Annotated in this window: 45 protein-coding genes and 2 pseudogenes (1 of these 47 only partly in view); 26 read left to right on the top strand and 21 right to left on the bottom strand. The window is 73.6% G+C overall.

All coding sequences use genetic code 11. The annotated features are described in order from the left end of the window. The 6 genes from ACZ4W9_RS23690 to ACZ4W9_RS23665 all read left to right on the top strand — a co-directional run. Positions 1-823, top strand: the 3' portion of a protein-coding gene (locus ACZ4W9_RS23690) for an alpha/beta fold hydrolase (protein ID WP_467938958.1). 137 nt of this gene lie to the left of the window's left edge; 823 of the gene's 960 nt are visible here — the last part of the coding sequence; the start codon falls outside the window, past its left edge; the stop codon is at positions 821-823. Positions 824-962: 139 nt separating this feature from the next. After that, on the top strand, positions 963-1,319 hold the full coding sequence (locus ACZ4W9_RS23685) for a PRC-barrel domain-containing protein (protein WP_467938956.1): 357 nt from the start codon (positions 963-965) through the stop codon (positions 1,317-1,319). Positions 1,320-1,344: 25 nt separating this feature from the next. Then, positions 1,345-1,518, top strand: coding sequence for a hypothetical protein (locus tag ACZ4W9_RS23680; protein WP_467938954.1), 174 nt, complete (start codon positions 1,345-1,347; stop codon positions 1,516-1,518). 123 nt (positions 1,519-1,641) lie between these two features. Next, positions 1,642-2,811 carry a polysaccharide pyruvyl transferase family protein gene (locus tag ACZ4W9_RS23675; protein ID WP_467938952.1) on the top strand — a complete coding sequence of 390 codons (1,170 nt, stop codon included), beginning with the start codon at positions 1,642-1,644 and terminating at the stop codon, positions 2,809-2,811. A gap of 27 nt (positions 2,812-2,838) precedes the next feature. Continuing rightward, the gene (locus ACZ4W9_RS23670) at positions 2,839-4,248 is read left to right on the top strand and encodes an FAD-dependent oxidoreductase (RefSeq protein WP_467938950.1); all 1,410 of its coding nucleotides are present in this window, start codon (positions 2,839-2,841) and stop codon (positions 4,246-4,248) included. A gap of 98 nt (positions 4,249-4,346) precedes the next feature. Continuing rightward, the gene (locus ACZ4W9_RS23665; RefSeq protein ID WP_467938948.1) at positions 4,347-5,060 is read left to right on the top strand and encodes a LamG domain-containing protein; all 714 of its coding nucleotides are present in this window, start codon (positions 4,347-4,349) and stop codon (positions 5,058-5,060) included. 13 nt (positions 5,061-5,073) lie between these two features. On the opposite strand, the gene ACZ4W9_RS23660 is transcribed toward ACZ4W9_RS23665, so the two are convergent. Both ACZ4W9_RS23660 and ACZ4W9_RS23655 read right to left on the bottom strand, forming a co-directional pair. Then, complete coding sequence (locus ACZ4W9_RS23660; protein WP_467938946.1) at positions 5,074-5,322, bottom strand: hypothetical protein; 249 nt, start codon at positions 5,320-5,322, stop codon at positions 5,074-5,076. A 95-nt stretch (positions 5,323-5,417) separates the two neighbouring features. Then, entirely contained in the window at positions 5,418-6,116 is a 699-nt protein-coding gene (locus tag ACZ4W9_RS23655) for a PepSY domain-containing protein (RefSeq protein ID WP_467938944.1), read from the bottom strand. 176 nt (positions 6,117-6,292) lie between these two features. On the opposite strand from ACZ4W9_RS23655, the gene ACZ4W9_RS23650 reads away from it, so the two are divergent. The 3 genes from ACZ4W9_RS23650 (at position 6,293) to ACZ4W9_RS23640 (ending at position 8,658) form a co-directional block, all read left to right on the top strand. Then, the gene (locus ACZ4W9_RS23650) at positions 6,293-7,813 is read left to right on the top strand and encodes an MFS transporter (RefSeq protein WP_467938942.1); all 1,521 of its coding nucleotides are present in this window, start codon (positions 6,293-6,295) and stop codon (positions 7,811-7,813) included. 138 nt (positions 7,814-7,951) lie between these two features. Next, positions 7,952-8,167, top strand: a complete 216-nt coding sequence (locus tag ACZ4W9_RS23645) for a hypothetical protein (RefSeq protein ID WP_387507458.1) — start codon at positions 7,952-7,954, stop codon at positions 8,165-8,167. A 65-nt stretch (positions 8,168-8,232) separates the two neighbouring features. Next, positions 8,233-8,658: a pyridoxamine 5'-phosphate oxidase family protein gene (locus ACZ4W9_RS23640; RefSeq protein WP_467938940.1), complete on the top strand. Its 426-nt coding sequence runs from the start codon at positions 8,233-8,235 to the stop codon at positions 8,656-8,658. A gap of 87 nt (positions 8,659-8,745) precedes the next feature. On the opposite strand, the pseudogene ACZ4W9_RS23635 reads toward ACZ4W9_RS23640, so the two are convergent. Both ACZ4W9_RS23635 and htpG read right to left on the bottom strand, forming a co-directional pair. Beyond that, a pseudogene (locus ACZ4W9_RS23635) lies at positions 8,746-8,910 on the bottom strand (trypsin-like serine protease); the annotation flags it as partial. A 99-nt stretch (positions 8,911-9,009) separates the two neighbouring features. After that, on the bottom strand, positions 9,010-10,911 hold the full coding sequence (gene htpG / locus ACZ4W9_RS23630; RefSeq protein ID WP_467938938.1) for a molecular chaperone HtpG: 1,902 nt from the start codon (positions 10,909-10,911) through the stop codon (positions 9,010-9,012). A gap of 270 nt (positions 10,912-11,181) precedes the next feature. Between htpG and ACZ4W9_RS23625 the strand changes: the two genes are divergently transcribed. Further along, positions 11,182-11,661 carry an SRPBCC family protein gene (locus ACZ4W9_RS23625; protein WP_467938936.1) on the top strand — a complete coding sequence of 160 codons (480 nt, stop codon included), beginning with the start codon at positions 11,182-11,184 and terminating at the stop codon, positions 11,659-11,661. A gap of 77 nt (positions 11,662-11,738) precedes the next feature. Here ACZ4W9_RS23625 and ACZ4W9_RS23620 read toward each other — a convergent pair. The 4 genes and pseudogenes from ACZ4W9_RS23620 to ACZ4W9_RS23605 all read right to left on the bottom strand — a co-directional run. After that, positions 11,739-12,011: pseudogene (locus tag ACZ4W9_RS23620) on the bottom strand (alginate lyase family protein); the annotation flags it as partial. Between the two features lie 273 nt (positions 12,012-12,284). Continuing rightward, complete coding sequence (locus tag ACZ4W9_RS23615; RefSeq protein WP_467938934.1) at positions 12,285-13,205, bottom strand: DUF6807 domain-containing protein; 921 nt, start codon at positions 13,203-13,205, stop codon at positions 12,285-12,287. Beyond that, positions 13,202-14,317 (bottom strand): Gfo/Idh/MocA family protein, encoded by a 1,116-nt coding sequence (locus tag ACZ4W9_RS23610; protein ID WP_467938932.1) that lies wholly within the window; start codon positions 14,315-14,317, stop codon positions 13,202-13,204. Before ACZ4W9_RS23610 ends, ACZ4W9_RS23615 begins: the two co-directional genes overlap by 4 nt. A 163-nt stretch (positions 14,318-14,480) precedes the next feature. After that, complete coding sequence (locus ACZ4W9_RS23605; RefSeq protein WP_467938930.1) at positions 14,481-14,762, bottom strand: metal-sensitive transcriptional regulator; 282 nt, start codon at positions 14,760-14,762, stop codon at positions 14,481-14,483. A 340-nt stretch (positions 14,763-15,102) separates the two neighbouring features. Here ACZ4W9_RS23605 and ACZ4W9_RS23600 point away from each other — a divergent pair, with 340 nt between their 5' ends. Then, positions 15,103-17,358, top strand: coding sequence for a heavy metal translocating P-type ATPase (locus tag ACZ4W9_RS23600; protein WP_467939014.1), 2,256 nt, complete (start codon positions 15,103-15,105; stop codon positions 17,356-17,358). A 71-nt stretch (positions 17,359-17,429) separates the two neighbouring features. Here the strand turns inward: ACZ4W9_RS23600 and ACZ4W9_RS23595 are convergent, their stop codons facing one another. From ACZ4W9_RS23595 to ACZ4W9_RS23565, 7 genes are read right to left on the bottom strand one after another with little or no spacing between them, the layout of a single operon-like run. Further along, a complete protein-coding gene (locus tag ACZ4W9_RS23595) occupies positions 17,430-18,575 on the bottom strand; it encodes a MalY/PatB family protein (protein WP_467938928.1) in 1,146 nt (381 codons plus the stop codon). A gap of 26 nt (positions 18,576-18,601) precedes the next feature. After that, positions 18,602-19,813 carry an ATP-grasp domain-containing protein gene (locus tag ACZ4W9_RS23590; RefSeq protein ID WP_467938926.1) on the bottom strand — a complete coding sequence of 404 codons (1,212 nt, stop codon included), beginning with the start codon at positions 19,811-19,813 and terminating at the stop codon, positions 18,602-18,604. Beyond that, on the bottom strand, positions 19,785-21,083 hold the full coding sequence (locus ACZ4W9_RS23585; RefSeq protein ID WP_467938924.1) for an MFS transporter: 1,299 nt from the start codon (positions 21,081-21,083) through the stop codon (positions 19,785-19,787). The genes ACZ4W9_RS23590 and ACZ4W9_RS23585 overlap by 29 nt, the downstream gene beginning before the upstream one ends. Next, positions 21,077-22,075, bottom strand: coding sequence for a 2,3-diaminopropionate biosynthesis protein SbnB (gene sbnB / locus ACZ4W9_RS23580; RefSeq protein ID WP_467938922.1), 999 nt, complete (start codon positions 22,073-22,075; stop codon positions 21,077-21,079). Before sbnB ends, ACZ4W9_RS23585 begins: the two co-directional genes overlap by 7 nt. 25 nt (positions 22,076-22,100) lie before the next feature. Continuing rightward, positions 22,101-23,096 (bottom strand): 2,3-diaminopropionate biosynthesis protein SbnA, encoded by a 996-nt coding sequence (gene sbnA / locus ACZ4W9_RS23575; RefSeq protein WP_467938920.1) that lies wholly within the window; start codon positions 23,094-23,096, stop codon positions 22,101-22,103. Continuing rightward, positions 23,093-29,617, bottom strand: coding sequence for an amino acid adenylation domain-containing protein (locus ACZ4W9_RS23570; RefSeq protein ID WP_467938918.1), 6,525 nt, complete (start codon positions 29,615-29,617; stop codon positions 23,093-23,095). Before ACZ4W9_RS23570 ends, sbnA begins: the two co-directional genes overlap by 4 nt. 30 nt (positions 29,618-29,647) lie before the next feature. Then, positions 29,648-32,758, bottom strand: coding sequence for an amino acid adenylation domain-containing protein (locus tag ACZ4W9_RS23565; protein WP_467938916.1), 3,111 nt, complete (start codon positions 32,756-32,758; stop codon positions 29,648-29,650). A 991-nt stretch (positions 32,759-33,749) separates the two neighbouring features. Here ACZ4W9_RS23565 and ACZ4W9_RS23560 point away from each other — a divergent pair. The 9 genes from ACZ4W9_RS23560 to ACZ4W9_RS23520 all read left to right on the top strand — a co-directional run bounded on the left by ACZ4W9_RS23560 (position 33,750) and on the right by ACZ4W9_RS23520 (position 45,848). Next, complete coding sequence (locus ACZ4W9_RS23560) at positions 33,750-36,779, top strand: amino acid adenylation domain-containing protein (protein WP_467938914.1); 3,030 nt, start codon at positions 33,750-33,752, stop codon at positions 36,777-36,779. Between the two features lie 7 nt (positions 36,780-36,786). Continuing rightward, entirely contained in the window at positions 36,787-37,572 is a 786-nt protein-coding gene (locus ACZ4W9_RS23555) for a leucyl/phenylalanyl-tRNA--protein transferase (RefSeq protein ID WP_467938912.1), read from the top strand. 47 nt (positions 37,573-37,619) lie between these two features. After that, positions 37,620-38,381, top strand: a complete 762-nt coding sequence (locus ACZ4W9_RS23550) for an N-acetyltransferase (RefSeq protein WP_467938910.1) — start codon at positions 37,620-37,622, stop codon at positions 38,379-38,381. 69 nt (positions 38,382-38,450) lie between these two features. Beyond that, on the top strand, positions 38,451-39,509 hold the full coding sequence (locus ACZ4W9_RS23545) for a methyltransferase (RefSeq protein ID WP_467938908.1): 1,059 nt from the start codon (positions 38,451-38,453) through the stop codon (positions 39,507-39,509). After that, positions 39,506-41,383, top strand: a complete 1,878-nt coding sequence (locus ACZ4W9_RS23540) for an acyl-CoA dehydrogenase family protein (protein ID WP_467938906.1) — start codon at positions 39,506-39,508, stop codon at positions 41,381-41,383. Before ACZ4W9_RS23545 ends, ACZ4W9_RS23540 begins: the two co-directional genes overlap by 4 nt. Further along, the gene (locus ACZ4W9_RS23535) at positions 41,380-42,042 is read left to right on the top strand and encodes a thiaminase II/PqqC family protein (protein ID WP_467938904.1); all 663 of its coding nucleotides are present in this window, start codon (positions 41,380-41,382) and stop codon (positions 42,040-42,042) included. The genes ACZ4W9_RS23540 and ACZ4W9_RS23535 overlap by 4 nt, the downstream gene beginning before the upstream one ends. Before the next feature lie 154 nt (positions 42,043-42,196). Beyond that, entirely contained in the window at positions 42,197-43,792 is a 1,596-nt protein-coding gene (locus ACZ4W9_RS23530; protein WP_467938902.1) for an MFS transporter, read from the top strand. Between the two features lie 153 nt (positions 43,793-43,945). Further along, the gene (locus tag ACZ4W9_RS23525; protein WP_467938900.1) at positions 43,946-45,181 is read left to right on the top strand and encodes a cytochrome P450 family protein; all 1,236 of its coding nucleotides are present in this window, start codon (positions 43,946-43,948) and stop codon (positions 45,179-45,181) included. A 106-nt stretch (positions 45,182-45,287) separates the two neighbouring features. Next, positions 45,288-45,848, top strand: coding sequence for a pyridoxamine 5'-phosphate oxidase family protein (locus ACZ4W9_RS23520; protein WP_467938898.1), 561 nt, complete (start codon positions 45,288-45,290; stop codon positions 45,846-45,848). A gap of 99 nt (positions 45,849-45,947) precedes the next feature. Here the strand turns inward: ACZ4W9_RS23520 and ACZ4W9_RS23515 are convergent, their stop codons facing one another. Further along, positions 45,948-46,232 (bottom strand): heavy-metal-associated domain-containing protein, encoded by a 285-nt coding sequence (locus ACZ4W9_RS23515; protein WP_467938896.1) that lies wholly within the window; start codon positions 46,230-46,232, stop codon positions 45,948-45,950. A gap of 306 nt (positions 46,233-46,538) precedes the next feature. Here ACZ4W9_RS23515 and ACZ4W9_RS23510 point away from each other — a divergent pair, with 306 nt between their 5' ends. From ACZ4W9_RS23510 to ACZ4W9_RS23490, 5 genes are all read left to right on the top strand, one after another. Then, positions 46,539-47,504, top strand: coding sequence for a hypothetical protein (locus tag ACZ4W9_RS23510; RefSeq protein WP_467938894.1), 966 nt, complete (start codon positions 46,539-46,541; stop codon positions 47,502-47,504). 459 nt (positions 47,505-47,963) lie between these two features. After that, positions 47,964-49,214, top strand: coding sequence for an ABC transporter substrate-binding protein (locus ACZ4W9_RS23505; RefSeq protein WP_467938892.1), 1,251 nt, complete (start codon positions 47,964-47,966; stop codon positions 49,212-49,214). Between the two features lie 157 nt (positions 49,215-49,371). Next, on the top strand, positions 49,372-50,352 hold the full coding sequence (locus ACZ4W9_RS23500) for a hypothetical protein (protein ID WP_467939012.1): 981 nt from the start codon (positions 49,372-49,374) through the stop codon (positions 50,350-50,352). Positions 50,353-50,983: 631 nt separating this feature from the next. Beyond that, entirely contained in the window at positions 50,984-51,382 is a 399-nt protein-coding gene (locus tag ACZ4W9_RS23495) for a hypothetical protein (RefSeq protein WP_467938890.1), read from the top strand. Positions 51,383-51,561: 179 nt separating this feature from the next. Beyond that, positions 51,562-52,386 (top strand): SAM-dependent methyltransferase, encoded by an 825-nt coding sequence (locus tag ACZ4W9_RS23490; protein ID WP_467938888.1) that lies wholly within the window; start codon positions 51,562-51,564, stop codon positions 52,384-52,386. On the opposite strand, the gene ACZ4W9_RS23485 is transcribed toward ACZ4W9_RS23490, so the two are convergent. From ACZ4W9_RS23485 to ACZ4W9_RS23465, 5 genes are all read right to left on the bottom strand, one after another. After that, positions 52,383-53,291: a helix-turn-helix domain-containing protein gene (locus ACZ4W9_RS23485; protein ID WP_467938886.1), complete on the bottom strand. Its 909-nt coding sequence runs from the start codon at positions 53,289-53,291 to the stop codon at positions 52,383-52,385. The genes ACZ4W9_RS23490 and ACZ4W9_RS23485 overlap by 4 nt on opposite strands. 79 nt (positions 53,292-53,370) lie before the next feature. Further along, on the bottom strand, positions 53,371-53,607 hold the full coding sequence (locus ACZ4W9_RS23480; protein ID WP_467938884.1) for a DUF397 domain-containing protein: 237 nt from the start codon (positions 53,605-53,607) through the stop codon (positions 53,371-53,373). A gap of 219 nt (positions 53,608-53,826) precedes the next feature. Beyond that, positions 53,827-54,696, bottom strand: coding sequence for an MBL fold metallo-hydrolase (locus tag ACZ4W9_RS23475; RefSeq protein WP_467938882.1), 870 nt, complete (start codon positions 54,694-54,696; stop codon positions 53,827-53,829). 166 nt (positions 54,697-54,862) lie between these two features. Further along, entirely contained in the window at positions 54,863-55,342 is a 480-nt protein-coding gene (locus ACZ4W9_RS23470) for an AAA family ATPase (protein WP_467938880.1), read from the bottom strand. Positions 55,343-55,742: 400 nt separating this feature from the next. Beyond that, positions 55,743-56,309: a TetR/AcrR family transcriptional regulator gene (locus ACZ4W9_RS23465; RefSeq protein WP_467938878.1), complete on the bottom strand. Its 567-nt coding sequence runs from the start codon at positions 56,307-56,309 to the stop codon at positions 55,743-55,745. 85 nt (positions 56,310-56,394) lie between these two features. Here ACZ4W9_RS23465 and ACZ4W9_RS23460 point away from each other — a divergent pair, with 85 nt between their 5' ends. Beyond that, positions 56,395-57,318, top strand: a complete 924-nt coding sequence (locus ACZ4W9_RS23460) for an SDR family oxidoreductase (RefSeq protein WP_467938876.1) — start codon at positions 56,395-56,397, stop codon at positions 57,316-57,318. Positions 57,319-57,519 lie beyond the last annotated feature (201 nt).

The following is a 57,519-nucleotide window of genomic DNA, read 5'->3' as shown; positions in this document are numbered from 1 at the left end:
CGCCGCGGGCTTCCGGGTCGTCGCTCCCGACCAGCGCGGATACGGGCGCAGCGACCATCCGGACGCGGTCGAGGCGTACACCATCCTGCACCTGGTCGGCGATGTCGTCGGGCTGATCCGGGCGCTGGGCGAGGAGAAGGCGTACGTCGTCGGGCACGACTGGGGGGCGCCGGTCGCCTGGCACACCGCGCTGCTGCGGCCGGACCTGGTGCGCGGGGTGGCCGGTCTGAGCGTGCCGCCGCCGTTCCGGGGCTCGCAGCCCCCGCTGCCCGCCATGGACCGGATGTTCGGCGGCCGGTTCTACTGGAACTACTTCAACCGTCCCGGAGTCGCCGACGCCGAGTTCGCCGAGGACACCCGCACCGCGCTGCGCAAGTTCTTCTACTGGGCTTCCGGTGACGCTCCCGACGCCGGCGAGAAGCAGCCGCTGGTCAACCCCGAGCGCGGCTGGCTCGCGGACATGGCGGACCCCGTGACGCTGCCGGAGTGGTTCACCGAGGAGGATCTCGACGCGCTCGCGGAGAGCTTCTCCGGGGGCTTCACCGGCGCCCTCAACTGGTACCGCAACCTCGACCGCAACTGGGAGCTGACCGCCCCCTGGCACGGCGCCGTCGTCACCCCGCCGGCCCTGTACGTCTACGGCGACCGGGACGTCGTACCCGCTTTCCCCGGCACCCCGGAACTCATCGAGCGACTGCCCTCGCTGATGCCGAACCTGTGGCGCGAGCCCGTGAAGCTGGCGGGCTGCGGCCACTGGACCCAGCAGGAACGCCCGGACGAGGTGAACGCGGCGCTGATCGACTTCCTCACGTCGTGCCCCTGACCTGATCCCCGGCGCCCGGCCCGGGCATCCGGCCCCGGGCGGGTACGCCTTCCGGGGGCTTCGCCCCACCCGCGCCACATCCCCGGCGTCCGGGTGGGTACCCCGTGCACAGAAGGCCCCCGTGCACAGGAGGTACCCGATGTTCGAGGCATCCGATATCCGCGAGTGGCGGGGTCATGACGTGGTCGACGCGGACGGTCACAAGATCGGCGTCCTGGAGTCGGTCTACGTGGACACCGCCACCGACCACCCGTTCTTCGCCACGGTGACCGTGGGGCTGCCCACCCGCCGCCGGCTGGCGTTCGTGCCCCTCACCGGGGCGACGGTCGGCCCGGGCTACCTGAAGGTCGCCCAGAGCAAGGACCGGGTCAAGAAGGCACCGTCCATCGAGACCGACGGCGAACTGACCGCCGCCGACGAGCCGGATGTCTTCGCCCACTACGAACTGCCCTACGCACCGGGCGCCGGCGGCGAGCGACGCCTGGCCCGGCGCTGATCCACCCAACCCGCCGGGAGATCCGATGAGCGTGTTCCTGTTCCTGATCCTCGCGGCCGTCGTCCTGGGGATCATCGGATTCGTCGTCAAAGGTCTGTTCTACCTCCTGATCATCGGCGCCGTCGTGCTGGTCCTCGCCCTGGTCTACGCCGCCGTGCGCTTCCGCCGGGGCGGACGCAAACACCGCGTCGCCCGCTGACGGCCGGCCGTGCCGGCTGCGGTCCCCCGCGGACCGGCGCGGTCCCGGTCGCGGGTTCCCACCCGAAGGCGGCAAGCTGGAAAGGCTTCTGCTGCTTGTGCCGCGAGCCACGAGGGAGCGGTCATGGAGGGCACAGACGGTGTGACCGTAGGCGTACTGGGCTCCTACGGGGGCCGCAACGTCGGCGACGAGGCGATCCTCACCGCCCTGCTGGACCAGGTCCGGGCCGGTCGCCCGGACGCCCGGTTCGTGGTCTTCTCCCGCGATCCCGCGCACACCCGCTCGGCCCATCCGGACGTCGAGGTCGTCGGCTGGGAGGGGGTGTGCCGGGAGGGCATCTCCGCGCCGCTCGGCCGGCTGAACGTGCTGGTGGTCGGCGGGGGCGGGATCCTCTACGACACCGAGGCGCGCCGCTATCTGCGGCCGGCCCGCACCGCCCAGAGCCTCGGCGTGCCGGTCTTCACCTACGCGGTGGGGGCCGGCCCGCTCACCGACGAGACGGACTGCGCCTGCGTCCGCACGGTCCTGTCGGACGCGGTCGAGGTGACGGTCCGCGACGAGGAGTCCAAGCTCGTCCTCGAGGAGGCCGGCGTCACCCGGCCCGTGTCCGTCACCGCGGATCCCGCGCTGCTGCTGGAGCCCGGCGACCGCGGCCGGGCCCTGCTGCGCGCGGAGGCGGTGCCCCGCCGGGTGCGGCTGGTGGGGATGAGCGTCCGGGAGCCCGGGCACGCCGCCGAGCACCTGGACGAGGAGGGGTACCACCAGTTGCTCGCCAGTGTCGGCGACTTCCTGGTGCACCGGCTGGACGCGCACGTCGTCTTCGTCTCCATGGAGCGCGGCGACATCCGGCACGCGCACGCCGTGGCGTCCCGGATGGCGGCGGCCGACCACTGCACGGTGCTGCGCGGCGGCCACGGGCCGCAGGAGGTCCTCGACATCGTCACGCAGCTGGACCTGGCCGTCGGCATGCGGCTGCACTTCCTGGTCTTCGCCGCGCTCGCCGGGATCCCCCTGCTGCCGCTGCCGTACGCGGGGAAGGTCTTCGACTTCGCCCAGCGGATCGGCGCGCCCGCGCTGCGCGGGGTGGTCCGCGAGACGGCCGGGCTGCTGCTGGCGGAGGTGGACCGCCTGTGGGACGAGCGGCACGCGCGCGCGGCGGACGCGGCGGTGCGCACGGCCGCGATGCGGCTGCGGGCGGCCCAGACCGCCGAGCGGCTCCTCGCCTATCTGGACGCGGCCGCGCCCGGCGCCCGCCGCCGCGACACGCCCGTGCCGGCCTCCACCGCACCCTGACCCCGGTCGTCCCCTCAGGGAGTGCACGTGTCGTACTTGATGCCGCCCCGGGTCCCCACCACGGTGGAGCTGCCGCCCCGCCGGGCCCTGCACGCCGGCTCCACCCAGGTGCTGGTGGTCGGCGGCGGTCCGGCCGGGATCGGGGCGGCCCTCGGCGCGGCCGACGCGGGCGCCGAGGTGGTCCTCGTGGAGCGCTACGGCTTCCTCGGCGGCAACGCCACCGCGGCCCTGGTCATGCCGCTGATGAGCTTCCACAACGAGGTCAGGCAGGCCGTGCCCGGCGACACCACGAGGCTGCTGCCGCCCGACCACGGCGAGGGCGAGCCGGTCGTCGGCGGGGTGCTGTGGATGCTGCTCGAACAGCTCGTCCGGGCCGGGGCGGCGATCCGGCCCTCGCTGGAGACCGGCTACACCGTGCCGTTCGACGCGGAACTGTTCAAGCTGGTGACGTACGAGCTGCTGGAGACCCACGAGGTCCGGATGCTGCTGCACGCCTTCGCGTCCGGCGTGGTCGGCCTGCCGGACCGGGTACGGGCGGTGTTCGAGACCAAGTCGGGGCCGCTGGTGCTGGACGCGGACGTGATCGTCGACTGCACCGGGGACGGTGACATCGCCGCGGCGGCGGGGGCCGCGTACGAGATCGGCCGGCCGGAGGACGGCTGGACCCAGCCCATGACGCTGATGTTCCGCATGATCCGCTTCGACCACGAGAGGTTCACCGCCTACACCCGCGCCCGGCCCGGCCAGTGGAAGGGGGTGCACGGGCTGTGGGACCTGGTGCGCGCCGCCACGGACGCGGGCGAGCTGGACCTGGCGCGCGAGGACATCCTCTTCTTCGCCACCCCGAACGCCGGCGAGGTCGCGGTGAACTCCACGCGGGTCACCGAGGTGCTCGGCACCAGCGTCTGGGACCTGACCCGCGCGGAACTCGCCGCGCACCGCCAGATGGCGCAGATCGCCCGGTTCCTGCGCAGCCGCGTGCCGGGCTTCGCCGACTCCTACGTGGTGCAGAGCGGCGTCCAGGTCGGCGTGCGGGAGACCCGGCGGATCGTCGGGGAGTACCAGCTGACCGGCGAGGACGTCCTGACGGCCCGCACGTTCGACGACGCCGTCGCACGCGGCGCCTACCCGGTCGACATCCACAACCCGAGCGGGCGCGGCACCACGCTCCGACGGCTGCCGCGCGGCGCGTCCTACGACATCCCGCTGCGCTGTCTGCTGCCCCGGGGCCCGGAGCGGGTGCTGGTCGCGGGCCGCTGTATCTCCGGGGACCACGTGGCCCACTCCTCCTACCGCGTGATGCCGATCTCCATGGCCACCGGGCAGGCGGCGGGCGTCTGCGCGGCCCTCGCGGCGACGGAGGGCCGCAGCCCGCGGGACGTCCCGGTGCGCGCGGTCCAGCGCGAGCTGCGCACGCAGGGCGCGAGCCTGCGCTGACACTCCCGCCCCCCTCTTCATTCACTCACACGAACGAAATACCGTGCGATGATCGGCCTATAGGCATGACCGGGCCGCCGTCGGTGAGACATCGGAACATGAACGAACCGACGACGGCCTCCCTGCCGGCCCCGCGCGACCCGCCCCCGTCCGACGTGGTGTTCACGGCGGACTTCGCGTCCACGGCGCAGTGGACCGCGGGCCGCTCCTCGGCCTACCCGGGAGGAGGCCCGGTCAATCCGGACGACGACAAGCTGGACCACCTCGTGGACGGCCCCGGCCACAGCCGCTCGGGCGTCTTCCGGGCCACCCGGCGGCCCGACGGCAACTGGGACACCGGCCTGCTGACCACCGAGGGCAGCGAGGAGGAGTTCCTGCTCCTGCCGGGGGACGTGCTGGAAGCCCGGGTGCGGCTGCCCACGGAGACCGGCGCGTGGCCGGCCATCTGGACCTGGCGGGACGGCGGCCAGGAGGTCGACGTCTTCGAGTACCACCCGGACCACCCGGACCTGCTGGAACTCACCAACCATGTGCGCGGGTCCCAGCGGTACGTGCACGCCGACGGCGTCCGGCCGGGGGCCTGGATCGACCTGCGCACCGAGTTCGGGCGTCACTCGGTGGTCTGGTGGCTGAACGGCGAACGGGTCTTCGCGGACCGGCGGGGTGTGGGGCGCCGCTGGCACGCCTTCCTCATCGTCAACCTCTCGGTCTGCGCCGGGCGCCACCACCCCGCGCCCGACCCGGACACGACGGAGATGACCTTCGAGGTGAGCAGCCTGGTGGTACGGCGCCCGTCCGGGGACGGCGCGTGACGCCCGGCGGCGGTCAGCCGTCGGGCGGGACCTCCTCGCCGCCCCGCGGCCGCCGGTCGTCCCGCCGCTCCTCGGCCTCCACGCCGCGCAGCGGCTCACCGGCCGAAGTGCCGCTGTCGGGCTGGTAGCCCTCCTTCGCACCGGACGTACCCGGGATCGTCCGCTCATGGGCCCGGCTCTCACCGCCCGAGTGCGCTCCCGGTTCCTCGTCGTCGCGGGCCCGCCGGTACCGGTCGGCGGGCTCGCCGGTCTGTCCGCTCATGGCGTCCTCCGCTCCACTCGTCGGCCCGCCCGGGTTCCCCCGCGCCGGGCGGGAAAACGGTGGGCGGCAACCCGGCGCCGTGCGAGGGCGGGCCGTCAGTCGCGGTCGACGTGTTCGCCGAGGATCCTGCGGTTGGTGGCGTCGATGTCGTAGGTCGTCTTGTTCCAGTCGTCGGTCGTGACGACGTCGACGGACCACTTCGGGGTGCCGCCGTCGGTGTCGTCGAGTTCGACGGCGGTGACGGTGCCCTTGGTCTTGTCCGTGGCGGTCCGCGCGGCCTGCTCCGCGCTGACGGTGGCCTTCTTCAGCAGGTCCGCCAGTTCGCGCCGGTCGTCGTCGTCCTCGTGCTTGGCCCGCGCCTCGCCGGCCTTGCCACCGGCCGCGTCGACGGAGACGGTGTGGGCGCTGCCGTCGGCCGTGGCGACCTCGGTCTCCCACCGGGGGCTGTCGGGCGTGCCCTTGAGTTCCACGGAGACCGGCTCGGACTTCGCCACGGCCGCCGTCGCGGCGTGCAGCGCGTGTTCGAAGCCGGTCTTGGCCTTGGGGACGAGCGCCTTGCGTTCCCGCTGGTCCTCGGTGAGGTGACCAGTGTCCGCCGACGGCGAGGGCGAGGGCGAGGCCGCGGCGATCCCGGCGGCGTCGGCCGCGCCGCTCGGCGCCGCTTCGCCGCCGGTGTCCTGGCCGCACCCGGCGAGCAGGGCTCCGGCCGCGGCCGCCGCGCAGAGGAGGGCGGCGCCCCGGGAGAGCGGAGGGTATTGACGCTTCGCACGTATTCCGTCACTCTTCGTGTCCATGCGGCCAGTTTAGGCGAGTTGTCCGTCCGGTGCCTCGGCGGAGACCGGCGCCCGGGTGCCGCGCGGACCCGGCCCGGCGACGTCCGGGGCCGGATCCGCAGCAGGCCGGGGGCAGGTGTGCCGGGCGGGGGCGGGGGAACTTGGTCCGCCCGGTCCCCCGGTGGAGAGGAGTCCAGGTGACAGCGTCGACGTCGGCCGCGGGCGGCAGGGAACCGGGCGCCCCCGGGGACGGGTACGAGCCCGATCCGCAGCGCTGGCGAGCCCTGTGGGTCACCCTGGTGGCCGGGTTCATGAGTCTGCTCGACGTCACGATCGTGGCGGTCGCCCTGCCCACGATCCAGCGCGATCTGCACGCCTCCCCGGCGCAGGTGCAGTGGGTGGTGTCCGGCTACGCCCTCACCTTCGCCCTCGCCCTGGTCACCGCCGGCCGGCTCGGCGACGCGCTGGACCGGCGCCGCATCTTCCTGCTGGCCCTCAGCGGTTTCGTGGTCTGCAGCGCGGCCTGCGGCGCGGCCCCGGACATCACGCTGCTGGTGGCGGCCCGGCTCGCGCAGGGGCTGGCTGCGGGTTTCATGGCTCCGCAGAACTCCGCGCTCATCCAGCAGATGTTCCGCGGCGCCGAGCGCGGCCGGGCCTTCGGCCTGTTCGGCGCCACCGTCGGCATATCCTCCGCCGCCGGCCCCCTCACCGGCGGCGCCATCCTCGCCCTCGCCTCCGGTGCCCAGGGCTGGCGGTGGATCTTCTACGTCAACGTCCCCCTCGGCATCCTCGCCGTCCTCCTCGGCCGCCGTCTGCTGCCGCGCACCCGCCGCTCCGGCCGGGGCCGGGTGGACCTGCCCGGGGTGCTGCTCCTCGGGGTCGGCGTCCTCACGCTCATGTGGCCGCTGGTCCTGGCGGAGTCCGGCGGCATCGAGCACCTGTGGTGGCTGTTCCCGGCCGGCGCCGCGGTCCTCGCCGTCTTCGCCTGGTGGCAGCGCCGTCTCGTCGCCCGGGACGCCCAGCCGCTGCTCGATCCCCGCCTGTTCACCACCGTGCGCGGCTATGCCGTCGGTGCCGGCATCGGCACCCTGTACTTCGTCGGTTTCAGCGGTGTGTGGCTGGTGTTCGCCCTGTTCTACCAGCGGGGGCTGGACTTCTCCCCGCTCCGCTCCGGGCTCGCCGTCACCCCCTTCGCGCTCGGCTCGGCGAGCGCGGCCGTCGTCGCCGGCCGGCTGGTCGAGCGCTACGGCCGCCTGCTCACCGTCTGCGGCCTCACCGGCGTGATCGCCGGCCTGGGCGGCACCGCGCTGCTGCTCCGCCTCGCGCCCCCGCACCTCGCGCCCTGGGTCGCCGCTCCGGTCCTCTTCCTCGGCGGTATCGGCGGCGGCTTCGTGGTCTCCCCCAATATCACCATGACCCTGCGGGACGTGCCCGTGCGCATGGCGGGGGCGGCGGGCGGCGCGCTGCAGACCGGACAGCGGCTCGGCGCCGCGCTGGGCACCGCCGCGCTGCCCGGCCTGTTCTACCTGGTGCTGGAGCAGAGCGGCGGCGACTACCGCGGCGCCCTCGTCGTCGCGCTGGGCGCCGCGCTGGCCGGGATGGCGGCGTCCCTGGCCCTCGCGGTGTTCGACTGGCAGCGCGACCGGCGGCTGCGCGAACCACGCCACAAGTGCCCGGACGAGGTCGCCCACGCGCCCGTGCACGCCCGGCAGACCTGACGGACGCCCGGGAGGCGGGACGCCGGGACGGGCGGCAGGGCCATCAGGGTGGACCGGGCCCGTGTCGGGCGGCGGGCGCACGCAGGGTTGGCCATGCTGGGCCGGGAGCGGCACCCTCGCGGCGACAAGGAGCACGGCATGCCGACGGACCCGGTCGAACGATTCCTGGCGGCGCTGGATCCCGGCCACCGGGAGGCCGTCGGCGCGCGGCCGCGCGAGGAGCAGGAGCGGCTCGCGGCGGCCTGGACGCGGGAGCTGGAAGCGGACGACGAACTGGACACCCTGGACGAGCTGTCCCCGCCGGCGGCGGAGGCCGAGGCGGCCCGCCGCGTCCTGGAGCGCGGCACCGGCTGACGTGCCCGCACCGGGGAAGCGACGGTCCGTTGTCCGTGCCGGCCCGGCACGTTAGGGTCGGCCGGATGGCACTCTCCCAGCGCGAACGCGAACTGTTTCTGGCGGAGCCGCACATCGGGGCGCTGTCGGTCGTCGAACGGCCGGACCGCGCGCCGCTGACGGTTCCCATCTGGTACCAGTACACGCCGGGCGGCGACCTGTGGGTGCGCACCGGGCCCGATTCCCGCAAGGCCCGGGCGATCCTCTCCGCGGGGCGCTTCAGCCTGATGGCGCAGCGCACGGAACCGACCGTGCGCTATGTGTCGGTGGAGGGCCCGGTCGTCGCGACGGCCCCGGACAGTCCCGAGCTGTCCCGGGAGATGGCCGCGCGGTATCTCCCCGAGGACAAGGTCGCCGCGTTCGTGGAGTACGACCGGACCCGGCTCGGCGAGCACGTCGTCGTCTCCATGCGCCCCGAGCACTGGGTGTCCGCCGACCTCGGGGCCTTCTGAGCGGTCGGGATGACGGCCCACCGGGTCGGGGCGGTACGGGAACCGGGCCGGCCGGCGTCACGGGGAGCGGCCGGCCCGGCGGGCGGGTCAGCCGGTGTAGGTGTGCAGGGTCAGGCCGTAGCGGCTGAGGATCTCGTTGACCGGCTGGAACCACGTCTCGCCGCCGGAGGAGCAGTTGCCCCAGCCGCCGGAGGTGACGCCCTGGGCCTGGTCGCCGGTGAGGAAGGAGCCGCCGGAGTCGCCGGGCTCGGCGCGGGTCCGATCGGGCGCGCCGCCGCCCCGCCGTCGCGGTGACGGCGGGGCGGGGGCGCCCACAGGGACGTACGACGGCGGGGTGCCGTGCCCGCGGGCTTACAGCGCGCGCTCCAGGCGGTCCGCCATCAGCTTGACGAAGCGGGCCGGTTCCTTGGGCTGGCCGCCCTCGGCGAGCACCGCCAGGCTGTACAGCAGCTCGGCGGTCTCGGCCAGCTCCGTGCGGTCCTCGCGCTCCCGGTAGGCCTGGTTCAGGCCCTTCACCAGCCGGTGGTCCGGGTTGAGTTCCAGGATCCGCTTGGCGCGGGGCACCTCCTGGCCCATCGCGCGGTACATGTTCTCCAGCGCCGGGGTGAGGTCCTGCGCGTCGGAGACGACACAGGCCGGGGAGACGGTGAGGCGGGAGGACAGGCGCACGTCCTTGATGTCCTCGTCCAGCCGCTCCTTCATCCAGCCGAGCAGCCCGGCGTACTCCTCGGTCCGCTTCTCCCGCTCGGCGTCGGCGGTGTCCTCGTCCTCGGCGTCGAGGTCGATCTGCCCCTTGGCGACGGAGCGCAGCTTCTTGCCCTCGTACTCGCCGACGGCGTCGGCCCACACCTCGTCGACCGGGTCCGTGAGCAGCAGCACCTCGATGCCCCGCTCCCGGAAGGCCTCCATGTGCGGGGAGTTCTCGATGCTCTGCCGGGACTCGCCGGTCAGGTAGTAGATGTCCTCCTGGCCGTCCTTCATCCGCTCCACGTACTGCTTGAGGGTGGTCGGCTCGGTCTCGTGGTGCGTGCTGGCGAAGGAGGCGACGGCGAGGAGGGCGTCGCGGTTCTCCGGGTCGGTGACCAGCCCCTCCTTCACGGCCGTGCCGAACTCCCGCCAGAAGGTGCCGTAGCGCTCCTCGTCCTTGGTCATCATCTCCTTGACCGTGGACAGGACCTTCTTCGTCAGCCGTCGCCGCATCATCTCGATGTGGCGGTCCTGCTGGAGGATCTCGCGGGAGACGTTCAGCGACAGGTCGGCGGCGTCCACGACGCCCTTGACGAAGCGGAGGTACGGCGGCAGCAGCGCCTCGCAGTCGTCCATGATGAACACGCGCTTGACGTACAGCTGCACGCCCCGCTTGAAGTCGCGCGTGAACAGGTCGTGGGGGGCGTGCGCCGGGAGGAACAGCAGGGCCTGGTACTCGAAGGTGCCCTCCGCCTGGAGCCGGATCGTCTCCAGGGGGTCGCGCCAGTCGTGGCCGATGTGCTTGTACAGCTCGTGGTACTCGTCGTCGGACACCTCGTCGCGGGGCCGCGCCCACAGCGCCTTCATGGAGTTGAGCGTCTCGGGCTCGGGCGTCTCGTCGCTCTCGCCGGCCTTCTCGGGCACCATGCGGATCGGCCAGGTGATGAAGTCCGAATACCGCTTGACGATCTCCCTGATCTTCCACGGGGAGGTGTAGTCGTGGAGCTGGTTCTCCGGGTCGGCCGGCTTGAGATGCAGCGTGACCGAGGTGCCCTGCGGCGCGTCGTCGACCTTCTCCAGCGTGTACGTGCCCTCGCCGCGCGACGACCACCGGGTGCCCTGGTTCTCGCCGGCCCGCCGGGTCAGCAGGGTGACCTCGTCGGCCACCATGAAGCCGGAGTAGAACCCGACGCCGAACTGGCCGATCAGCCCGTCCTCGCCGGCCTTGTCCTTGGCCTCGCGCAGCTCCTCGAGGAACTTGGCGGTCCCCGAGTTGGCGATCGTGCCGATGAGCCGCCCGACCTCGTCGTACGACATCCCGATGCCGTTGTCGCGCACGGTGAGCGTACGGGCGTCCTTGTCGATGTCGATCTCGATGTGCGGGTCGGACACATCGGCGTCCAGCGAGTCGTCCCAGAGCTTCTCCAGACGCAGCTTGTCCAGCGCGTCGGAGGCGTTGGAGACGAGTTCCCGCAGGAAGACATCCTTGTTCGAGTACACCGAGTGGATCATCAGCTGGAGCAGCTGACGGGCCTCTACCTGAAACTCAAACGTCTCGGTCGGCATGTTCGCGAATACCTCACAGGTCCTGTTGCCCTGAACTGGTGGCAGACACTGTAAAACACCACGTCAGCGCAGTGGCGCGAAGAAGCGGTCGGTGGCCGGATCCACACCCCCGGAACGGGGGCGCGGTCCCGGGCCTGGGGGGCCGGGCGCGGTGATCGGAATCGGCGGCCATGACCGGCGGCTGTCCGGGTACCCGGCAGACTCCGGCCGGGTCGGCCCGCGCGGCGGGGCGGCCCGGGACACCCCACCAGTGAGAACGGAGACGTGGAGATGAGCACGGTCAAGGAAGCGGTGGAAGTGGACGTTCCGGTGCACACCGCCTACAACCAGTGGACGCAGTTCGAGAACTTCCCGAGGTTCATGGAGGGCGTCGAGGAGATCACGCAGCTGGACGACCGGCACAACCACTGGACCACGAAGATCGGCGGGGTACGGCGGGAGTTCGACACCGAGATCGTCGACCAGCTGCCGGACGAGCGGATCACGTGGCGCACGGTCAGCGGCGACACCAGCCAGCGGGGCAGCGTCCGCTTCGAGCGGGTGGACGACACCCACACCAGGGTGGAGCTGGTGATGGACATCGAGCCCAGCGGTGCCGTGGAGAAGGCCGGCGACCTGATCGGCACGATCGACCGGCGCGTCAAGGGCGACATGAAGCGGTTCAAGGAGTACATCGAGGAACGCGGCACCGAGTCCGGCGCCTGGCGCGGCCGGATCAGGCCCGGCGACACGAGCGGCCCGGCTCTGTGAGCCCACGCCGCGTGACCTGACTGTGCCGGGCCGGGCGACGCACGCCCGGTCCGGCCCGGTGCCGGTCGCCCGGAAACTCAGTGCGGGTCGTCCCCGTGGGTCAGGGTCTCCCAGGCGACGAAGAGGTTGTCGCTGCCCGCGGGGCGGTTCTGCCGGGGCAGGGTCCCGGTGTTGGTGATGGCGATGCCCAGGCGGTTGTGGAGGGCGTTGTAGCCGGCCTCGGTGACCGGACCCGGCCCGCGGTCGACGCTGCCGCCGCACAGCCAGCTCGGGACGGCGATGCCCAGTTCGTACGTGGCCTGGAATCCGAGCGCCTGCCGCAGCCGCTCGCCGACGTCGGTGCCGTACAGGTGTCCAGGTTCTGGCCTCCGCCCGCCGGGCACCGGGCCAGGAGAGCAGCCCGCCGGCGAGCAGGGCCGCCGTCGCCGTGAGGGCGAGAGCGGAACGCGCGGACCCACGGCGGCGGGCGGGAGCGTCCTTGTCCTGCGTCTGTTCCGTCCTCGTATGTGAACGCCAAACGGCTTTCTGAACGGCCGAGTTGACGAGACCATAGGTACGGACCAGATACCCGTCAAGGGGCGCCGCCGGCGGTTGCCCGGCGCTCGCGGCCGGGCTCCGGCCCCTCACCACGGCAGGTTCTCCAGGTGCGCGGCGATCCGGTCCCGGTCCCAGGCCCCGTCCGCGATCACCAGCCGGTAGCGGTAGCCGAAGGACTCCCCCGGCTCCAGGGCGAACTCCTCGAAGAACGCCCAGGAGAACGCGACCGTGGGGACGGGTTCGGCGCGCACGAACCAGTGGGACGGGTGGATCGCCCGCGTCTCGTCCAGGTTCTCCGGCGCGTGCGCGAAGACCAGCGTGGAGTGCCCGTCGACCTCGTCGTGCTCGGCGGTGAAGGCGAGCCAGGGACCCTGGGTGCCCATGAGGTCCCCGGCGCCGGAGCCGGGGGCGAGGACCCGGCCGCCGGTGAAGTCGCGCGGCCCGCGCCACTGCAGACCGGTGTACCCGGCCAGTTCGCGGCCCGCCGTGGTCGGGGACCCGAACACCAGGGGTTCGGCGCGGATGTTGGTGAGCTGGATCGACCAGTCCAGGGCCCAGGCGCCGGCCTCCTCGTCGACCGAGTGCACCGCGATGCCGCGCTCCTCACGGGCCCACTCCCGCCCGCCGTGCGCGACCCAGGTCAGCTCCTCGGTGAGGGCGAGCCGTTCCTCCCCGGCGGCGAGGGCGGCGAAGCCGTCGTGGCGCATGGAGCCGACCCGGTCGGGCAGTGCCAGGTAACCCCGGCCGGGCACATAGCTGTCGCCGCCCCAGAAGTTCTGTCCGGACAGATGGCTGGCGGTCATCTGCACGCCCTTGTGCCAGCGGTGGTCGTTCGGGCGGTACCCGGTGACCGTGTGCCCGGACAGGGTGCGCACGGGGTGGGCGTAGGGCTTGGGCGCCTCGAAGGGGTCCGGGTCGGGACGGTAGACGTAGCGGAGGATCTCGGTGCCGTTCGACGCCCGGACCGCGAGGTGCTCGCCGTGGACGTGGCTGACGCGGATGCTCACGCGCCCTCCTTCGGGGCCCAGTCGGGGTGGCCGCCGTGCATGGCCGTGTAGTAGGGGTCGCCGGGGCCGATCTCGCCCGCGCGCACGGGCCGCCCGGTGAACGCCGCCTTGTAGAGGGCGGCGGCGAACTCCACGGCGGCGCGGGCGTCCTGTCCGCTGCCGGGCGGCCGTACCCCCCGGTCGTAGGCGTCGAGGAAGGCGCCGAGCTGCGCCGTGTGGGAACTGGGCACGTTCCGCGCGGGGGCGTGCCAGGCCGTGAGCCGCTCGGGGTCGACGTGCGGCGCCGGGGTGTAGACCCAGTCGTCGTTGCCGTGTCCGTACAGGTGGGTCAGTTCCACCGTCGCGTCGGCGCAGTCGACGCGGATGCGGCTCACCTCCCAGGGGGACAGCACGCTGTTGACGACGGTGGCGAGCGCGCCGCCGCGGAAGCGGACGAGGGCGGTGGAGACATCCTCGCTCTCGATGTCGTGGACCAGGCGGGCCGCCATGGCCCGGATCTCCTCCCACTCGCCGAGCAGGTGCAGCAGCAGGTCGTACTGGTGGATGCCGTGCCCCATGGTGGGTCCGCCGCCCTCGGTGGCCCACCGGCCGCGCCACGGCTCGGCGTAGTACGCGGCGTCCCGGTGCCAGGTGGTCTGGCAGTGCGCCACCAGGGGCGCGCCCAGTTCGCCGCGCGCGAGGAGGTCGCGGGCGTGTACGGCGCCCGAGCCGTAGCGGTGCTGGAAGACCACCGCGGCATAGGCACCGGACGCCTCCTCGGCGGCGGCGATGTCGTCCAGTTCGGCCTGGGACAGGCAGAGCGGCTTCTCGCACAGCACCCAGGCGCCCGCCTCGAGCGCGGCCACGGTCTGCTCGCGGTGCAGCGCCGGCGGGGTGCCGATCAGCACCAGGTCCGGCCGTACCGCGTCGAGCATGGCCTCGGTCGAGGTGTACCCGGCGACCCGTGCGCCCGCGAGCCGCCGGAAGGCGTCCAGCCGGTCCCGGTCCAGGTCGACGGCGGCGACGAGTTCGGTCCGCTCGGCGTGGGCTCCGAGCGCGGGCAGATGGTCGCCGGTGACGATGGCACCGGTGCCGATCACGGCGACGCGGCGGCGGGGTGCGGGCAGGGGCATGCGGCGCTCCTCGGGAGTCGACAGGACGCAGGCAGCCGTGAGAGCCGTGGAAAGCGCTTGCCACCATGCCCGGACGACCCTAGGGGCGGGGGGTGGCGAGGACAAGCCCCGACCTCCGCGAAGGGCCGGCAGCCCCCGGCCGCCGGCCCTTCGCGGGTGTCCGTCAGGAACGCACCAGGCGTGCGATCGCGTCGGACGCCTCCTTCAGCTTCTGCTCGCGCTCCTCGCCGCCCTCCGCGACCGCGTTGCTCACGCAGGTGGCCATGTGCTCGTCGAGCATCTGCAGGGCGAACGACTGCAGCGCGCGGGTCACCGCCGACACCTGGGTGAGGACGTCGATGCAGTAGGTGTCCTCCGCCACCAGGCGCTGGAGGCCGCGGACCTGGCCCTCGATGCGGCGCAGCCGCATCATCACGTCATCCTTGTGCGTCTTCTGCCCCGCCATGACTCCGCTTCCCTTCCCTCTCCCGAGGGATGCCCCGCACCGCGGCGAGCTCCCTCCCAAAAGATACCCGTGACCCGTACAAACCACCCGCGGCCGACCGGCCATACCCGGTGCGACATGCGAATTCTCGGAGCCGCCGGGCGAGTTGGCCCGGCACCGGCGCGCGAGCGGGCCCCCCGGCGGGCATACCCCCCGGCTGTATACGGCCAACGTCCTGCCCGACCTTGCTTCCGGGTGGGTCCGAGGGTATACATAACTCTACCGATACCCCGTAGGGGTATGCAATCAGCCGCGGTCACCTCCTGGTCCGCGGCTCCGCAGCCCCCTGCCGAGGAGCATGATGGCAACAACCACCCCAGACCTGGCCCAAGTCGAACTGAGCATCGGCGGGATGACGTGCGCCTCGTGCGCCGCCCGTATCGAGAAGAAGCTCAACCGCATGGAGGGAGTCGAGGCCACCGTCAACTACGCCACCGAGAAGGCCAAGATCACCTACTCCCCCGTCCTCCAGGTGACGGACCTCATCGCCACCGTCGAAGCCGTGGGTTACACCGCGGCGCCGCCCGCGCCCGCCGTGCCGGAGGGCGGCGAGGGCGGAGAGGGCGGCGGCCGGGCGGACGACGAGCTGCGCTCGCTGCGCGAGCGGCTGGTCACCGCCGTGGCGCTGGCCGTGCCGGTCATCGTCCTGGCCATGGTGCCCGCCTGGCAGTTCGACTACTGGCAATGGCTCTCCCTGACCCTGACGGCGCCGGTGGTCACCTACGCCGCGTGGCCCTTCCACCGCGCGACCTACACCAACCTGCGGCACGGCGCCGTCACCATGGACACCCTGATCTCGGTCGGCACCGCCGCCGCGTTCCTGTGGTCCCTGTGGGCGCTGTTCTTCGGCTCGGCCGGCACCCCGGGCATGACCCACGGCTTCGAGCTGACCATCTCCCGTTCGGACGGCGGCGGGAACCTCTACCTGGAGACCGCGGCCGGGGTCACCGCCTTCCTCCTCGCGGGCCGGTACTTCGAGGCGCGCTCCAAGCGCATGGCCGGCGCCGCCCTGCGGGCCCTGATGGAGCTGGGCGCCAAGGAGGTCACCGTGCTGCGCGGCGGCCGCGAGGAGCGGGTCCGCGTCGAGGACCTCGCCGTGGGCGACCGGTTCGTCGTCCGGCCCGGCGAGAAGATCGCGACCGACGGCACCGTGGTGGAGGGCGGTTCGGCGGTCGACGCCTCCATGCTGACCGGTGAGTCCGTGCCCGTGGAGGTCGGCGAGGGCGACGCCGTCACCGGCGCCACCCTGAACGCCGGCGGCCGGCTCGTCGTCGAGGCCACCCGGGTCGGCTCCGACACCCAACTGGCCAGGATGGCGCAGATGGTGGAGGACGCGCAGAACGGCAAGGCCTCGGCGCAGCGGCTCGCCGACCGGATCTCCGCGGTCTTCGTGCCCATCGTGATCGGTCTGGCCGTGGCCACCCTCGGCTTCTGGCTCGGCAACGGCGCGGGCGGCACGGCCGCGTTCACCGCGGCCGTGGCGGTGCTCATCATCGCCTGCCCGTGCGCCCTGGGCCTGGCCACCCCGACGGCCCTGCTGGTCGGCACCGGGCGCGGTGCCCAGCTCGGCATCCTCATCAAGGGGCCGGAGGTGCTGGAGACCACCCGCAAGGTCGACACCATCGTGCTGGACAAGACCGGCACCGTCACCACCGGCCGGATGACCCTGCTGGGCGTGCACCCGGCCGAGGGCGTGGACGAGCGGGAGGTGCTGCGGCTGGCGGGCGCGCTGGAGCACGCCTCCGAGCACCCCATCGCGCAGGCCGTCGCCGCGGGTGCCGCCGACCGGGTCGGCACGCTCCCGGTCGCGGCGGACTTCCGGAACCTGCCGGGGCTCGGTGTGGAGGGTGTCGTGGACGGGCGCCGCGTCCTCGTCGGCCGGCGGAAGCTGCTCGCCGAGCGGTCCATGGAACTGCCCGCCGCGCTGGCGCGGGCCGGAGCCGACGCGGAGGCCGCGGGCCGCACGGTCATCACGGTGGCCTGGGACGGCGAGCCGCGCGCCGTGCTGGAGGTCGCCGACGCCATCAAGGAGACCAGCGCCGAGGCCGTCCGGCGGCTGCGGGCGCTCGGGCTGAAGCCGATCCTGCTCACCGGGGACAACGAGACCGTCGCCCGGTCCGTGGCCGCCGAGGCGGGCATCGAGCAGGTGATAGCGGAGGTGATGCCCGAGGACAAGGTGGACGTGGTCAAGCGTCTCCAGGCCGAGGGACACTCCGTCGCCATGGTCGGGGACGGGGTCAACGACGCCGCCGCGCTGGCCCAGGCCGACCTGGGGCTGGCCATGGGCACCGGCACGGACGCGGCCATCGAGGCCGGGGACCTCACCCTGGTGCGCGGGGACCTGCGGGTCGCGGCCGACGCCATCCGGCTCGCCCGGCGCACCCTCGGCACCATCAAGGGCAATCTGTTCTGGGCGTTCGCTTACAACGTCGCCGCCCTGCCGCTCGCCGCGACCGGGCTGCTCAACCCCATGATCGCCGGTGCCGCGATGGCGTTCTCGTCGGTGTTCGTCGTCAGCAACAGCCTGCGGCTGCGCCGCTTCAGGGCCGCCGCCTGACCACGGCACGGCGGCGGGGCGGACCGTGTGGTCCGCCCCGCCGCCGTCGTGCGTCCGGGGGTCCGGGCGCGTCAGGACAGGGACTCACGGATGCGGCGCAGGATGTCCTCCAGGATGTCCCGGGACGTGGCGAAGTTGAGGCGTACGAAGCCCTCGCCGCCCGGTCCGAAGGCACGGCCGTCGTTGAGCAGGACGCGGGCCTTGTCCTTCAGGAACGTGTGCGGGTCGGGGTCCGGCGCCGTCTCGCGGAAGTCCAGCCAGGCGAGGAACGTGGCCTCGGGCATCCGGTAGCCCACACCGGCCGGGAGCCCGTCGCGCACCAGCGCGGCGTTGCGGGCCAGGACCGGCCGCAGCCCGGCGAGCCAGTCCTCCCCGCGCTGCCAGGCGGCCAGGGTGGCGGCGACGCCGAAGGTGTTCGGCTCGCCGTACAGGTGGGTGGGGCCGGCCAGCGCCGCGCGCACCTCGGCCGCGCCGACGTGGGCGACGGCGCAGCGCACGCCGGGCACGTTGAACGCCTTCGTGGCCGAGGTCAGGGTCACCGTGCGGGCGGCCACCTCGTCCGCGAGGGAGGCGAACGGGATGTGCCGGTGCGGGGCGTGCACCAGATCGGCGTGGACCTCGTCGGCGATCACCAGCAGGTCGTGGCGCAGCGCGAGCCGGGCCAGCGCCCGCAGCTCCTCGCGGCGGAGCACCCGCCCCGTCGGGTTGTGCGGGTTGACCAGCAGCAGCACCCGGGAGGTGCCCTCGCGCAGCTCCCGGTCCAGCCGGTCGGCGTCGAACGCCCAGCCGTCGCCGTCCGGGACGTAGGGCACCGCGTGCAGGCGCCGGCCCATGCTCGCGATGGTCTCCAGGAACGGCGGATAGGTCGGCGTGTGCACCACGACGCCGTCGCCCGGCCGGGTGGCGACGTTCAGCACGGCCTGCAGGCCCTGGTTGATGTCGGTGAACTCCCGTACGTGGGCGGGGTCGGGTGCCCAGCCGTGGTGCGTGCGCATGCGCTCGGCGAAGGCGGTCCGCAGCGGGTTCTCCGCCGGCCGTCCGTCCCAGGAGGGGTAGCCGAGGTCGTTCTCCACGCACCGCAGCAGGGCCTCGCGCACGGCCGGGGCCGGCGGGAAGTCCATCTCCGCGATCCAGGCCGCGAGGACGTCCGGCTCGGCACGGCTCCATTTGGCGCCGGGGCGGCGGGACAGGGCGCGGACGTCGAGGTCGTCGAACATGGGGGGTGCCTTTCTGCTGCCGTGCGTCATTCCGGGTGGGCGGTCGGCGCGGTCTGGAGGTGGACGCCGGCGACGGCCTTGGCGACGGTCTCGGCCGCCTGAGCCGGTGTCCCGCCGAGGGCGATGGCATGGCCGACGCGCTCCTCGGAGCTGCGCAGCCGGGCGAGTTCCTGGCCGGGGGCGCGGTCGAAGTGCCAGCGCAGGACGCCCGGGACGGGGGTGACGGAGAGCGTGGTGAGCGTGCCGGGCGCCGGCGGGAGGACGAACCCGATGGCCGCCGCCGGGGCGGCCGGGGCCGGCGGGAGCGCGGGGGCGGTGCCGAGGAGGGCGGCTATCGCGCGCTCGTACTGGTCCTGGCCGGTGGCGAGTTCGACGAGTTCGGGGATGCAGTCGCCGCCGACCCGGGTGTGGGTCTCGATGACGACCGGGCCGTGCACCGGGTCGAGCCGCAGTTCGGTGTGGCTGGCGCCGTACCGGATGTCCAGCCGGTCCAGGACGCACCGCACCGCGTCCCCCAGCCGCGTGGCGTCGGCGTCGGTCAGCGGGGCCGGCACGACGTGTCCGGTCTCCACGAAGCCGGGGCTGCCGGTCGTCTGCTTCGCCGTGATCGCGAGGAGGGTGTGCGTCCCGTCGGAGCTGACCGCCTCCACGCTGAACTCAGGACCGTCGGCGGCGTGTTCGGCGATGTATCGACGGGCCTGGCCGTCGTCCTGGGCGGGGAGGTCCGCCAGCCACCGGTCGAGGCCGGCATACGACGCGAGGGCCGTGACCCCGGCACTGCCCGCGCCGTCCTGGGGTTTGACGATCCAGCGCACGCCGTCGGGCTCCGCGCGCACGGCGGCGGCGATGTCCTGCGGGGTGCCGGCGGCGTACGGCCAGGCGTACGGTGTCCCGGCGAGGAGGGCCCGCATGGCGGCCTTGTCGCGGGCGCGGGCCGCCGCCCGCGGGGTCACCGAGGGCAGGCCCAGTCCGGTCGCGATGCGCGCGCAGACCTCCTGGGCGAACTCGGTGAAGGAGACCACCAGGCGCGGCGGGCCCAGCTCGGCCACCAGGCGGTCCACGGCGGCCCGTGCCGCGGTGTGGTCGGTGATCGGGCTGAAGACGACGCGTTCGGCGTGCGCCGCGACCTCGGAGGGCACGGCCGTGCCGGGCGGCACCAGCACCACCGGCCGGTGGCCGTGCAGCGCGATCGCCCGGGCTCCCCCGGGGCTAGGCCCGAGCAGACACATCCACGTCATGGACACTTCCTTTCCTACCGTCGTGCGGTTTCCGTGACGCGGCCCGGCGGTCCCAGGACAGGGCCAGGCCGGTGAGCAGGGCGAGTACGGCACCGCCCCAGTAGGGCAGCGCCGCGGTGCCGGCCGGCACCCCGTGACCGGAGGGGTGGACGACCAGGAGCGTTCCCAGCCAGGCGCCGGCCGACTCGGCCGCGCCCCAGGCCACCCCCGCCAGGGCGTACGCGGCCGTGGTGGACAGCTCGCCACGGCGTTCGCCGACCTGGGTGTCGTACAGCGGACTCCACACCAGCTCGGACAGGGTGAACAGGACCATCGCCGCGAGGATCGGGCCGAGTCCGGCCGCGCGGCCGAGGGCGAACAGCACGACCGCGCCGGCGAGGACCGCGTTCGCCCCCAGGCACAGCAGCCCGAAGCCGGAGCGCGGGCGGTCCAGCAGCCGGCGCGACAGGGCCGACACCGGGACCTGGAGGGCCACCACCAGGACGGCGTTCAGGGTGAACACCAGGCCCAGTTCGCGGGCGCCGACCGCGTCCCCGAGGTAGGCGGGCAGCACGTCGAAGACCTGCGCGTACGCCACCCAGGTGCCGCACACCACGAGGGTGAAGGCGACGAACCGGCGACCGGGCAGCCGGCGGACCGCGGTGCCGGCCGGGGCCGCCGTGCCGGTGCGGTCGGCGGCACGCCAGGCGCCCGGCAGCGCGGGCACGACGGCCAGCGCGACCAGGTCCAGCAGCGCGGCCGCCAGGGGCAGCCGGTCGGCGTGCCACTCCAGCAGCTGACCGCCGATCACCGGTCCGACGGCGGAACCGGCGTTGACGGCCATGTTCAGATAGCTGAAACCGCGCAGCCGCTGGCCCGCCGGGAAGGCGGCGATCTGGGCCTTCATCGCCGTGGTCGCCATGGCCAGGGACAGGCCGGCCAGCGCGGCCGGCACCAGCCAGCCGTACACGGGCAGCCGCAGGCCGAGGCCGAGCACGGCGAACATCGCGACCGCGCCGAGATAGCCGGCGCCGACCGAGGACTTCAGGCCCAGCCGGTTGATCAGCGGGACCAGCACCACCCCGCCCGCGCGGTTGGCCAGGATCGAGCCGCCCACGACGAGTCCGGCGGAGGCCCCGGACAGGCCCCGGTCGTCCGTGAGCCACAGCCCGAGGTAGGGCAGTACCGCAAAGAACCCCGCGCTGCTGGTCGCGCGCGCCACGACCAGCGCGGTCAGCTGACGGCCGGTCAGGACCGGGCCGTCGGGTGCGGCCGCCTCGTCGTTCACCACCGGCGGGTCTCCCCGAAGAAGTCGGGCAGCCGCAGCAGCCGGTCCTCCTCGAGCGCCCGCTCGTACAGCCAGTGGCCCACGGCCAGATCGAGGACGCCGAGACCGAAGGGCGAGAAGACGGTGGGCCGTCGCGGGTCCGGACGCACCCGGCCGCGCAGCACCCCGGCGAGGGTGCCGGTGACGAAGTCCCGGGAGCCGGTGAGCTGTTCGGCCAGGTGCGGGGAGGTGCCGGCCTTCAGGCAGTGCTCGACGTCGTCCAGGACGTTGTCGGCGGCGAGCAGGGTGCGCGGTCCCAGGTCGCGCAGCGAGATGTTCAGCACCAGCCGGCCGGGGCGGAAGCGGTGGGTGTCCGGCACGTACGGGGACAGGGCGGTGGTGGCGAACAGCACCAGGTCGCTGTCGAGGGCGGCGGGCAGGTCCGTCTCCAGCGCGGTGACCGCGTACCGGTCGCCCAGGTGGCCGGTGAGGGCCGCGGCCGAGGCGGGGTCGAGGTCGTGGCAGCGGATCTCCGACGGCCTGATCCCGGCCGCGTACAGGTACCGGCAGACCGTACGGGCGATCACGCCGCCGCCCACCACGCCGACCGTGGCGGGCGGGGCGGTACCGAGGGTGACGGCCGCGAGCGCGGCCGAGGCGGCGGTGCGGGCGGCGCTGATGCCGGCGGCCTCCAGCAGGGCGACCGGGCGGCCGGTGTCGTAGTCGTTGAGGACCAGGACGGCCGAGGCGCGCGGCTCGCCCTTGGCGACGTTGGCGGGGAAGCTGGAGATCCACTTGACGCCGGCCATGCCGACCTCGCCGCCGAGGTAGGCGGGCAGCGCGATGATGCGGGAGTCGGGCTTCTCGGGGAAGCGGAGGAAGTAGCTGTCCGGGTTGACGCTGTCGCCCTCGTCGTGCGCCAGGTAGGCGGCGCGCACCCGTTCGATCACGCCCTCTTCCTGCCCGGCCAGCAGCTCGCCGACATCCTTGCCGGTGAGGACCGAGAAGTCCGTCATCGGTGTCCCTTCGTCGCGTCGTGTGTCATGTCAGTGCGGTGGTGGTGGGGTCCGCGCCGTGGGGCGCGGGCGCGGTGGCCGCGGCGCCGAAGCGGGCGGTGACCCAGTCGTCGTCGTAGACGGAGTCCAGGTACCGGTCCCCGAGGTCGGGGGCGAGGGCGAGGACGGTGCTGCCGGCCGGGATCGAGGCGCGCATGGCCCCGATCGCGGCCAGTACGGTGCCCGAGGAGCCGCCCAGCAGCACGCCGTAGGAGCGCGCGATGTGACGGCACATCAGGACCGTGTCGCGCTCTTCGACGAGGACCTTGTCGAAGGAGCCGTCGTCCTGGAAGACCTCGGGCCGCCGGCTGGCGCCCAGCCCCGGGATCCAGCGGCGGCCGGGCGTCCCGCCGAAGGTGACCGAGCCGAGGGTGTCGACGGCCACGATCCGGGTGGCGGCGCGGGCGCGGCGGACGTACGCGGTCACCCCCATCAGGGTGCCGGTGGTGCCCGCGCCGATGAACAGCCAGTCGGGCGCGCCGAACCCCTCGAAGATCTCCACGGCGGTGGTGTCCAGGTGGGCGCCGGGGTTGGCGGGGTTGGCGTACTGGTTCAGCCAGACGACCGACGGGTCCGCCGCCAGCAGCCGGTGGACCAGCTCGATGCGGCTGTGCAGGAAGCCCCCGTTGGGGTCGCGCGCGGTGACCACGACGACGTCGGCGCCGAGGGCCCGCATGCAGCGCACGCTCTGGTCGTTGGCGTTCGGGTCGGTGACGAGGGTGAGCCGGTGGCCCTTGGCGGCGCAGACCGAGGCGAGCGCGATGCCGAGGTTCCCGGAGGTGGACTCGATCAGCCGGGAGCCGGGTTTGAGCACCCCGTCCGCCTCGGCGTTCTCCACCATCGCGCGGGCCGCCTTGAGCTTGATCGAGCCGGCCGGGTTGAAGCCTTCGAGCTTCAGGTAGGTGGAGAAGTCCGGGGCGAATCCGGGCAGTTCGAGGAAGGCGTCGCCCCAGCCCAGTTCGTGGGCCCATCGCGCCTTCACGGTCCCACCGCCTTGCGCACCTGTTCCGCCAAAAAGCCGGGCCGGGTGGTGTGCAGGTGGTGGCCGCCGTGGGCGGTGGCGTTCAGCGCGAACGCGTCGGTGAAGCGGCCCCAGCCGTGGGCGTGTTCCTCGTGGCCGCGGGTCAGCGGGTCGTCGGCGGCGAGCAGCAGGGTGACCGGGGTGTCCAGCGCGGTGTCCGGGGGCAGGGCGGACAGCCGGGCCCAGGACCGGGCGGCGGCGGCCGAGTGGTGGCGGAACGCCTCGGCGAGCCGGTGCCGTTCGCCGGGCGGGAGGAGGGCCGCCGCGTCGAGGCCGGTGTGTCCGGCCAGCCAGGTCAGCACCTCCTCGTCGGTGCGGTCCAGGTCTTCCCGGGGGTCGGGCGGGGTGGCGTCGGTGCGGGGCAGGGACGCCACCACGAACACGTGCTCCGGTGCGCGGCCCGCCCGGCGCAGGGCGAAGGCGGTGTCCAGCGCGGGTGCCGCGCCGGCCGAGTGGCCGAGCAGGACGAGCGGGCCCTGGGCACGGGCGGCGAGGGCGGCGGCCAGTTCGCCGGCCGGGGTGTCGCCGTAGTCGGCGGCCAGGACGCGCACGGGGGCGCCGGCCCGGTGCAGGGCCCGGGTGAGGTCCAGGTAGCCGGCCGGGGTGCCGCCCGCGAGGGGGAAGCAGACCACGGTGGCGGTGCCCTCGGGCCGCAGTCCGGCGATCCCGGTCAGGTCGGTCAGCGCGTCCGCCGGCCGGACGGGGTCCGCGGGGCGGCCGGCGCGGCGGGCCAGGGCGCGGGCGGTCGGGTGGGCGAGCACGTCCCGCAGGGTCAGGCCGCCGGGCAGCCGGGCCGCGAGGCGCATCGCGGCCAGCGAGTGCCCGCCCAGGTCGAAGAAGCCGTCGGTGGCGCCGACGGTGTCCGGGGGCAGGCCGAGGACCTCGGCGAACGCGGCTGCCACCGCGGCCTCGGCCGGGGTCCGGGGCGGTTCGGCGGCGGGGCGGGCGGTCACCGCCAGGGGCCGGCGGGCCAGGGCGGCGCGGTCCACCTTGCCGTTGCGGGTGACGGGGAACGCGTCCAGCCGCTCGAAGACGTCCGGCAGGAGGTAGCGGGGCAGGAACCGGGACAGTTCGGCGCGCAGGGCGTCCGGCCGGGGTTCGGCGGTGCCCGTGTACCAGGCGGCGAGCAGGTCCCGGCCGTCGTCGCGGCGGGGCAGCACCACGGCGTGGTCCACGCCCGGCACCCGGACGAGCGCGCCCTCCACCTCGCTCGGTTCGATGCGGTGGCCGCGCACCTTGGTCTGGTGGTCGCGGCGGCCCGCGCAGTCCAGCACCCCGCCGGGCAGCCAGCGGCCGATGTCGCCGGTGCGGTAGAGCAGTTCGGAGGTGCCGTCGAGGGTGTTCGCCACGAACGCCCGGGCGGTGCGCCCGGGGTCGTTGAGATAGCCGAGGCCGACGGCGGTGCCGGTGACCAGGATCTCGCCGTAGGTGCCGACGGGGACGTGCCGCCCGTCGGGGCCGACGATGTGGATGCCGGTGTTGGCGATCGGGCGGCCCACGGGCACCCGCTCCCCGGTGGCCGGTGCCGTGAGGACGTGGTGGGTGACGTCGTCGGAGGTCTCGGTCGGCCCGTAGGCGTTGACCAGGGGAACGTCGTACCGGTCGAACCAGCGGCGGCTGAGCGCGGGCGGGAACGCCTCGCCGGTGACCAGGTTCCAGCGCAGGGCGCCGAGGTCGCGGGGCCTGACGTCGAGTTCGCCGAGCAGGGCGTCCAGGAAGGAGGGGACGACCTCCAGCACACTGACCGCGTCGTCCTCGAGAGCCCGGGCGAAGGCGGGCAGGTCGGTGACCGTGTCGGCGCCGTAGATCACGGTGTGCCCGCCCACCAGCCAGGCCGCGAGCAGTTGCCACACGGAGATGTCGAAGCACTGGGTGGCGGTCTGCGCGACCACGTCGTCCTCGGTCATGCGCAGCGCGTCGATCTTGGCGAGGAGGTGGTTGAGCATGCCCTCGTGGTGGACGAGGGCGCCCTTGGGCTCGCCGGTGGAGCCGGAGGTGAAGATCAGATAGGCGGGGTCGGCGGGGGCCGGGATGTGCCCGGTGCCGGTGGCCGGGCGTCCGTCGTCCCCGTCCGTCAGCTCCTCGTAGCACAGCACGGCCGGGCCGGTGCCGTCGTCCGCGGTGAGGGCCCGGGCCAGCCCGGGGCGGTGCGCGGCGGTGGTCAGCACGTGCCGGCAGGCGGAGCGGGTCAGCATGGCGCGCAGCCGGGCGGCGGGGTCGGCCGGGTCCTGCGGCAGGTACACCGCGCCGAGCCGCAGCACGGCGAGGACGGTGACGGCCCAGGCGATCCGGCGGTCCATCGGCACGGCGACCACGTCACCGGGCCGCACCCCGGCGGCGGCCAGCCGGGCGGCCAGCCGGGCGCTCCGGCCGTCCAGTTCGCGGTAGTCGAGCGCGTGGGCGCCGTGCCGGACGGCGACCGCCTCCGGGCGGGCGGCCACCTGGGCCGCGAACAGGGCGAGCGCGCCGCCCTCGGGCAGTGCGCGGGCCGGACCGGCGTAGCTCGCCAGCAGCGCGCGTTCCGCCTCGCCCAGCAGGTCGGCCTCGCGGACGCCGGTGTCGGGGTCGGTGACCAGCGTCCCAAGGGCACGCCGGTAGTAGCCGGCGATCCGCTGGATCTGCTCGGGCGGGAACGCGCCGGGGTGGTAGTGCAGGGACAGCGCCACGGTGCCGGTGAAGGCGTCCTGCCAGAACTCCGCGCGGAAGGGGAACTCGGTCTGGCTGGCCACCCGGGTGCGCTCCAGCCGCAGCCCGTGCTCGCGGCGCAGCTCGTCCAGGACGTGGAAGTGGGTGAAGTTGAAGACGGCCTCGAACAGCGGTCCCCGGGTGGGGCGCCGCCGTTTCATCTCGCTCATGGGGTAGCGCCGGTGCGGCAGCAGCGCGGTCTCGGCGCGGTACGCCTCGCGCACCAGGTCGGCCCAGCTGCCGTCGCCGACCCGGGCGCGCAGCGGGAGGGTGTTGAGGAAGAGCCCGGTGACCCGGTCGCCGTCCGCGACCTCGGGCCGGCCGCTGTGCTCGTAGCCGGTGAGCACGTCGTCCGCGCCGGTGACCAGCGCGAGGACGGCCAGATGGGCGGCCATGAGGACCGACTTCACGGGGACGTTCAGCCGTCCGGCGAGCCGGGTGACGCCCTCGGGGACGCCGTCGGGCAGCGGCACGTCGTGCATGACCACGCCCTCGGCGCCGTCCGGGGCGCCGGGCAGCCGGGGCAGCCGGCCGCCCTCGTGGCCGTCCAGCAGGTCCTCCCAGAAGGCACGGCTCTCCGCCGAGCCGGCCGCCTCGCGTTCCAGGCGGACGAAGTCCTGGTAGCCGGTGCCGAGCGGGTCGAGGCGTGGGGTGCGGCCGGCGCGCAGCGCCAGGTAGGCCGCGAACAGGTCGTGGTGGACCACGCTGACGCTCCAGCCGTCCAGGGCCGCCGCGTGGTAGCTGAGGCTGTACTGGTATCCGCTCTCCCCCAGCAGGTGCACCGCGATCCGGACCAGGCCGCCCCGCTCGGGCCGGAAGCCGCGGGCGAGTTCGCGCGTGTGGTACTCGTCCAGGGCGCGCTCCCGTCCGGCCTCGTCCAGAGGGGACAGGTCGGTGACCTCCACCAGGTCCGGGGTGCCGGCGTGCACGATCTGCAGGGGTTCGCCGTAGCCGGTGACGTGCAGCGAGGTGCGGAGCACGGGGTGGCGGGCGGCGACCAGGCCGGCGGCGGCCCGGAACGCCGCCAGGTCCAGCGGCCCGGCGACGCGGAAGCCGACGATGTCGTGGTAGAGCCCCGGCCGGTGCCCGGTCAGCTCGACCTCGTACAGCAGGCCGCTCTGGAGGGCGGACAGCGGGTAGGCGTCCCGCGCGTCGGCCGGCAGCCGCTCGGCGTCGGCCGGGGCGAGCAGGGCGAACGGGCGGGCCCTGCCGGTGTACTCCCGCTCGCGCCGGACATGCGGCTCCAGCCCGGCGAGCGTGGGGTGGGCGAACAGGTCCTGGAAGGAGAAGTCGAGGCCGGCCCGGCGGGCCTCGGCGAGCACCCGCACCATCATGATCGAGTCGCCGCCGAGGGCGAAGAAGTTGTCGTCCGGTCCGATGTCCGCGACGCCCAGCACCCGTGCCCAGATCTCCGCGAGGCGGACGGCGGTCTCGCCGGTGGGCGTGCGCCGCTCGCCGCGGGGGGCGGCGCGGCGGGGCGGCGGAAGGGCCGAGGTGTCCCGCTTGCCGTTGTGGCCGGTGGGGATGGCGGGCACGGTGACGACGAACGCCGGGACCATGTACGAGGGCAGTTCGGCGGCCAGCCGGGCCCGCAGCGCCTGTTCGTCGTAGCCGTCGCCGGGGACGACGTAGGCGCACAGGCGCCGGTGGCCCGCGTCGTCGGCGACGGCGAGGACGGCCGAGGCGGTGACGCCGGGCGTGCCCTCGGCGACGTGCTCGATCTCCACGGGTTCGATGCGGTGGCCGCGGATCTTGACCTGGGTGTCGAGCCGGCCCAGGTACTCCAGGGTGCCGTCCGGCAGCCAGCGGGCCAGGTCGCCGGTGCGGTAGCCGCGGCCGGCCGGGAACTCCGGGTCCTCGACGAAGCGTTCGGCGGTCAGCTCGGGTGCCCCGAGGTAGCCGCGGGCCAGCCCGGCGCCGCCGATGCACAGTTCGCCGGGGGTGCCGATGGGGGCGGTGGTGCCGGCGCGGGTGCGCACCCGCAGCACGAGGTTGTCGATGGGGCGGCCGAGCGGGACCGGGCGCCGCGGGTCGAGGCCGGCGCACGGGAAGTGGGTGACGTCGACCGCGGCCTCCGTCGGGCCGTAGAGGTTGACGAGCGCGGTGCCGTGGGGCGCGGTGAGCAGGTCGGCGAAGCGGACGGCGTGGGCGGTGCCCAGTGCCTCGCCGCTGGCGAAGACCCGGCGCAGCCGGTGCAGGCCGGCGCTGTCCCCGGCGACGTACTGGAGGAACGCCTGGAGCATCGAGGGCACGAAGTGGACGGTGGTGACGCGGTGTTCGGCGATCCGGGCGACCAGGGCCGCGGGGTCCTTCTCGCGGCCGGACGGCAGGGTGCACACGGCGGCTCCGGCCAGCGCCCACCAGAAGATCTCCCACACGGACACGTCGAAGGTGAACGGCGTCTTGTGCAGGATCACGTCGTCCGGGGCGAGCGGGTAGGCGCGCTGCATCCACACCAGCCGGTTGACGACGGCGCGGTGTTCCAGCATCACGCCCTTGGGGCGGCCGGTGGAGCCGGAGGTGTAGATGACGTAGCACAGGTCGTGCGGTCCGGCGCCGTCCCCGGGGGCGGGCGCGTCGCCGTCGAGGGCTCCGGGTGCGCCGGCGTCGACGAACGTCCCGGTGTACGGCAGTGCGGCGCGGGCGGCGGCGTCACCGACCACGACGCGGGCCGCGCTGTGCTCCAGCAGGTAGGCGACGCGGTTGGCGGGCAGCGTCGGGTCGACGGGCAGGTAGGCTCCGCCGGCCTTGAGGACCGCGTAGACGGCGGTGAGCGCGAGCGGGCCGCGCGGCAGGCAGACGCCGACGACGGTGCCGGGGCGTACGCCGGCGTCGCGTAACCGGTGGGCGAGCTGGTTGGCGCGCCGGTCGAGTTCCGCGTAGGTGGTGCCGTCGTCGCGGATCGCGATCCGGTCGGGGGTGCGGGCCGCCTGCGCGGCCAGGAAGCCGTGCAGGGTGGCGTTCCCGGGGAGGTCCGCCGTGGTGGCGTTGAAGCGGGCGATCTCCTCGCGTTCGGCGGGGTCGGCGTCCAGGAGGGGGCCGAAGGGGGCGTCCGGGTCGTGGGTGGTCGCCACGAGCAGCCGGACGCAGGCGGCGGCCAGCCGGTGCGCGGTGGCCTCGGTGAACAGGTCGGTGCGGTAGCGCACGGACAGGTGCGGCTCGTCCGCGCGCAGCCGTACGTCCAGCTGGACGACGCAGCCGGCCTCGTCGGCCGCGGCGGCGGGAAGGTCGCCGTCGGCGCCGGCCGCGAGGTCGGTGGGGAGGCGGTCCTCGGTCCGCAGGAGGTGGGCCACCGGGATGTCGAGGTGTCCGGTGGCCTCCTGGTAGGCGGCGCGGGCGGCGCCGAGCAGCCGGCGCAGGGTGCCGTCCCGGGTGACGGTCAGGCCCAGCGGGAAGGCGACCGTCTCGCCGGTGCCGGGACCCGGGTGGCCGGTGACGACCTGGACCTGTTCGGTGTCGGTGGCCCGGGCGGCGACCACGGCGAGCACGGCGCCGGTGAGGACGCGGGCGAGGGCGGGCCGGTCGCGGGTCAGCTCCCGGCAGCGGGCGGCGCAGCCGGCGGGCAGCGGGACGGTGATCCGGTCGTGGGCGGCGTCGGCGGCGCGGGCCGCCCGGCCCGCCCGGCCCGTCCGGTCCGTCCGGTCCGTCCGGGCGGCGTCGGCGGTGTGGGCGGTGTGGGCGAGGAAGTCGCGCGGCAGCACGGTGGGCTGCTCCCAGGCGGCGAGGCGGGACCGCCAGTACCCGGCCTGCTCCGGATGGGCCTGCAGGGCGCGGCTGAGCTGGAACGGGGTGGTCATGGTGTCCTTCGTCTGCGTCGTCACGGCGAATCAGAGGTCGAAGTCCGGGAGGTGCGCGGCGGGTGTCGCGGCGGCCGTGCGGCGCACCGGGGCCGTGGGGTCCGTCAGCAGGTCGTCGAGCGCCGCCAGGTACTCGTCGAGGAGCAGGGCGGCGGACGCGTGGTCGTAGAGGTCGGTGGCGTACTCCAGGTCGAGGCGCACCTCGTCGGGGCGCAGGTACGCCTGGAGGTTGAGGTCGAACCGGGTGGTGCCGGGGTTCAGCAGGTGGGTGCGCGCGGTCAGGCCCGCCGGGCGCAGGACGTGGAAGTCGATGTCCTGGAGGGCGAAGAGCACGTCGAACAGGGGGTTGCGGGCGGGGTCGGGCGGCAGGGCGAGCCGCCGGGCGAGCTGCGGGAACGGCGGTCCCTGGTGGGACAGCGCCTCGGCGGCCAGCCGGTCCGCCTGGGCGACCAGCGCGTCCAGGGTGGTGTCCCGCTCCAGCCGTACCCGCAGGCAGGCGGTGTTGACGAACATGCCGACGACGTCGGCGAACTCCGGGTGCGTCCGGCCGCTGGTGGGGGTGCCGACGACGAAGTCACGGCGGCCCGACAGCCGTGCGAGGGCGGCGGCCCAGGCGGCGAACAGCACGCCGAACGGGGTGCTGCGGTGCCGTCGTACGGCCGCCCGCACCTCGGCGAGCCGGCCCGCGTCCAGGACGGCGGTCACGACGGCGCCCCGGGTGGCCCGGTGCGGTCCGCGGGGGCGGTCCACGGGCAGGACCGGCTCGGTGGGCGCCCCGGCCAGCTGGCGCAGCCAGTAGGTCTCGTCGTCCGCGCCGGCGCCCCGGACCGCCCGCTCGTGGGCCCAGCGGGCAGCCGTCCGGTAGCCGGTGGTCCGCTCGGGCAGCGGCGCGCCGTCGTGGGCGGTGAGCAGCTTCTCCAGCAGCAGCCGCAGCGAGACCCCGTCGAAGACGATGTGGTGGGTGTCGAGGTACAGCTCGTGCCGGTCCGGCGCCCCGGTGCGCACCAGCAGGGCGCGCAGCAACGGGGAGCCGTCGGGCCGGTAGGGCGCGAAGGGGCGTACGAAGGCGCGTACGGCGGCCTCGTCGGGCGCGTCGAGGACGGTGAACTCCGGTGCGGCGGGCGGGGCCGGTTCCTGTGCCACGCCGGTGCCATCGACGGTGAACCGCATCCGCAGCGCCTCTTCGCGGGCGACCACCTCGGTGAGCGCGTCCCGCAGCCGGCCGGGGTCGAGCGGGCCGGTCAGCTCCACCCGGACGGGGATGTTGTAGGCCAGGGAGCCGGGTTCGGCCTGCCAGACGGTGAACAGGCCCTGCTGTTGCGGGTGCAGGGGGGCCGCGCCGGGTGCCGGGGCGGGCAGGTCCTCGGCGGGTGCCGGGGCGGCCGCCGCGACGGCGCGGGCCATGGCATCGAGCGTGGTCGCCGCGAACGCCTCGGCGTAGCTCAGCCGCACCGAGGCGTCCCGGTGCAGCCGGCCGAGGAGGACGCCCAGGCGCAGGGAGTCGCCGCCGAGCGCGAGGAAGTCGGCGTCGGGGCCGAGGTCCGCGGAATCCAGCTCCAGGACGTCCGCCCACAGGCGGGCCAACCGCCTTTCGGCCCCGTTCGGTTCGCGGGCCGGCACCGGGGGTGCGGGCGCGCGGTCCGGGACGGGCAGGGCGTGCCGGTCGACCTTGCCGGCGGCGGTCAGGGGCAGCCGGTCCAGCCGGACGAACCGGTCGGGGCAGAGGTAGCCGGGCAGCCGCTCGCGCAGCCGGCGGCGGATCGCCTCGATGTCCTCGTCGGGGGTGACCACGTACGCGGTCAGGAAGCGTTCCCCGCCGGGCTCGCCGACCACCCGGGTGTGCGCGTCGGTCACGCCGGGCAGGGCCAGCAGCGCGGCGTTGACCTCGGCCGGTTCCACGAGGTGCCCGCGGATCTTGACCTGGTCGTCCCGGCGGCCGTGGAAGTGCAGCAGCCCGTCCTCGTCGGCGTGGACGAGGTCGCCGGTGCGGTAGTGGCGCACGCCGTCCAGGGTGACGAACGCGCGGTCGGTGAGGGCGGGGTCGGCCAGGTAGCCGCGGGCGAGGCCGGCGCCGGCGACGTACAGCTCGCCGGTGGTGCCGGGCGGGACCGGGCGGCCCCGCTCGTCGCACACCCGGACCGTGGTGCCGGGTATCGGGCGGCCGATGGGCAGCGGGCCGTCGGTCGCGTCGGGGACGGGGAAGGTGGTGGTGAAGGTGGTGTTCTCGGTGGGGCCGTAGCCGTTGACGACGGTGAGCCCGGGGCAGGCCGCGCGCACCCGTGCCACGTGTCCGGGCGAGACGACGTCACCGCCGGTCACCAGGGTGTCGAGGGCGGCGAAGGCGGCGGGGTGTTCCTGCGCCACGCGGTGGAAGAGCGGGGCGGTCACCCAGGCCAGGGGGATGCCGCCCTCGCGCAGCGCCCGTTCCAGGCGCCAGGGCACGACCGCCGTCTCCTGGTCGACGACGTGCAGACAGGCGCCGTTGAGCAGGGCGCCCCAGATCTCGAAGGTGGCCGCGTCGAAGGCGAGCGAGGCGGCCTGGAGCACGTGCCGGCGGGGGGAGAAGCCGACGTAGTCGGTGTCGGTGACCAGCCGGAGCACTCCGCGGTGTTCGACCATCACGCCCTTGGGGCGGCCCGTGCTGCCGGAGGTGAACATCACGTAGGCCAGCGGTGAGCGCCCGGCGGGGGGCGGTCCGGCCGCGGGTAGGGGTGTGTCGTCCCGCTCGCCGAGGCGCAGCAGTTCCCCGAGGCCGTAGGCGGTGGCCGGCCGCGGCGCGGTGAACCGCTCGCGCACCGGGTCGGGGCAGACCACCAGCCGCAAGCGCGCCGCTTCGGTGATCCGGCCGAGCCGGTGCTCGGGATGGGCGGGGTCGAGGGGGACGTAGGCGCCGCCGGCGAGCACGATGGCGAGCAGCGCCACGATGGAGTCCGCGGACCGGTCGAAGGCCAGGCCGACCAGGGTCTCGCGGGTCACGCCCAGCCGGCGCAGCCCGGCCGCGGCCGTCTCCGCCCGGTGCCGGAGCCGGTGGTAGGTCAGGGTGGTGCCGTCCGCGACCAGTGCCGGGCTCGAGGGGTGGGCGCGGGCCTGTGCGCGGAAGCGGTCCTCGATCAGTCCGTCCCAGGACGGAGCGTGGCTCATGGCGTTCTCCAGGTGCGGCCGGACAGCGGCGGATGGGCGGTCGACGTCGGAGCGGGGATCCCGGGAACCGTGCGGCGGACGAAGGGCGGGAGATCGGGCCGGTCATGGATATCGCGGCCAACGCCCGGAATGTCGCGGATAATCGCCGGTCAACCGGACGTCAATGTCCGGGCGTCAGCGACGGCGACCCAGTCCTGCCATTTCGGAAATCGGAGCGGGGCACGGCCGGCCTTGGCCGGGTCCAGAGAAGTTGCGCAAAAGCCGCCCCCGCATGCGGATTGGAGTCCTGTGCCGCATCACTTATACCCATACCCCCTAGGGGAAGCAAGGTGTTTGAGCACGGAGACGGGGGCCGGACCGCCCCCCGGGGCGCATCGGATTACCGCTCGATTACCGGCCCCCCGCTCTTTGCCGCCCACCCGGGTGGGAGCGGCTCCACTCCTCTCTTTTCGCCCGCGCGACCCCGTCTCCGCCCCCGGTTCCCCTCTCCGGAAAGGAGATCTTCCCCCGTTGACAACGCCTGCCCCCTTAGGGTTTCCTCGGCACGGTCGCAACAGAGCACAGTCGGCGCCGGGTCGAGTACCCGGGCACAGCAACTGACGTTCGGTTGGGAGATGGGGGACGGCAACGATGGAGACATCGACGATGCAGGGACCGATCGCGAGCGCACACCGCTGTCTGTGACGGCGCCGGGGCGCGCTGACACCTCCGGGGCCGATCGACTCGCCCACCCGATTTCCCCGAGCCGGCCGAACCCGTTCCGCGTGGCCGCCGGGACGCGTCCGCGCGCCCGCCGCATCCCGGGCGCGGCGGCCTCTTCCTTCTGATTTCCGATTTCCGCCCACAGCCAACGGATTCACTGCACACCGGCACCCCGGCCTGCTGCGCGCTCCCCCAGGGCCGGCCCCATCCCAGGCACGAGTTCGCCCTGCGCCCACGCGCGTCGGCGGACACGTCAGCGTTCTCACACCCGCACTGGACGAGAGGACTCATGGACATCATCGGGAAGCCGTACGCACACGAGCGCTTCGCCGCCGTGGCGGCGGCTCGTGGCGAGGCGACAGCGGTGGAACACGACGGCCGCCGGATCGGCTACGCCGAACTCGACGCGGAAGCGGACCGGCTGGCACACCGGCTGCGGGCCCGCGGCGCGGGACGCGGATCGGTGGTCCTGGTCCACCTGGAGCGCTCCATCGACCTCGTCGTGTCGCTCCTCGCGACGCTCAAGGCGGGAGCGGCCTACCTTCCGGTGGAGCCGGGCGTCCCCGACGACCGGATCGCCGCCTATGTCAAAGAGACGGGCTGCGCGGTCGCCGTCACCCGCCCCGAGCACGCCGGCCGGTTCGCCGGGCTGCCGGTCACCACCCTGGACCCGGCCGCCGGGACCGCCGAGGACTCCCCCGGCGCCGGGCCCGCCGCCGTCGAGCCGACGGACACCGCCTACGTCATCTACACCTCGGGATCCACCGGTTCCCCGAAGGGCGTACGGGTGGCCCACGCCTCCCTCGCCCATCTGTGCGGCAGCGTCAACGAACGGTACGGCGTGGGGCCCGAGGACCGGGTGCTGCAGTTCGCCGCGCTCTCCTTCGACACCTCCGTCGAGCAGATCCTCAACACCCTGCTCCACGGCGCGACCCTCGTCCTGCCCGAGTACGCCTGGGCACCGAGCGAACTGCCCGGCCGCCTGGTGTCGCTCGGCATCACGGTCATGGACCTGACCCCGCCCTACTGGCGTGCCTTCCTCGCCGAACTGGCCCGGGAAACCGTCGACTTGCCGGTACGGCTCACCATCGTGGGCGGCAGCGCGGTGCACGCCGAGGACTGCCGGACCGCCCTGCGGCTGATGCCGGACTCCCGCCTCGTCAACGCCTACGGGCTGACCGAGACGACGATCACCTCCTGCACCATGGAGATCACCCCGAAGGCGCTGCCGGCGCAGGGCCCCGCGCCCGTCGGACGGCCGCTGCCCGGGACCGTCGTCCATGTGCTGGACGAGGACCTGAACCCGGTCCCGGCCGGGCGGCACGGCGAGATCTACCTCGGCGGCCCCGGCGTCGCCCAGGGCTACCTCGCCGACGAGGCACAGAGCCGTAAGCGGTTCGTGACCCTGCCGGGCGCGGCGGCGGACACCGGGACCGTGTACCGCACCGGCGACCTGGGCGGCTGGACTCCCCACGGGTACCTGGAGATCGTGGGGCGGGCCGACCGGCAGCTCAAGATCCGCGGCTTCCGCGTCGAACCCGCCGAGATCGAGGCGACCCTGTCCGCGCACGACCTCCTCGACGACGCCGCCGTCACGTCGTTCACCCACCGGGGAGAGGAACAGCTCGTCGCCTACTTCACCGCCCGGCGCGCCCCCCACCGGCTCGATCCCGGGGAACTGCGCGCCTTCGCCGCCCGCCGGCTGCCCGCCTACATGGTCCCGGCCCGGTTCGTCCAGCTCGACGCGATGCCGACGACCGCGCACGGCAAGATCGACCTCGCCGCGCTGCCCGGCCCGTCCGAGCTGCCCGCGCCCGGTCCGGCGGCCGGTGCCGGGGCGTCCCCGGCGAGCCTGGTCGAGCGCGCCGTCGCCGGCCTGTGGTGCCAGGTGCTCGGCGTCGAGTCGGTGGAGCCGGGCGACAACTTCTTCGACCTGGGCGGGAACTCGATCCTCGCGGCCGAGCTGATGGCGAAGGTCCGGGCCTCGCTCGGCGTCCTGATCACCCAGGTGCGCCCGCTGATCCGGCTGCTGCTCGACGACGCCACGCTGCGCGGCTTCGCCGCGGCGGTGGAGTCGGCCCGGGCCGGCACGCTCAGCGCGGACGGCGCGGCCCCGACCGACCTGCGGGCGGACACCGCCGTCGGCGTGCCGATCCAGGCGCGGCCCACCGGGGAGACCGCGTGGGCGGACCCGGACCATGTCTTCCTCACCGGGGCCACCGGCTTCCTCGGCGTCTACCTGCTGCGCGATCTGCTGCGGACCACCCGCGCCACCGTGCACTGCCTGGTGCGGGCCCGCGACGCCCGGCACGCCGTCGAGCGCGTCCAGGCCACCGCGCGGCGCTATCTCGCCGAGGACCTGGCCGAGCACGTGGCGTCCGGGCGGATCGCGGTCGTGCCCGGCGACCTGGACCGGCCGCGCTTCGGGCTGAGCGAGGCGGAGTTCGACCACTTCGCCCGGGTGGTCGACGTCATCCACCACCCGGGCGGGCTCGTCAACTTCATCTACCCCTACTCCCATATGCGCCCGACCAACGTCGAGGGCACCCGGGAGATCATCCGGATGGCCGGACGGTACCGGAACATCCCCGTGCACTACGTCTCCACCATGGCCGTGGTCTCCGGCTTCGGCACCGCCGGCGTCCGGCACGTCACCGAGAAGACGCCGCTCGACCATCCGGACCGGCTGTCGGTGGGATACGTGGAGAGCAAGTGGGTCGCCGAGGGGCTGCTGCTGAACGCGGCCGAGCAGGGCCTGCCGGTCGCCGTCTACCGGGCCGCCGACATCTCCGGCGACCGCACGACCGGCGCCTGGAACACGGCCACCGAGATGTGCGCGATGAAGAAGTTCATCGTCGACACCGGCACCTCCCCCGTCGCCGAACTCCCCCTGGACTACACCCCGGTCGACTGCTACTCCGCCGCGCTGCTGCACATCGCGTCCGCCAGGCTGCCGGCGGGCGAGATCTACCACCTGACCAATCCCGGGAAGGTGAACGTCTCGGTGCTGGCCGACCGGCTGCGGGCGCACGGGCACACCATCCGCGAGGTGCCCTGGGAGGAGTGGACCGACGGGATCGTGAGGACCGCGATCGAGCGGCCCGACCACCCCATGACCCCCTTCGCCCCGCTGTTCATCGACCGCTGCTCCACCGGCGAGATGAGCGTGGCCGAGATGTACCTGGAGACGACGTTCCCCGTCTTCGGCCGGGACAACGTCGAGAACGCGCTGCGCGGCAGCGGCATCGAGATCCCGCCCGTGGACGCGGAGATGCTCGACCGCTACATCCGGTACCTGACCTCCATCGACTTCCTGTGAGGTGGACGTGTACATCCGTACGCTGGCGCGTACCGGCGGCTTATGGGAATCGCTGGACGTCCTCGGCGGCCCGGCGGACGGGCCCGTGGCCTTCGGGGGCGACCTCGGCCCCCAGTCCCTGCTCGCCGCCTACCGGCGCGGTCTGTACCCCTTCCCGGCGGCGACGGCCGAACAGCGGATCGTCAACGAGCTGATCTACGAGGCCGATGTCGCCGCCGGTGTGGTGAAGGTGCTGCCCGGCGGTGACGAGCCCTACTCCATCGCCTGGTGCTCCCCCGATCCGCGGCCCGTCATCCACGTCGGCCAGGCCCGCCTTCAGCGCAGCCTGCGCCGGCAACTGCGCGGCACGCCGGACTGGACCACGACGGCGGACCTGTGCTTCGAACGGGTGGTCCGCCAGTGCCGCTCCGGACGCAGCGAGCAGTGGCTCACCGACGACCTGCTGAGCGGCCTGTGCGTGCTGCACGAACTCGGCCACGCGCACAGCGTCGAGGTGTGGGACGGTGACGAACTGATCGGCGGCACCTTCGGCGTCCGGGTCGGCTCCGTGTTCAGCGCCGACTCCCAGTTCACCGTGCGCAGCGGGGCGGGCAAGACCGCGGTCGCCGATCTGACCCGGCGCTTCGCCGCGGCCGGCGGGGTGGCCGTCGACGTCCAGCGCGACGGCGACCACGTCCGGCTCCTGGGCGCGCGGCCGATCCCCCGGGCGCGCTACCTCGCCCTGCTCGCCGGGCGGCGCGACGTCCGGCCGCTGCCCACGGAGCGGCTGCCCGCCCGCCGGCTCGCCGGGTGAGGACCGCCACCACGACCGTGCCCGCGCTCACCGACGGGAGCAACGCCATGAGCACCACCAGCACCGGCCTGCGCGTGACCAGCCTCGCCGAGCGGCCCGACCTGGAGGAGGCGATGATCACGATGGAATCGTCGTGGCCCGCCTACATCCGCCCCGATCCGCTCCTCGTGGACTGGGCGCTGCGCCGCCACGCCGAGCACCAGCTCGTCGTCCTGGACGAGGAGGACCGTGTCGTCGCCCGGGCGGCCAGCGTGCCCTTCGCCTGGGACGGCGACCCGGACGGGCTGCCCGACACCGGCTGGGACGAGGCGCTGCGCCTGTGCCTGTCCGACACCGCCGCCGGCCGCGAACTCACGGCGCTGTGCGCGCTGGAGATCGCCATCGTCCCGGACCGCCTCGCGCGGAACATGTCCGTGTACGCCCTGCGCGCCCTGATCGGCCACGCCCGCGCCAAGGGGTTCGGCGACCTGGTGGGCCCGGTCCGGCCCAGCGGCAAACACCGGCACCCGGGGCTGCCGCTGGGCGAGTACATCGCGCTGCGCCGGTCCGACGGGCTGCCCGAGGACCCCTGGCTGCGGGTGCACGTACGGGTCGGCGGCGAGGTGCTGCGGGTGTGCCCGGCGTCCATGACCATCTCGGGCAGCCTGGCCCAGTGGCGGGAGTGGACCGGGCTGCCCCTGGACACCGACGGGCCCGTGGAACTGCCCGGCGCCCTGACCCCGCTCACCGTGAACACCACCCACGACCACGCCGTGTACGTCGAACCCAACGTCTGGGTCCGGCACCGCCTCACCGGCCGGCTCCCCTGACGGACCGGCGGGCACACCCACCGGTGTCCCCCACTCTCCCCGAGCGACCTCACGAGAAGGAGTACGACCATGAGCACGACCGGACAGGACGTCCTCGCCACCGGCACACCGGATCTCCGGGCCGCCCTGATCGAGCGGATCGGCGGCTACATGACCGCGCACGGCATCGGCGTGGCCGCCGAGCTGGGCCTCGCGGACCTCATCGGCACGGGTGCGCGTACCAGCGGCGAGCTGGCCGACGCCACCGGTACGCACGAGCCGTCGCTGCGGCGGCTGCTGCGCATGCTGGTCGCCGTCGGCATCGCCGAGGAGACGGAGCCGGGCCGCTTCGCGCTGACCGACATCGGCTCCCAACTGCGCTCCGACTCCCCCGACTCGCTGCACAAGTTCGCCAGGATGTTCAGCCACCCCATCTTCCTCACGTCCTGGCAGAGCCTGCGCCACACGGTCACCACCGGCGAGCGCGCCTTCGACCACGTCTACGAGATGGGCGTCTACGACTGGCTGGCCCGGCACGGCGAGACCAGCACCCTGTTCAACGAGGCGATGAGCGAGGAGTCCCGGCTCTCTGCCGCACAGCTGGCCGCGGGCTACGACTTCCCGGAGACCGGCACCGTGGTGGACCTCGGCGGCGGCGACGGCACCCTGCTCTCCGCGATCCTCCAGGCCCGGCCCGGGCTGCGGGGCGTCGTCTTCGACAGCCCGAGCGGTGTCGCGGAGGCCCCGGCCACCCTGGGCAAGGCCGGTCTCGGCGACCGGTGCGAGGTCCGGTCCGGGGACTTCTTCCAGTCCGTGCCGGGCGACGGCGACCTGTACATCATCAAGAGCGTGTTCCAGGACTGGGGCGACGACGAGGCCCGGGCGATCCTGCGCACGGTCCGGGCCCACATGCCCGCCGCCGCCACCCTCCTGATCGTCGGCACGGTCCTGCCCGGGACCGCCGACACCTCCGCGCCCGTCGCGTACTTCACCGACGTCAACATGATGGTCACGACCGGCGGCCAGGAGCGTACCGAGGGCGAGTTCCGGACGCTGCTGGAGGAGACCGGGTTCACCGTGCGGTCGGTCGGGGTGGGGCAGGCCGGACCGCTGTCGGTCATCGAGGCCGTCCCCTCCGCCACGGCATGACGGCGCAGGGGATGCCGCAGCCGCAGGCCCCGGCCGGTACCGGCCGGCCGGGGTTCGCCACCGGGCTGTTCCTCGGCCGGCCGCACGCGGAACCGCTCGCCCTGCCCGCGGGCGACCCGCGGCGGCTGCCCCCGGAGGAGGAGCGCTTTCTCGCCCGCCTGCGCGACTTCTGTGAGAAGGAGGTCGACAGCGCGGCGATCGAGCGCGAGGACCGCGTCCCGGACGAGGTGATCGAGGGGCTCAAGGACATCGGCGCGTTCGCCGTCCGGCTCCCGCGCCGGTACGGCGGGCTGGGCCTGTCCACCCACTGCTATCTGCGCGCTCTGATGCTCACCAGTACGACGCACCCGGCGCTGAGCGAACTGCTCGCCGCCCACCAGGCGATCGGGCTGGCGCAGCCGCTGCTGCTGTTCGGGACCGAGGAGCAGAAGCGGACGTTCCTGCCGCGGTGCGTGCGGGAGATCTCCGCGTTCGCCCTCACCGAGGCCGACATCGGCAACGATCCGTTCCGCATGCGCACCACGGCCGTGTACGACCCGGCCTCGGACGGCTATGTGCTCGACGGGGTGAAGACGTGGACCACCAACGGGGTGGTCGCCGACCTGCTGGTGGTCATGGCGGTCGTACCCGCCGGGGACGGCGGCGAGGGAGGGATGACGGCGTTCGTCGTCGAGGCGGACTCGCCCGGCGTGACGGTGGAGCGGCGCAACTCCTTCCTCGGGCTGCGCGGACTGGAGAACGGCTGCGTCCGGCTGCACCGGGTGGCGGTGCCGGCGGGCCACCGGATCGGCGCGGAGGGCGAGGGGCTCGCGATCGCCCTCGCCGCGCAGGACACCGGGCGGCTGTCGCTGCCGGCCGCCAGTGCCGCCGCGGCCAAGTGGAGCCTCGGGATCGCCCGGCAGTGGAGCGCCGCCCGGGTGCAGTTCGGGCGGCCCATCGCCCGGCACGACGCGGTGGCCGGGAAGGTGGCCTTCATCGCCGCGACGGCCTTCGCGCTGGAGGCGGTGGTCGAGGTCGTCGCCCGGCGCGCGGAGGCCGGCGACACCGACACCCGGCTGGACGCGGAGCTGGCCAAGCTGTTCGCGTCGGAACAGGCGTGCCTGGTCGCCGACGAGCTGGTACAGCTCAGGGGCGGCCGCGGCTACGAAACGGCCGGCTCGGCCGTCGCCCGCGGCGAACGCGGCGTCCCGGTCGAGCAGCAACTGCGGGACGTCCGGATCGGCCGCATCTTCGACGGCTCCAGCGAGGCGCTGCGGTCCTTCCTCGCCCACGACCTGATCGAGGCACACCGCGCCGCGGCGGGAAACGGGGAGGAGGCGGGGGACGAGACGCCGGCCGGCCCGGACCGGGACGGCGATGTGCTGGACACCCACCTGGAGTTCGTCGCCCGGACCAGCCGTCGTATCGCCGGCGAGCTCGCCGCGGTCGCCGCCGGGGCCGGATCCGGAGCCGGATCCGAGGGTGACGGTCTGGACGGGCGGCAGCGGTTCCTCGGGCGGATCGTCGACATCGGCGCCGAGCTGTACGCGATGAGCGCGAGTTGTGTCTACGCCCGGGCTCTCGGCGGCCCGGACGGCTCCCCGGCCGAACTCGCCGACGCCTTCTGCCGCCAGGCGCGGCTGCGGGTGGCCGAACTGCTGGCCCGGCTCGGCGAGAACACCGACGCGACGGACCGCGCGGTGACGGAGCACGTCCTGGACGGCCGTCACGCCTGGCTGGAAGAGGGAGTGGTGGACGTCTCCGTGGACGGTCCCTGGATCGCCGAGCAGCGGCCGGGACCGGCGACGGGACCGAATCTGCGGAGGATCATCCGGCCGGCCGGAACAGCGGGAACGGCCCGGTCCACCGACGAAGCGACGAGGAGGACCCCGTGAAGACCGCGACGGACGTCCTGGAGGCGGCGCGGCTGCGGATCGCCGAGGACGCCGAGCCCAACCGTTTCCTCGACGTGCTCGAACAGGGCCGCATGCCCGGGGAACGGCTCAAGTGGCTCGCCGGGGAGCTGTACCACCTGGTGAGCAGCGACCGCCGCAGCTTCGCGCTGCTCGCGTCCCGCTTCCCCGCCGCCCCGGCCGGGGACCTGTTCCTGGCCATGGCCCAGGGCGAGGGCCAGGCCCTGGAACTGCTCGGGGACTTCGCGACGGCGGTCGGCCTCACCCCCGAGGAACTGCGGGCCTACGAACCGCGGCCGCTCGCCCAGGCCTATCCGGCCTACCTCACGCGGTCGGCGCTGTACGGCACCGCGAGCGACACCGCGCTGGCCCTGCTGGCGAACGTGGAGGAGTCCACCGAGACCTATGTCCGGGTGGCCGACGCCCTGGTGGCGCGGTACGGCGTCGAGGAGCGGGCCCTCGAACACTTCCGCTACTTCGCCGACACCCCGCAGGCCCTGCTGGACCAGGCGACGGCGACGCTGGCGGACGGTCTGGCCGGCGGGGACGACCCGGTGGCCGCCGTGCGCTCGGCGCGGACCGTGCACGCGCTGGAGAACGCGTTCTGGAACTGCCTGGCACACGGTCTCGGCACGGGCTGAGCGCGCAGGACCCCGGCCGTCCGACCGGCTTGACACCCATACCCCCCATCCGTATGTTCACTGCAATACCCGGTGGGGGTATGCCTGTGCGCCGGCGGCCGTGCCACGGCGCGGCGCGGCCGTGTCGCAGGTCTCGACGAGGAGAGGAGTGCTGATGTCTTCGGCAGGAAGTCCGCAGTTACGAGCAGGGGGTAAGCAGTGGGCCGCGTTGGGCCTGCTGGTCCTCCCCGCGCTCCTGCTGTTCATGATGCTGACCATCCTGTTCCTGGCCATCCCCTATCTCGCGGCGGATCTGCGGCCCAGCAGCACGCAGACACTGTGGATCCTGGACATCTACGGCTTCCTGATGGCGAGCCTGCTGGTGCTCATGGGTACGGTGGCCGACCGTTTCGGCCACCGGAACCTGCTGATCACCGGGGCCCTGCTGTTCGGCCTGATCTCGGCGGCGGCGGCCTTCACGGAATCGCCCGAGCTGATGATCGTCTGGCGTGCGCTGCTCGGCGTGGCGGCGGCCATGCAGATGCCGACCACGCTCGGCCTGATCTTCACGATGTTCCAGGACCCGAAGCAGCGGGGCGTCGCCATCGGCACCTGGGCGGCGGCCATCTCGGCCGGTGTCGCGCTCGGTCCGCTGCTCAGCGGCCTGCTGCTGGAGGCGTTCTCCTGGCGGGCCACGTTCTTCGTCGCCGTACCGGTGATGGCGGTCGTGGTCATCGGCGCGCCCCTGCTGCTGCCGGGCCGGCAGGGTCCGAGCACGGGCCGGCTGGACCTGTTCAGCGCGCTGCTCATGCTGCTGACGCTGCTGCCGCTGATCTACGGCGTGAAGTCGTTCGCCACCACCGACTCACCGCTGGTCCCGGCCCTGGCCGTGGTGGTGGGCCTGCTCTTCGGCGTCGTGTTCGTCGTCCGCCAACTGCGCTCCGCCGAGCCGCTGCTGGACGTCCGGCTGTTCAAGAACCGGACGGTCAGCGGGGCGCTGGGCGTCTTCATCCTGTCGGCCATGGGCCTCGGTGGCGTGTATCTGATGTTCACCCAGTACCTCCAGCTGGTGAAGGCGCTCTCGCCGCTGAAGACCGGGTTCGCGATCCTGCCCGCGGCCCTCGTCCTGATCGTGGTCGCGATGCGCTCCCCGGTCCTCGCCCGGCGCGTGCGGCCGGGGTACGTCATCGCCACCGGGCTCGCCGTCCAGGTCGTCGGCTACATCCTGTTCACCCTGATCGACAGCACCACCGGGCTGCCCTGGGTCATCGCCGGCTTCATCGTGCTCTACCCGGCGGTCTCCCCGTCCATGGCGCTGACCACGGACCTCGTGGTCGGTTCGGTGCCGCCGGAGAAGGCGGGCGCGGCCGGCGGCCTCGCGTCGACCGTCAACGACCTCGGCATCTCGCTGGGCGTCGCCGTCATCGGCAGCATCGGCACCGCCGTCTACCGCGACGGCGTCGACGACAAGCTGCCCGACGGCCTGTCGAAACCGGCGGCCTCCGCCGCCCGGGAGAACCTCGACGGCGCCGTCGCCGCCGCCCGGGAACTGCCCGGCCGGGTCGGGGACGAGTTGCTGGGCGCGGCCCGGGACGCGTTCACGAGCGGACTCAACGTCGCCGCCGGAACGGCCGCGGTGATCGCGGCGGCGGGTGCCGTCGCCGCGGCGGTCTCGCTGCGCCACGTGCCGCCGACCGGCTCGGCGGCGCCCGGCACCACACCCGCCGAGGCGAGCCCGGCCCCGTCGGTCCCCGCCGCGGACGCCGACTGACCGACGGCACCCGGGCCGGCCGGCCGATGTCCACGACACGGCACCAACGGAACGGTGCCTACACCGATTTCAAGTGAACACCGCCGGACGTGGCGGCCGGTGCGGACTCCGTCCCCGCCGGCCGCCTCGTCCGGCCCCACCAGGAGGCACGCAGTGTCAGTGATCCCCTTCAGCGCAGCTCCCACCGAGACACTCGACAACAAGGGCGGCCGGTGCATGTACGCGCAGGTCGAACGCCTGCGGTCGCTGGGGCCCGCCGTTCCCGTGCGGCTCCCCGAGGGGGTGTCGGCCTGGTCGGTGTCCCGGGGGGACGTCGTACGGATGCTCCTGACCCACCCCGGTGTGTCCCGGGACCTGAAGAAGACCGTGCCGGGTTACCGGCCCGGTTCCGTGCCCTGGCTGTCCCCGTGGGTCGACCTGGACTCCATGGCCACGGCGGACGGGCGTGAACACGCGCGGCTGCGCAAGCTGATCACCCCGGCCTTCACCCCGCGCCGGGTGGAACGGCTGCGCTCGCACATCGAGGCGGACGTCGCGATGCTGCTGGACCAGCTGGCCGCGCGGCCCGGCGACGAACCGGTGGACCTGCACGAGGAGTTCTCCTACAGCGTGCCCACCCAGGTCATCTGCGACCTCTTCGGCATCCCGGACGACCAGCGGCCCGAGGTGCTGCGCGTGTTCCGGGCCGTGGCCAGGACGGGCCTGACCGAGGAGGAGTCGGTCGCGCTGTACAACGACCTGGTGGCCGCGATGCACCTGCTGATCGCCACCAGGCGGAAGGCGCCGGCGGACGACCTCACCAGCTTCCTGCTCGCCGCGCGCGAGGAGGGCGAGGAGTCCCTGAACGAGCACGAGCTGGTGTCCACGCTGCTGCTGATGATCGGCGGCGGCAGCCAGACCACCATCAACCTCCTGGATCACACCGTCCGCGAACTCCTCGCCCGGCCCGACCAGTTGAGCATCCTCCAGGCGGACCCCGAACGCTGGGACGACGCGATCGAGGAGTCGCTGCGCGTGCACTGCCCGGTGATGCACCTGCCCATGCGCTGGGCCAAAGAGGACATCGACCTGGGCGAGGGAGTGGTCGTACGCGCCGGGGACGCCATCCTGATCTGCTACGGCGCCCACGGCCGGGACCCCGGGGTGCACCACGATCCGGAGACCTTCGACATCGACCGGGAGGACAAGGACCACCTCGCCTTCGGCCTCGGCGCGCACTTCTGCCCGGGCTCGCACCTCGCCCGGCTGGAGGCCCGGATCGCGCTGCCCGCGCTGTTCGACCGGTTCCCGCGCCTGGCCCTGGCCGTCGCCCCGGAGGACGTCCCGCCCGGGCAGACCTTCATCGGCAACGACGTCGCGTCCCTGCCGGTCTTCCTGCGGCACACGTGAGCACGTCCTGCCGCGGGTTCGCCCCGCACACCCCGGGCCCCGGCCAGCCCGCCCCGGGAAGCCCGTATCCGCCGCGGCGCCGCGGCACGACTGCGAGAGGTCCCGCATGGCGTTCGACGAGAGCCTGATCGACCGGACGGCGCACCTGCTGGACCGGGCGCGCTATCTGAACCTGGCCACCGCGCGGGACGGAGCCCCGTGGGTGGCCACGCTGGAATACGCCTGGTTCGGCGGTCCGCTGCACTTCGTCTTCGGTTCGTCCACCGGTTCCCGGCACAGCGGTGACCTCCGCGCCGACCCCCGGGTGAGCGGTTCGCTGTTCGTGACCGAGGGCGCCGCCGGGGTGGCCATCGCGTCCGTGGACGGTGCGCAGTTCACCGGCCGCTGCACGGAGATCGGCCCCGAGCTGCTGGCGGCGTACTACGCGCCGTTCTACGAGACGGTGTTCCCCGACCCCGGGCAGCGTGCGCGGTGGCAGTTGCCGCCGGAGCGGTTGCGCGGGGCCGCGCCGCACCGCCTGTACCGGGTCGACGTCGAGCGCTGGTGGCTGGTCGACACCCGTCATTGGGAGGAGGACCGCATCGACCGCAGGATCGAACTCCCCCTGGACGCCGGCACCCAGGCCCGGCTGTCCGCCCGCGCGCGGGTGCGCGCGGTGTCCCCCTGAGCCGGGGGACGTCCGGTCCGGCCGGGCCCGCCGACGGGGGTTTGCGCGGGCCCGGCCGGATCGCTCCCCGCACCGCGGCGAGGAGCGCCTCGGCCGGCGTCAGGCGGCGCGGCCGGCCAGCGCGTATCCGGCTTCGTCGACGGCCTGGGCGATCAGCGCGTCGTCGGGGGTGTCCTCGGCGACCACGGTGACCCGGCCCGTCTTCACGTCCACCTCGACCGACAGCACACCGTCGACGCCGCCGACGGCCTTGCTGACGGCGGCCTCGCAGTGACCGCAGGTCATGCCCGTCACGGCGTAGACGGTCTTCGTGGCGTCGGTGGTGATCCGGGTGGCGGTCGAGCCGGAGTGGCAGCTGCCGTCGGGGCTGCAGCAGGACGACATGGGCTTCCTCCAAGGATGGTGATGAGACGGGGCGCGATCGGATACCCCTAGCGGGTTGGGGTATCGCAGGCGCCGACGAAGCACAGGTATACCCCCTACCCCTATCCAGCTGCAAGTCGTCCGGCCCCCGGGGCGGCGCGTCACCCGGCGCGTCCGCCGCCCGCCCGGCAGCCGCAGACGGCCCCCCACCCATACCCCCTGCCCGTATCGGGAGCAAGGTGGTCCGCGACTTGACTCTGTACCCCCCTGGGGTATGTTGAAGCTCATCGGACCGCCCTGCGGGCAGCGATCAGACGAGGAGTCACCATGAACACCGGGCTGCGGATCACCGCCTTCGCCGCCGCGCTCGCCGCGGCGTTCGGCGTCGCCTACGGCGTCGGCGGCGGGGTCGGCGAGATCTCCCTCCAGACCGAGAGCGCGGCACACGACGGCCACGCGGGCGGCGCGGCGGACCGGGAGCCCGCGGGCGGCTCCGGCCCGGCGGCGGCACCCGGCGGGCTGCAGACCTCCGAGCGGGGCTACACCCTCGACCTGAAGACCCCGGCCGTCACGGCGGGCCGCAAGGCGGTCCTGCGCTTCGCGGTCGTACGGGACGCCACCGGGCGCCCGCTCACCGCCTACCAGGAGGAGCACACCAAGGAGCTGCACCTGATCGTCGCCTCCCGGGACCTGACCGGCTATCGGCACCTGCACCCGACGCGCGCCGCCGACGGCACCTGGTCCACCCCCGTGTCGCTGCCGAGAGCCGGGGTCTACCGGGTCTTCGCCGACTTCACGCCCGCCGGCGGCGAAGGACTGACCCTCGGCGCCGACCTCACCGCCTCCGGCGCCTACGCGCCGGCGCCGCTCCCCGCCCCCGCCGCCACGGCCGAGGTCGACGGATACCAGGTCAGCCTCCGAGGGAACCTCACCCCGGGCCGGGCCGGCGAACTGACGCTCGGCGTGAGCAGGAACGGCAAGCCGGTGCGCGACCTCCAGCCCTACCTCGGGGCCTACGGCCACCTGGTGGCACTGCGCGCGGGGGACCTCGGTTACCTGCACGTGCACCCGGGCGGTGAGCCCGGCGACGGCAGGACCCGGCCGGGACCGGACATCTCGTTCACCACGACGGCGCCCAGCACCGGAACCTACCGGCTGTTCCTGGACTTCAAGCACGCCGGCGCGGTGCACACCGCCGCGTTCACCGTCCGGGCGGGCCGGCCGGCCCAGGCGCCGGACACCTCCGCGACGGCCTCCCCGCGGTCCGGAGAGCACTCCGGGCACAGCCACTGAGCGCGGCCGGGCCCCCGGGCCGTGACACCGTTCGGACCGTGTGACAGGCGTGGCAGAACCGGGCCACGCGTTCGTCAACCGCCGTCCCCCGCCCGGCCGTTGACGCCCAGCATGAGGCTCGACGCGTGAGGGTCGGACGACCCCTGGGGCTTCATGGTGCGGGGAGAGGCGGCGGCGCGGTCCGGCTGCGCCGCCGCGGTGTACGGCCTGCTGCTGGCCGGCTGTACCGCCGGCGGGGACGGCCCCGGCCGGCGGCCGGGACGGGGAGCGGCGCGACCGGGAGCACCGGCGTCCGACGGCCGCGCGGGTCGGGGCGGCGCTCCACGACCCCCGGGCCGCGCCGGCCCGGGGCGCCGGTTCTGCCGCCGGGCGGGAGGCGCTCTGACTGCCGCCCGCCGTGCTGCGGCCGGTCGCCGAACGGTCCGCGCACGCACTGGACATACCCGCCCCCGGTGGCCCGTGGCGGAGACCACCGCCGGCCGGACCCCGCCGGCCCCGGCCGAGGACCGGACACCGGCCCGGCGGCGGGTACTGGTCCTGGGCGGCGCGGCGGCCTCCGTGCTCGCGCTCGGCGGCGGAGCCGCGTATCTGACGGCGGCCGGCCGGGCGTCCGGCGGCGGGCCGCCGGTGCACACGCTCGGCTTCCAGGCCGATCTGACGGGCCCGGACAAGGCGGACGGCGTGGCCCAGGAGCGCGGCGCGCGTCTCGCCGTGGCACACCACAACGCGCGTGCGGGCATCGCCTTCCGCCTCGCCCTCGACACCTTCGACGACCGGGGCGACGCCGCCCGGGCACGGCAGGCCGCCGAGCGTTTCGCCGGGGCCGCCGTGAGCGCCGTCCTCGGACCGGCCACCCTCACGGCGGCGCCGGCCTCGGGTCCGCGCTACCGGGCCGCGCGCACCGCCATGGTGCTGATCTCCCTGGACGATCCCCGGCTGGGCGACGAGGGACCGGACATCCTGCGCGTCACCCGTGCCCCGGAACAGTTGCCGGCCCTCCCGCTGACCGCGTACCTGACCGCCGTACGGCCGGTCGACCGCACCGCCGTGATCGACGACCGGGCGGCGGGCCGCACCGGCTCCGATCTCGCCGACGCGCTCGTCAGGCGTCCGCCCCGCGAGGGCACGACCCGCGTGTTCCCGGTGCCGGCCGGCAGCGACGACTTCTCCCCCGCCGTCCGCGCCGCGCTCGCCGCGAGGGCCCGGGCCGTCGTCTTCACCGGGACATCGCCGCGGCGCGGCGTGCGCTGCGCCCGCGCCCTCGCGGAGGCCGGCTTCACCGGACCGCGCCTCGGCACCTGGCACCTCATGCGCCCCGCCTTCCTCCAGGAGGCCCGGGCGGCGGGTGAAGGCCGGGTGTTCGGCGCCCCGTTCACCGACCCCGGCAGCGTGTCCGGCGCCTTCCGGTCCGCCCATCGCGCGGCCTACGGCACCGCGCCCGGCCGCTGGGCCGCGGCGGCGTACGACGCGGTGGGACTCGTCGCCCGCGCCCTGGAGTCGCCGGGCGGCTCGGCCGGCGCCACCCCGGGGGCGGTTGCCCAGCGCCTGTCGGACCTCACCTATCAGGGACTCGCCAAGACCCTCCGCTTCACCGCCGACAGCCCCCGGGGCATCGACGTACAGCGGGATGCCGGGTACTTCCTGTACCGGGCGGAGGGGGCGGCCTTCCGTTTCCTCGGGCGGTACGACCGGGTCACCGGGCGGGGATGAAAAATGAGGTGCAACCTTGTGGGCGGGTTGTGAGTCTTCTGATCGATCACACCGTGGTCGCGTCTACAAGGAGACCATCATCAGCGCCATACGCAAGACCCTGACCGCCACCGCCGTCGTCGGTGCCGTCCTCGCGGGCTCCGCCGCCTGTGGGACCGTGGAGCAGCTCTCCGCCGGCAAGAAGCTCGACCGGGCCTTCGAGAAGCTCGGCGAGAAGAAGACGCTCTCCTTCGAGCTGGACCTGGACACCGACGCCGCGTCCCTGAAGGCGCTGGACGCCAAGTCCGAGCCCGAGCCCGGCGACGAACTTCCGGACGAGGTCGCCGAGCTGCTCAGCGACGCGAAGATCACGCTCACCATGCAGTCGAAGAAGCCGCTCGCCGACTCCGGTGAGAAGGACCTCGTGGGCATGGCGATGAAGGTCGGCAACCCGGACGGCGACCTCGCCGAGTACCGGGTGATCGGCGACTACACCTACCTCCGTGCCGACGTCCAGGCCATCGGCAAGCTGACGGGCAGCCCCGTACCGCCCGCCGACGACCTGCCCCCGGAGGCCGGTGCCTTCAAGGACGCCCTGCAGGGCAAGTGGGTGAAGTTCAACACCAAGGAGATGGAGAAGGCCGGTCTGTCCGGCCAGGACGACGAGGACAGCCCCTCGCCCGCCCCGTCGCTGGACGCCAAGACGCAGAAGAAGCTCATGAAGTCCCTGCGCGAGGTGGTCGCCCGCGAGGTGGAGCTGAAGACGGCCGACGGGGACGGCGGCACCGAGCACGTCACCGCCACGGCCCCCTTCCGCACGCTGGTCACCAAGCTGTTCCACGAGATCCGCCCGCTGGCGAAGGACCTCCCGCCGGGCATGGACCTGCCGACGGACAAGGACCTGAAGGACGCCCCCAACGCCAAGGTGACGGCGGACTTCACGCTCGAGGACGGCGAGCTGTCCGAGGTGGACGTGGACCTCGCCAAGCTGGCCGAGACCCCCAAGGTGAAGAAGCTGGGCCTGACCCTGCGGATGAGCGACGGCACCAAGCCCACCGTTCCGGCCGGTGCCAAGGAGCTGGACCTGAAGGAGATGATGGCGGGCTTCTTCGGCACCCCGGAGCTGAACGGCGCCGAGTTCGACGACGAAGAGTTCTGATCCCGCCGAGCGCGAAGGGGGCGGCACCGCACCGCCCCCGGCCCCACCGGACGAGCCGCGGCGACACGCTCCCCACCTACGCACCGAAGCCACCGCCCCCCCTGCCGGACTCCGGCCCGGGGGCGGTGTCGCGCCGTCGCCGAATAGACCGGCAGGCGAACAAAGAGGCCCGACTCGATCAGGCGTTCCCCGTAAGCTCGCTCTCGAAGCCGTCGGCACGGGCACCGACAATCTGACTTTGCACAGACCGGCTTTCCGGGCCGATCGGGACACCGCTGCCGGTAGCGTCATCCTTGCTCCGCGTCACACGAGCCCGCCCCGGGAATCGGATGCCGCCGATCCCGGGGTGCGAAAGAGTCGAGTAAGGAAGCGCCATGCCCCACCCGATTCGCCGAGAGCGCTGGTGGCTCTCCGGGCAATTGCACGGTATCAGTTCGCCCTTTCACCCATGGGGTGATCTCGCAGGGTAAGGCACTCGCACGCGTGATCCTTCGCAACACGTTCACGTCGGCATATGCCATCGCCCCCGCCCCGAGGTCCCGTGCGGAATACGAATCTGCGTTCTCTTCCCGGCCGTTCACTCCCGATGTCACACCGTTGCCACCGCCTCGAATACGAGGCTTTCATACAATTGTACGGACAGCTCTATTACCGCTACGCACGAGCGCGCCTGGACGAGGAGGCTCCGTCCCGGCTGGCCGTCGACTTCACCATCCGAGCCGTGCGCAGACGGTGGACGGACCTTCTGCGCCAGCCTTGCCCCGCCACGGAGGCATGGCGGCAACTCCGCCACCACGTCACCGCGTTGCGCACCGAGCGTGACAGCCTCGTCGACCGCCTCTACGAGAGCTGCGCGCCCGACATCGCGGACATCGCCTTGCTCAGCTACCGGCTCAGCCTGCCGCTGGACGCCACGGCCGACGTCATGGGGATAGACCGCCCCTTCGCCGCGGCCGGCCTGCGCGCGGCCGTGCGCCACTGTTCCCCTCAAGCCCTCGAACACCTGGAGGAAGTCGTCCCCCATTCGTAGGTCGGCCTACACGGTCGGCGATGGGGCGTCACCCCCGAGAACACCACGTCCGCGCCCCATCCGCGCCACCCTTCACGCCACCCTTGCCTCAAAGCACGGTGGTGGATCTTGTCGTGCCCTCTTAGGATGGCCGCTCATTCCCTGGAGAGATCGGGGCTCGACCAGGAAGGGCATGCGCGTTGGCCGACAACCGACCCATCGACCTGTCCGTTCCCAGCGCGGCCAGGATGTACGACTGGCTGCTGGGCGGAAACTTCAATTACGAGGCGGACCGCCTGGCCTGCCAGGAACTCTTGCGGCACGCACCGACCAGCCGTGCGTTGGCCCGCAACAACCGCTGGTTCCTCGAACGCGTCGTACACACACTCGCCGCGGAGCACGGAATCAAGCAGTTCGTCGACTTCGGATCCGGCCTGCCCACCCAGAACAATGTGCATCAGGTGGCGCAGGCCGTTCACCACGACGCACGAGTGGTCTACGTGGACAATGATCCCGTCGTCCTCGCGCACGGCCGGTCCCTTCTCGATTCGAACGACCGCACCACCATCATCGAGGCCGACATGACACAGCCGGAGGCCATCTTCGAGAGAGCGGAATTCGGCCGGCTGATCGATCTGCGGGAACGCACGGCTGCTCTCTTCATCTCCGTTCTGCACTGCGTCAAGGACAGGGACGACCCCGCGGGCATCGTCCGCCGGGTCGTCGCCAGACTCCGGCCGGGCAGCTTCGTCGTGATCTGTCACCTCGTCAGCGAGGACCGCGTTCTCCGGGAGCAGATCACCGAACTGATGCGGCAGCAGACGGGCGACCAGTGGGGCCGGGTCCGCGAGAAGTGGGAGGTCGACCGCTTCTTCGACGACCTGATCGTCCACCCGCCAGGGCTCGTGGACGTGACCGACTGGAGAGCGGACTCCGACTTGCGCCGGCACGATCGCAGCATCGAGTGGACGGACTACGGCGGCATGGCAGAGGTCCCGCCGCGGCCGGCACCGAAGGAAACCTAGGCGTATGCCTCGCGCGCCTTCTTCAGTAGCTCCAGGGTCTTCTCCCGGCTCAGCGCGGAGTCGTTGCTCAGACGCAGAAGCAGCGTCGCGAACCGTTCCACATCCCGTGTCTGCATGTGATAGTCCGCGCTGTCGTTGCCCTCCACATAGACGATCGGAGGAAGATCGCCCATCTCGAAGGTCAGGTGCGTCATCGAGGCGTGGTTGGAGACCACCGTGCCGGCGAGCGGGACGATGCGAATGGAGACCCGCGGGTCGTCCGTGAGGTCGATGAGCTTCTGGATCTGACCGCGCATGACGGCCTTATCGCCGACGACACGGCAAAGGATGCTCTCGTCGAGCAGGAAGGTGGCATAGGGCGGGTCCTCTTGGCGGAAGAACCGCTCCTGCCGCTCACGCCGCAGCCCGGTCCGCGGTCCGATCAACGCGGGCGCCGGCCTTGCCTCGCTCAAGCCGTTCCGAATGATCCGCTCCGCGTATTCCGGCGTCTGGATCAGCCCCGGGACGATGAACGCCTCGAACGTCAGCAGTACCGAACACTGCGATTCCAGTCCGATGAGACGCTTCATCCAGTGCGCCGCGCAATCGGAGAACTTCCGCTCGAACCACTCCGGTTCGGTGGCTCGCTGCGCGAAGGCCATCAGCAGCCGGCGGTCCTCCTCGGGAAGGCCGAAGAAACGGGCGAGTTCCCTGATGTCCCTGAGATCCGGCGGGCTCTCGGCCCGCTCCAGGCGGCTGATCTTGGAGACGGACGCGTTGATCGCCTTCGCCACGGTACTGAGCGTGCGCTTGCCCCGCAGTTCGCGGAGCCGGTGTCCGAGCAAGAGCCCGGCGACGGTCGGGACGACCTCGGCGACCGGGCGCCCTTGGAAAAGCGGGACGACGCCCTCGGACTCAAGGGACACGCGGCCTCCAATCAAGGGAAAACTTCCCTCCCATGATGGCATGCCAGAAGACCGCGCGTCCCCTCGAATGAACTTCCGACTAACCGTCGATCAGATGATCGAACTCCTGCTTCTTGGCGCCGTCCATGAACGCCTCGAACTCCGTGTTCTGGAAGATCAGGGCCGGACCGGCCGGGTCCGTGGAGTTCCGGACCGCCACCCTACCGTCGGGAAGCCTGGTCAGCTCCACGCACTGGCCGTTGGCGCTGCTCTTCCTGCTCTTCACCCACACCGCCTCGATCGAAGCGGCAGACACCCCGTTCGAATAGTTCTGCATGCGCACACCTCCTGAAGTCGCGATGCGATTATCCGATTTCCTCGCCGCCGTGCCGTCAACTCCGTGAAACGGCAGGCGGGTATGCCGTGCAATCCCGCGATGCAATTGCACGACGCTCACCGTATCGGAATGCGCGCCTCACCCGTTCGAACATGGCGACCCACTTTCGGGTGATCCGCAATGGTCGGGTCAGGAGTGTCTGACCGGTCGTGCCCCCCGCTACCAGCGGATCGCCCCGAAGTCGATCGGGCGGGGGCGGAGCAGGCGGGTGCGTTCGGTCAGGGCGTGCAGGCGGCGGGACATCTCGTCGGTCGGCAGGCGGCGCCGGTCGCCGTGGCCGGGCAGGACCCATTCGAACCGCAGCCGGTCCGCCGTCCTGGCCAGCGACGCGGCCAGTTCCTCGATGGAGTACCAGGTCACGGTCTCCGCGACCTCGAGGTCCCCGGTCGTCCGCGACCAGTAGAAGCTGTCGCCGGTGAAGCAGTACCGGTCGTCGGCCACGTACAGGACGCTGCCCCGGGTGTGTCCGGGCAGGGGGTGGACGGTGACCCCTTCGGCGATCTCCACCGGCTCCGGCCCGCGGATCACCCGGTCGGCGTCCGGCGCGGCGTCCAGGTCGCCTTCGTGTATCCACAGCCGGGCGCCGAAGTGGTCGGCGTAGCGGCGGCCGTGTGCGGCGTGGTCGCGGTGGGTGAGCAGCACGTCGGTGACGGGCCCGGAGGCCGTGTAGCGCCCGGCGAGTTCCGGGCTCCAGCGCGGGGTGTCGATCATCATCCGGGTGCCGGACGGCCGTAGCAGCAGGTACGAGTTGGCGCCGGCGGTGTGCGGCGAGTTGTGGCCGCAGATCAGCACCCCGTCGTCCAGGGCCAGCGGGAACGGGTCCAGCGACCGGTCCGCGCGGCCGGCCGGCGGGCGGATCGAGCGGGTGTGGCAGGCGAAGACCGCCGCGTGCAGGCGCCGGTTCTCCGCCTCGTCGGCCGGCGGGCGCAGGATCCGCGACTTTCCGTCGGCCTCCTCGATCAGCTCGGGCGCGAACTGCCGGGCCACGTCGCAGTTCGTGCAGCGGTCGTCCACGTACCATCCGTCCACGGCTGGGCTCCCTGCCTCGCGGGCGGCCCCGGCCCGGGCCGCCGTCCCCTCCAGGGGTACCCCTTCGGCCGCCGAACCGGAAGCCCGGCCTGATCTTGCATTTCGGGCGCCCCGGCGCTCTGGGCGCCGAGCGGGAAGCGGTCCGGCCGGATGATCCGACGGTGGTTCAGGGGCGTACCTCGAAGCCGCCCCGGCCGTCGAACCGCACCTCGCGCACCATGTCGAACCCGTCCGCCGCCGAGGGTCTGCGCAGCCGTTTCAGGGTCGCGAGGACGCCGACGCCGGGGACCCGGTCTCGGCCCTCGCGGGCGTCGTTGCGGCGCAGGGAGCCCGCCGCGTCGGGCGGGAACCAGTAGGCCGTCACGGTCGCCCCGTGGGCCCGGGCCGCCGCCACCAGCGGGTCCCACTCCCGGGGCGACGGGTTGGTGTTGTCCACGGCCACGGACCGGCCCGCCGCCAGGTGTTCCGTGACCAGCCGCATCTGCCGGGCCTGCTTGTTCCTCGCACCGCGCGGGAACAGGTCCTTGCTGACCGGCTCGTACCGGTCGGACAGGCAGCGCGTGGAGAAGGTGGACTTCCCGGAGGCCTGCAGCCCGACCAGCACCGCCAGGTCGGCCGGGCCCGCCGGGTCCGCCTTTGTGGTCATACCCGCCACTGTGGCACGCCGTCGGCCCGGTCCGGGCATCCGCGGGCCGCGCGACGGCGGGCGGGCGCCGCGTCTGCGTCTCAGTCCCGGCCGGAACCCTCCAGCAGGCCGGCGACCTGCGGGCCTACGACCTCCCACCCGTGGGCGGGGCCGGTTCAGGGCGAGGCGCGCGGGCCCACCGCCGGGAGCGGCGGCGCCGGAAACCGGGCCCCTGGGCGCGGGACCGTGGACTTGGAGGCGCTGCGCCCCGGGCCGCCCGCACACCGGCCGAGGCTGCCAATCCGGCGCCCGCGGACCGGAGTACCTTCCCCGTCCCGTCCGAGGACGCCCGGACGGGACCCGCCGACGCGACGGCACCGCCGCACCGGAACCTCGCGCCCGGCTGGACGAGATCGCGGGCCTAGCCCCCCGCGGCCACCTGCCTGAACGCGTCCAGCGTCTCGCGCACCAGGTCCGTCATGTCCCGTTCCCCGTCCTCCGCGAGCCAGCGTTCGAAGCCGACCCTGAACACGGCGACGCCGGCCTCGGCGGCCAGGCTGGCGGCGGGTTCGGTGACGTCGCGGCGGCGCAGGGTCTCGGCGAGGGCGGCCGACAGCGAGGCGAGTTTGATCAGTTCGCGTTCCCGGAGTTCCGCGTTCGCCGCGATGACGGCGTGCCGGGTACGGGCGTAGGCGCGCCGGTCGGCGAAGGCCGCGCAGACCGCGTCGAGGCCGCGCGCGAGCGCGTCGATGGGCGCCGCGTCCCCGGGGGCGTCGGCGACCGCCCGGACGAACAGGTCCTGGAGGTCGCCGGCGCCGGAGAACAGCACCTCGCGTTTGTCGGCGTAGTGCCGGAAGAAGGTCCGCTCGGTCAGCCCGGCCCGTCTGGCGATCTCTGCGACCGTCGTCTGCTCGTATCCGCGCTCGCTGTAGAGCTCCAATGCCGCATCCGCCAGGCGCCCGCGCGCGTTCGGCTCCCATCTGCTCATGCCCAGATCCTAGCGATGACAGTGACTGTCATCGAGTGTTAGGGTCGATGACAGTCACTGACATGAATAGTCGGGAGTTTTCCTCATGCGTTTCTTCGTGACCGGTGCGTCGGGCTGGATCGGCTCCGCCCTCGTGCCCGACCTCGTCGCGGCCGGGCATCAGGTCGTCGGGCTGGCCCGCTCCGACGCCTCCGCCGCCGCGCTCGCCGGGGCCGGGGCCGAGGCGGTCCGCGGCTCCCTCGACGACCTCGGCGTCCTGCGGGACGCGGCTGACGCCTCGGACGGCGTGATCCATCTCGCCTTCAAGCACGAGCTGGCCTTCGGCGGTGACTTCCAGGGGGCCGCCGAGGCCGACCGCCGCGCCGTCGACGCCCTCGGCGACGCGCTCGCCGGCACCGGCCGGCCCTTCGTCCTGGCCTCCGGGCTGGCCGGACTGACGCCGGGACGGGTGGCGACCGAGCGGGACGTGCCCGCGGCCGAGGGGTCGCCCGCCGCCGTCCGGGGGGCCACCGCCCAGGCCGTGCTCGCGCTCGCCTCGCGCGGTGTCCGCTCCAGCGTCGTACGGCTCTCCCCCACCTGCCACGGCGACGGGGACAACGGCTTCATGGCGACGCTGGTCGCCGTCGCCCGTGCCAAGGGCGTCTCCGGGTACATCGGCGACGGCACCAACCGCTGGGCGGCCGTGCACCGTCTCGACGCCGCGCGGCTGTTCCGGCTGGCGGCCGAGAAGGCGCCCGCCGGGTCGGTGCTGCACGGCGCGGCGGAGGAGGGCGTCGCGATCCGCGACATCGCGGAGACGATCGGCCGTCGTCTCGACGTGCCCGCGGTGTCGGTGGCGCCCGAGGAGGCGGACGGCCACTTCTCCTGGCTGGGCCGCTTCCTCGGTCTGGACTCCGCCGCGTCGAGCACGCTCACCCGCGAACTGGTGGGCTGGGAGCCCGTGCACCCCGGGCTCCTCGCGGACCTGGCCGAGGGGCACTACTTCCGGGTGCCGGCCAGCGCCGGCTGACCGGACCGCAAGCGGTGACCGGCCCGCGAGGGCGGTGACCGGCGCGGAAGCGGTGACCCGTTCCCGGGCGGAAAAAAGTCCTGGGGGGGGGGGGGGGGCGGGGGGAGGCCTCTGTGGGTCCCGGTTTCCCTCCCCCCCGTGACCCCGCCGACCCTTGGTGGTGGGGTCCCCGTCCCCCTCCTCCCTGACCCCCCCCAAACC

Source organism: Streptomyces sp. NPDC029296, from assembly GCF_055569255.1.
The sequence above is the reverse complement of the archived record's forward strand: the minus strand, read 5'-3'. Positions and strand labels throughout refer to the sequence as shown.

What these genes read in the sequence shown, in the direction of transcription:
- ACZ4W9_RS23685 (WP_467938956.1), top strand. Translation starts at nt 963, where the DNA reads ATGTTCGAGGCATCCGATATCCGCGAGTGGCGGGGTCATGACGTGGTC.
- ACZ4W9_RS23680 (WP_467938954.1), top strand. Translation starts at nt 1,345, where the DNA reads ATGAGCGTGTTCCTGTTCCTGATCCTCGCGGCCGTCGTCCTGGGGATC.
- ACZ4W9_RS23675 (WP_467938952.1), top strand. Translation starts at nt 1,642, where the DNA reads ATGGAGGGCACAGACGGTGTGACCGTAGGCGTACTGGGCTCCTACGGG.
- ACZ4W9_RS23665 (WP_467938948.1), top strand. Translation starts at nt 4,347, where the DNA reads ATGAACGAACCGACGACGGCCTCCCTGCCGGCCCCGCGCGACCCGCCC.
- ACZ4W9_RS23660 (WP_467938946.1), bottom strand. Translation starts at nt 5,322, where the DNA reads ATGAGCGGACAGACCGGCGAGCCCGCCGACCGGTACCGGCGGGCCCGC.
- ACZ4W9_RS23655 (WP_467938944.1), bottom strand. Translation starts at nt 6,116, where the DNA reads ATGGACACGAAGAGTGACGGAATACGTGCGAAGCGTCAATACCCTCCG.
- ACZ4W9_RS23645 (WP_387507458.1), top strand. Translation starts at nt 7,952, where the DNA reads ATGCCGACGGACCCGGTCGAACGATTCCTGGCGGCGCTGGATCCCGGC.
- ACZ4W9_RS23640 (WP_467938940.1), top strand. Translation starts at nt 8,233, where the DNA reads ATGGCACTCTCCCAGCGCGAACGCGAACTGTTTCTGGCGGAGCCGCAC.
- htpG (WP_467938938.1), bottom strand. Translation starts at nt 10,911, where the DNA reads ATGCCGACCGAGACGTTTGAGTTTCAGGTAGAGGCCCGTCAGCTGCTC.
- ACZ4W9_RS23625 (WP_467938936.1), top strand. Translation starts at nt 11,182, where the DNA reads ATGAGCACGGTCAAGGAAGCGGTGGAAGTGGACGTTCCGGTGCACACC.
- ACZ4W9_RS23610 (WP_467938932.1), bottom strand. Translation starts at nt 14,317, where the DNA reads ATGCCCCTGCCCGCACCCCGCCGCCGCGTCGCCGTGATCGGCACCGGT.
- ACZ4W9_RS23605 (WP_467938930.1), bottom strand. Translation starts at nt 14,762, where the DNA reads ATGGCGGGGCAGAAGACGCACAAGGATGACGTGATGATGCGGCTGCGC.
- ACZ4W9_RS23600 (WP_467939014.1), top strand. Translation starts at nt 15,103, where the DNA reads ATGGCAACAACCACCCCAGACCTGGCCCAAGTCGAACTGAGCATCGGC.
- ACZ4W9_RS23595 (WP_467938928.1), bottom strand. Translation starts at nt 18,575, where the DNA reads ATGTTCGACGACCTCGACGTCCGCGCCCTGTCCCGCCGCCCCGGCGCC.
- ACZ4W9_RS23590 (WP_467938926.1), bottom strand. Translation starts at nt 19,813, where the DNA reads ATGACGTGGATGTGTCTGCTCGGGCCTAGCCCCGGGGGAGCCCGGGCG.
- sbnB (WP_467938922.1), bottom strand. Translation starts at nt 22,075, where the DNA reads ATGACGGACTTCTCGGTCCTCACCGGCAAGGATGTCGGCGAGCTGCTG.
- ACZ4W9_RS23570 (WP_467938918.1), bottom strand. Translation starts at nt 29,617, where the DNA reads ATGACCACCCCGTTCCAGCTCAGCCGCGCCCTGCAGGCCCATCCGGAG.
- ACZ4W9_RS23565 (WP_467938916.1), bottom strand. Translation starts at nt 32,758, where the DNA reads ATGAGCCACGCTCCGTCCTGGGACGGACTGATCGAGGACCGCTTCCGC.
- ACZ4W9_RS23560 (WP_467938914.1), top strand. Translation starts at nt 33,750, where the DNA reads ATGGACATCATCGGGAAGCCGTACGCACACGAGCGCTTCGCCGCCGTG.
- ACZ4W9_RS23550 (WP_467938910.1), top strand. Translation starts at nt 37,620, where the DNA reads ATGAGCACCACCAGCACCGGCCTGCGCGTGACCAGCCTCGCCGAGCGG.
- ACZ4W9_RS23545 (WP_467938908.1), top strand. Translation starts at nt 38,451, where the DNA reads ATGAGCACGACCGGACAGGACGTCCTCGCCACCGGCACACCGGATCTC.
- ACZ4W9_RS23540 (WP_467938906.1), top strand. Translation starts at nt 39,506, where the DNA reads ATGACGGCGCAGGGGATGCCGCAGCCGCAGGCCCCGGCCGGTACCGGC.
- ACZ4W9_RS23530 (WP_467938902.1), top strand. Translation starts at nt 42,197, where the DNA reads ATGTCTTCGGCAGGAAGTCCGCAGTTACGAGCAGGGGGTAAGCAGTGG.
- ACZ4W9_RS23520 (WP_467938898.1), top strand. Translation starts at nt 45,288, where the DNA reads ATGGCGTTCGACGAGAGCCTGATCGACCGGACGGCGCACCTGCTGGAC.
- ACZ4W9_RS23515 (WP_467938896.1), bottom strand. Translation starts at nt 46,232, where the DNA reads ATGTCGTCCTGCTGCAGCCCCGACGGCAGCTGCCACTCCGGCTCGACC.
- ACZ4W9_RS23510 (WP_467938894.1), top strand. Translation starts at nt 46,539, where the DNA reads ATGAACACCGGGCTGCGGATCACCGCCTTCGCCGCCGCGCTCGCCGCG.
- ACZ4W9_RS23480 (WP_467938884.1), bottom strand. Translation starts at nt 53,607, where the DNA reads ATGCAGAACTATTCGAACGGGGTGTCTGCCGCTTCGATCGAGGCGGTG.
- ACZ4W9_RS23470 (WP_467938880.1), bottom strand. Translation starts at nt 55,342, where the DNA reads ATGACCACAAAGGCGGACCCGGCGGGCCCGGCCGACCTGGCGGTGCTG.
- ACZ4W9_RS23465 (WP_467938878.1), bottom strand. Translation starts at nt 56,309, where the DNA reads ATGAGCAGATGGGAGCCGAACGCGCGCGGGCGCCTGGCGGATGCGGCA.
- ACZ4W9_RS23460 (WP_467938876.1), top strand. Translation starts at nt 56,395, where the DNA reads ATGCGTTTCTTCGTGACCGGTGCGTCGGGCTGGATCGGCTCCGCCCTC.